This window comes from Paenibacillus sp. TSA_86.1 (assembly GCF_052691815.1).
On the sequence record NZ_JBQZGE010000001.1, the window covers coordinates 346030 to 403700 of the forward strand.

Genomic DNA, 57671 nt, shown 5'->3' on the forward strand with positions numbered 1-57671 from the left:
AGTCTGGGATATACGTCAGGTAAGTTAATCCGGCAGGATACAGATAAAGTTTATTTATTTATGAAAAGAATGCTTGATTTTCTCGGTTCTTTCATAGGTTTGATTCTATTATTACCTCTGTTTATCCTGCTTGCCGTTCTGATCAAAATGGAGTCCCCGAAGGGATCTGTTTTTTTTCGCCAGGTTCGTGTGGGACAGCATGGTAAAGAATTTTACATGTATAAATTCAGATCGATGGTTGAGAATGCAGAGGATCTGCTGGATAAACTGATCGATCAAAATGAAGTGAACGGTAATATGTTCAAAATGAAAAATGATCCACGCATAACCCGCATCGGCAAGTTTATTCGTAAAACGAGTCTGGATGAGCTGCCACAGCTATGGAATGTATTCAAAGGGGAAATGAGTCTCGTAGGGCCGCGTCCGGCTCTGCCGAGAGAGGTACAGAATTATACTTCCTATGACAGACAACGTCTGCAGGTGATGCCCGGTTGCACGGGACTCTGGCAAGTTAGCGGACGAAACAGCGTCGGTTTTGAGGAGATGGTTGAACTCGATTTAACATATGCCCGTGAGCGAAATCTGTTGGTCGATATCAAAATCATTTTCAAGACATTCAAGGTGCTGCTCGGTTCAAAGGATGCATTTTGAAACAAGATTCTGGTTCTGAGGTGGCATAGCAGATATGCAAAAGACCGGTTTATTGGCTGCAATGGATATGAAGTCTTTTAAGATCATTTTTTTCTCTCTGGTTATTATTGCTGCAGCCATCTATCTTCCACTGGTTTCGGTGGCTGCGCTATTGTCCGTAATCCTGCTGGGTGTGTATATCAAACGCCCCAGCTGGATTTTTATTATGTTTGTGATCAGCTTTTCCTTGTCCATTGACAAGATCTTCAAAGTACAACTCGCAGGACTAGATTCACTATCGTTTTACAAATTGGCGATTCTGGGTTTCGTTGTATCCCTTTTTCTACGTTATGGCATACGTAAAAGATTAATCTACCCGGCATTGGCGATCATGTTTCTATTTGTGGAAAGCTACTTTCTCTCTGATCTGCCGAGCAGAGTTAGTCCGCTTGATCCGTTCAAAGCATTTCTAGGGGTCGTGGTTCCCTTTTTATTACTGATACCACATTTCACACATGAGGTTAGTCGCCGAATCATCCATGTGCTTGCCTGGCTTCCGATCTTAAGTCTGGTTGGGGGTTATTTCCTGCAATTGGGTGGCATATTGTCCATTGTGAATTTGGAAATATCCGGTGTGACACGTCTGCAAGGCGCCAATATAGCTGCGCATCTGGCGATGCTTTGTTTTATTTCCATCTGTGTCTGTCTCATTCAGATTAGACAAGGTCAGCAGTCCGTGCTGTTCTACATGCTGACGCTGACACATCTAGTCATTCTGGTGCAGACGGGAACACGTGGACCGCTGATTGCACTGATTCCAATCATTCTGGTATATCTTTTTGATCAACTAAAAGCCTTCGTTAAGGGCAGAGTGACTGCGGTCATTCCCCTCATTTTGTTCGTTGTGGCTGTAGCCTACATGGTGGTTGCACAGTGGGACAATTATGAGATGAGATCGGAGAGCAAGGGGCTGTCTGGCAGGGACGTGGCCTGGAGTTATTTTATTGAGAAAGCAAACGAGTATCCCATCTTTGGACGCGGCTTGGGTTCTACACTGGTTGCAAACGACGGGAGCATATTCTCCGGATTTGTTGTTCCGCATAATGAGTACATTCGTTTTTATTATGATGGAGGACTGGTTGGTGCGATTCTGTTATTCCTCTCGCTACTGCTTGTGTTCCGGGTAATCTATCATCGTTTGAACGGGATCATCAAGCTATATTTTCTGGGTATGATTGCAGGGTTTCTGACATATTCATTTTTCGATAACACGTTATCTACAGTGCATCTGATTGCCCCGTTTTGTATCTATCTGAATGCGTTGTATACAACCGGAGAGGCCGGAGACATCAGGAAGGCATCATCAATTAAAGAGGCCGATTCACAGATCCAGCATACAGGGGAAGTATCCTTTTCAAAGGAGATTAGAACATGAAGGTCTGTTTGATCAGTTCGACGGGCGGCCATTTTGATGAATTGACCAAGATCATTCCTGCAGTAGAAGACCATGACTACTTTATCATTACGGAAAAAAACAAAAGCGGAAGCGTCCACACTTCCCGAAACAAAGTGTATTACCTGATGCAGCAGGAACGTAAAAACCTGTTGTTTCTGCTTGTTTTTGCTGCAAATATTATCAAATCATTCTATTTATATGTGCGAGAACGCCCAAAAGTCATCATTACCACAGGAGCCGGTGCAACATATCCGTTTTGCCTGTTTGGTAAACTCTTCGGTGCCAAGCTGATTTATATTGAAAGTTATGCCAAAATTTATTCCTCCAGCGCAACTGGACGACTGATGTACAAAATATCAGATGAGTTTTTCATTCAGTGGGAGACGTTACAGGACAGCTATCCCAATGCGAAGTATAGGGGGGCTTTATTTTGATCTTTGCGATTGTTGGAACACAGCGCTTTTCGTTTGATCGCATGTTTGCGCTACTGGATGAAGCGATTGAAGCTGGAATCATTCAGGAAGAAGTTGTAGCACAATCGGGTTACACTTCCTATGAGCCGCGTCACTTTAGAACGATTCCGTTCTTAAGCCAAGAGGAGATGAACACCTATATTGAAAGCAGCCGATGTGTAATTACGCATGCCGGTATAGGTTCCATTACCCATTGTCTTGAACGCGGAAAGCCGGTTGTGGTAATACCCCGCCGCAAGGACCACGGTGAGCATGTAGATGACCATCAGCTTGAGATTGCCAAAGTGTTTCAGGAGCGTGGTTATGTCGCTGCCGCGGAGAGCCAGTTTGAGCTGCGAGAGTTGATTCCTTGCATTGAGGAGATGGAATTTCAACCTTATGTAAGACAGCCATCCGATCTAGTCTCTTCCATTAAAAGTTATGTGAACAGTCTGTAATGCGGAGTGTAGTTTTGTGGATTAACCATGAGAAAAAGGAGTCTGTCATGAAACCAAAAGTATTGGTTGTTGGATCATCCTTGAGGGATATGGGTGGAATCGTGAGTGTGATCAAAAACATCGAAGATTCCTCCATCTCCGAGTTGTACCCCATGCAACGGGTCGAAACATACATCACGGGCAGCGTATTCTCACGTCTGCTTATTTTCATACAAGGATACTTGAAGTTTTGGATGAAGCTGTACACGTTTAAACCGGACATTGTTCATATTCATATGGCTAACAACGGTAGTTTCTATCGAAAATCACTGTTTCTCCTGACGGCACGCAAGCTGTTTCGTAAGTCGGTTATACTCCATATTCATGCGGCGAGCTTTGATGAGTTCTACAACAAATTCTCCCTGCAACGCAAGTATTGCCATTATATTTTAAATCAGGCTGACAAGTTGATCGTGTTGTCCCATACGTGGAGAGAATATTTCGCAACCATCGTTCCGGATCATGTGATAGAAGTGCTGTTTAACGGCGTATTTGTGAAAGCCCCACGACCCAAATCGCAGCAGCCTGCGGTGAATGCTCTGTTCCTGGGCAGACTTGGGGAGCGAAAAGGAGTCTATGATCTGCTTCAATCGATCCAGCAATTGAAGGCAAAAGGGGTTCATGCCATCTTCAATCTGGCAGGGGATGGTGAAGTAAATGAAGTCAAAGCGGTTGTACAGCAATACGGGATTGAGGATTGTGTTAACGTACTCGGCTGGATTAACGGAGAGCAAAAGGAAAAGCTGATGCAGGAGGCGGATTTCTTGGTACTGCCTTCCTATCATGAGGGATTACCTATGGCTATACTCGAAGCGATGAATTGTGGCTTGCCCATTATCTCGACCACAGTGGGAGGTATTCCCGAGGTCATTACATCGGGTCATAATGGGCTGTTAATCGAGCCGGGAGATGTGCACGGGCTGACAGCGGCACTGAATGACCTCATTGTAGATGAAGAGACCCGAATAAAAATGGGCTCATATAACCGAGAGATTATCTCCGAACGATTTGATATTAATCTGCTGATGGGCAGATTGTCAGGGATATATGATGCATTACAGGTCAAGGTATCCTAGTGAAATCCGAATGAACAGGAAAAGGTGATGGTATGAATCCTCTGGTATCTTGCGTCATTACAACGCATAATCGGGTCAACTTGTTACAATTTGCACTGAACAGTGTGCTTGCACAAACATATCCGGAACTGGAAATTTTCATTGTAGACGATGGCTCGGAAGACACTACGCCTGAAGTCTGTCAGGCCTGGGCTCGTGAAGATTCACGCATTCGTTACATTCGGGTGCCCTTTCCCCAGGGGGCCAATCATGCGCGGAATATAGGCATATCCCAAGCGAACGGTAAATATATTGCTTTCCTTGACGACGATGACGAGTGGAAGCCTGACAAAATCAAAATCCAGTGTGAAGTGCTGGAGGGGACAGAGGAATCGTTTACCTTTTGCAGCAAATATCTGGCGTATACCAATGATCAGCATCAGGTGGTCAAACGAAAATTATCTGCAGAAGATCGGGATGTCATCCGTTACGAGGATCTGCTTACGTTCAATTGGATTGGAGAAACGTCCAAAATTATGGTGCTGACTTCGCTAGCGCGGGACGTGAGGTTTGATGAGAATTTGACCTCGGCTCAGGACTATGACTTTTATCTGCGCATCCTCAAACGGGGATATGTTGCCGTTAATGTGAAAGAACCGCTAGTGGACATCAATATCCATAGTGGCCCGCGCATCTCCACCTCGACAAGTGCCAAATATAAAGGACAGCGCAAAATTATTTTGAAATACTACAATGATATGTCCAAAGAGCAGAAGCGCCGCCAACTGCATCACTATCGCATGCTGGAATGGTCCCGGAACAGGCTTCGCAATCATGTGTACCTGAAGAAAGCATTATCGTTGTATCCGTGGTGGAAAGACTGGGTGCTGCTCAAGCGCAACATCAAAATCATCATGCTGGGTTACTTGATGCGATTTCAGACAAGACGTGTGGCGGGGGCTTACGCTGAGGAGCCTGTACGAATGAAACTGAAGTAAGAGGTGTGTGGATGGAAAATCCGACAGTATATATGCTGCCAAAGATGATCGAGAACAACAAGTTTAATGAACTGTTGTCCGGCTCCATCGAGAATAAGGGGTGGAAGGTAAAGCAGTTTACGAAGCAGGATTTGTTGAAGCTCAAAAAGAATGATATCGTACATTTCCACTGGCCCAGCTTCTATTATAGAGGTTCATCCGTGTTGTCCACCGTAATCAAGTCCATGCTTTATTTGCTGATGATTGCTTATGCACGTCTTCGCGGAGTGAAATTATTTTGGACGGTTCATAACATCTGGCCTCATAACAGCGGAAAAACCAGATTGGATTATTGGATGAGAAAAATACTGGTCGCCAATTGTGTGAAGCTGATTGTTATGGGCAAACCGTTGATCCCCGAAATTTGTTCAACCTTTGGTGTAGATGAAGAGAGAATCGAGATTATCCCTCACGGTCATTACAAAGGAGTATACACGGGAAAAGGCGTGGACATCCGCTCACAGTTTGGCATTCCGGAGAATAGCTACGTGTATGGTTTCTTTGGGCAGGTTTCCCCGTACAAGGGTGTAGATGATCTGCTTGATGCCTTTGAGGGGTTGCAGTCGGAACAGGCACATCTGCTGATTGCTGGACGAAAAGTGAAAGAGTATGAACTGGACACCCGGGTTCTCCAGAGTGGCAAGGTGCATACTCATTTTCATTTCATAGAAGATGATGAATATTCTGATTATTTTGCTGCGGTCGATTCGATCATTCTTCCTTATAAACAGATTGCGACCTCGGGCAGTGCCATTCTGGCTTTGACCTTTGGCAAACCTGTAGCAGCCCCGCGGATCGGCTTGCTGGAGGAATATTTGCCTGATGATTGTGCTGTGCTTTATGACCCGGCGGAACCCGATGGGTTAATTAAGGCAATGCATCTGATTCGCATGAAACAATCGGAGTTTGAGGAAGGCAGCGGATTTGTCAAAGCGCTGGAACGGCTGGATTGGCCAGTCATCGCGCAGCGAACACTTACGTTGTATTCAGGTTGACCTATTTTAGAATATGGGGATGAAACGATGAAGGTGACTGTTGCAATATGTACGTATAATCGTGCACAGGACGCTATAGAGGCGATACGCAGTGCTGTACAGCAGAGTTATGCCAGTGATGATTACGAGATTTTATTGATTGATAACAATTCAAAAGACAACACTCGTGATCAGGTACTGCAAACGATTCTGCAAAATGACCAGCACCATATCCGATATGTGCTTGAAGTGAAGCAAGGGTTATCTGTAGCCCGCAACCGTGCCATTCAGGAAGCTCGTGGTCAGTATATTTTATTTTTGGATGATGACGCATTTGCTAGCAAGGACTGGATTCGGCACATTGTGCATGTGTTCGAAATGGATGAACAGATTGGATGTGTCGGCGGACGGATCGATCCGATCTGGGAAGTGCCCGAACCGATGTGGATTCCACCAGAGAACCGGTCATTATTCACGATACTGGATTTTGCCAATGAAGTGACCGAGATGAAAAGTCCCTCTATTCCCTTCGGGGCAAATGTAGCGTTTCGCCTATCCGTGTTTACTGAGCTGGCACCATTCCGCGAAGATTTGGGCAGAGTGGGAAACAATCTTCTCTCTAGTGAGGAGAGTGAACTGATTGCCAGAATTCGAACTCGGTATAAAGTGTATTATACGCCGTACGGGTCGGTGCAACATAAAGTGGCCAAGGAGCGAACCACGAAAAACTGGTTTCTGCGCAGGATCTACTGGCAGGGCGTAAGTGATGCGATCAGGGATCAACATCGGGGAGTTCTACGTACAACCAAACATGGCATCAAGCTGGTACAAGGGATTACAACGGCTCTGATCTATATTTATAATGCCGATCGTTTTACAAGACAACTGGCCAAAGTATGTTACCGCAACGGAATGATTGTTGGATCGCTTCGTCAAAACAGTAAGGGATGAGGATCGTTATGGCTCAAGTAGCACTAAGTAAAGTATTACGTGGGAACGGCTTGATGAGTGCTATCTTTCAGACAAGCGGGACGAATCTGCTAGTCATGGCACTGACGATGCTGTCTTCCATTCTTACATCACGTATGTTTGGAGTAGAAGGAAAAGGGGCATTTTCGGCCATCCTTTTCTGGCCGGCATTGTTAACCGGTTTGGTCGGGTTTGGTCTCCCTACGTCCATTATATACAACATCAAACAGAGCGCGAGTGAGAAGAGTGCGCAATATGTCCGTTTAAGCTTTTTGTTTCAAATCCCAGTGTGCGTCATTATTGGTGTGGTTGCCTGGTTCGGTCTTCCATTCTGGCTCTCAAGCTTCCCACCCGAAGTGATTCAAATTTCCAGGTGGTACACGATAGCAACCGTTCCCGTGCTGATTGTCATCAATCTCATATCGGCCCTCTCGCAAAGCCGGGAGAAATTCGCGATTTATAATGGCATCCGATTAATGATCCCCCTCTTTAATGTAGGCGGGCTTTTTGTGTTGTGGGGACTGGGCATGCTCAATATCCAGCTCGCGGCAGCAATCTATTTTATTACCAGCTTCTCGGTTGTGGTGTGGGCAATCTATGCCAACCGTAATGAATTGAGACTGAGGTGGTTCCGGGATCAGGTAGACCAGGTTACGGCGAAGAAGCTTTTTGGGTATGGCGGCAAGGTGTATGGGGTAGAACTGCTGGGCACGCTGTACACCCAGTTTGATAAAATCATTATTCTGGCCCTGCTCACACCGCGTGATTTTGGTCTGTATTCTGTTGTATTTGCACTATCACGAATCTACAATGCAGTGCAGACTGCGATCAGCAATGTAGTTTTTCCGAAAGTCACTGGGCAGCCTCAGGAACAAATCATCCGAACGGTAGGTCGGGCATTTCGTATCTCCCTGATCGTCATGATGATTATTGTGATCCCAACGATGTTTGTCGGAAACTATCTGATGGGCCTGCTGTTTGGTTCTGAATTTCTGGAGGCCAGTGTGGCCTTCTACATTTTAGCTTTCGAATGCATTATTGGCGGGGGGTCATGGATTCTCGCATCTGCTTTTAATGCTCTGGGACGTCCAGGACTTGTGATGGTCAGACAACTTATCGCACTTTCCGTCACGGTAGCATTATTTTTCGTGTTCACTCCCTTGTGGGGATTGAATGGTATTGCCATAGCGTTGCTGGTCGGTTCCATTGTACGTATGTTGGTTACGGTAGCCGCCATGAAAATCGTGTTCAAAGTCAGATTTGGGACAATGTTCTTTGACAAACGGGACCTGCGGTTTCTGTATGAACGGTTAAATAAAAAAAGAAAAAGAGTGACCCAAGGAGGAGATGGAGATGCTGGACACTAACAATATTCATCCCATGGAAGAGTTGAAGGGACATTTACGTCAGATTTTGCAGGTGATTCCACCTGAAAGTAATATCTACTATCTGGATTATCCGGTGTATAGTAACGGCGGAGACCTGCTTATTATGAAAGGGACGGAAGCCTTTTTCCGGGATAACGACATTCATGTGCTTGCCAGATACAGCGTCTTGGATTGTCCATTGTCACTAAAAGTACCAGATGGGGTCACAATTGTACTTCAGGGTGGAGGCAATTTTGGCGATCTGTATCCTGCTCATCAGAAATTGAGGGAGCGGATGATTGCCCAGCATCCGAATCACCGGATCGTCATTCTGCCCCAGACGATGTTTTACAAGAGTGATATCGAATTGAAAAAGACAGCGCAGGTATTCAATCGTCATAAAGATGTACATTTCTTTGTCAGAGATACCGTATCCTATGAAATTGCCAAAAAGGAGTTTCACCAAACACACGTGTATCTGTCACCGGATATGGCGCATCAACTATGGCCGTTAAGAGCTACAGGGAAACCACATACGGAGATGTTATACTTTTTCCGGAAGGACATTGAGAAAACCAAAAACCAGAACCAATACGAATCTGTCAGTGATCCCGAAGCAGTATTTAAGGATTGGGAGACCGTATACAACCGAGTCGACCGAAAAATCATTCGCATGACTCATTCTTGGCTTAAAACGGGTAAAGGTCGATCATTCGCTTGCTGGTTGTGGTACAAATATTCGGATCGGATGGTACATACCGCGATTAAAGAGTTCAGCAAATATAAAACTGTCACAACGTCCCGCCTGCATGGGCATATTCTGGCTTGTCTGCTCGACCAGCCTAATGTGCTGCTGGATAACTCCTATGGCAAAAACTCAAACTATTACGCTGCATGGACGAAGAATAATCCGGCAGGTCGATTGGAAGCGAACAAATCGGGAGGTACCGGGAAGTCTGGAATTCCTGAGAGATCTGGGTCGTCGAACCCAGCATCAGAGCCTGTTCAAGGTTCCGGGACTATTGTGCTGTCGGATGGAGCTGCGTTATGAGAAGCATTCTTCTATCCGGCGGCTCTGGCAAACGTCTCTGGCCATTGTCCAATGATGCCAGGTCCAAGCAGTTTCTTAAAGTTCTTCGCAGTCCTTCAGGTGATTTGGAGTCGATGGTACAACGTGTTTGGCGTCAAATGAACGAGAGTGGGCTTGCTTCACAGGCACTCATTGCCACGAGTCTGTCGCAGGTCGAGATTCTGACTTCGCAGCTTGGTGAAGAAGTGCAGCTGGTAGTGGAGCCGGAGCGACGGGATACCTTTCCAGCGATCGCCCTCGCAGCTTCCTATTTATATTCCGTGGAGAGTGTGAGCCTAAGCGAAACGGTAGCTGTGCTGCCGGTTGATCCGTTCGTGGAAAAAGAATTTTTTGAGGCGTTATGCACCTTGCCAGAGATGATGGAAAAGTCAGGTGCAGATATGGCTTTGATGGGAGTTGTACCGAACCATCCATCCGAGAAATATGGATATATTATCCCGGATGGGGATAAAGAAAGTTCAGGCATGACCGCGAAGGAATATATTCATGTAGCCAAGTTTCAAGAAAAACCCTGCGAATCCGATGCAGCTCTCATGATGGAGCAGAATGCGTTATGGAATTGCGGGGTTTTTGCCTTTAAGCTCGGCTATTTGATCAATTTGTTAATTGAGATGGAGCTGCCAATCCAGTATGACGAGATGCTGAAACAATACGGGAGATTACAAAAAATAAGTTTTGATTACAAGGTCGTTGAACAGGCGAAACAGGTTATAGCTGTGCCCTATAACGGATTCTGGAAGGATCTTGGTACATGGAATACCCTGACGGAAGAGATGGATACCACGGTAGTAGGCAAAGGGTGGATTACAGCAGATAGCCAAAACATACACCTCGTCAATGAACTAAACATTCCGGTGGCTATCCTGGGACTTTCGGATGTTGTGGTAGCTGTAAGCCCGGACGGTATTTTGGTCAGTGATAAGGAGTCCAGTCCAAGAATCAAAGAGATCTTGCAAAACGAGGATCAGCGTCCCATGTATGAGGAGCGCAGATGGGGATGTTATCGGGTGTTGGATCACACAAGAAATGAAGCCGGGGGCGAGGTGCTAACCAAAAGGATTTGCATTACTGCAGGTAGAAATCTTAGTTACCAGTATCATTTACTTCGCAATGAGGTGTGGACTGTCGCATCGGGGGAAGGCGAACTGATTCTGAATGGACTGAGCCGTAAGATTGCTGTGGGGGATACCGTAGTCATTGATAAAAGCATGCTCCACTCTGTACGTGCGATCACAGAACTTGAAATCATAGAAGTACAGATCGGTACCCAACTGATTGAAGAAGACATCGTGCGAGTATGCTCGGAATGGAAAGATATCGTTCAGACTTATGTAAGGCATGCGTAACCATCACTTTAGGACTTGGGGGAGATCTTGGAATGAATATTACGGTCATTGGCACGGGGTATGTGGGACTTGTATCGGGCGTATGCTTTTCAGAGCTGGGCAATCAGGTTATTTGTGTTGACAACAATGTGGAAAAAGTAAATTTGCTCACGGATGGCCATGTGCCGATCTATGAACCAGGGCTGAAGGAGATCATGAACAACAACATGAAGGCTGGCAGATTGTCATTTACAACGAATATTCAAGATGCGATCAGTTATTCGGATATCATTATCATCGCTGTGGGCACACCTTCACTGCCTAACGGCGAGGCTAATCTCAGTTATATTGAGCTTGTCGCGCGGGAAATTGGTTCTCATATGGATAATTACAAAATAATAATGACAAAAAGCACAGTTCCTGTCGGAACCAATGATCGGATTCAGGAGTGGATCAGCAGTCTGACAGACCAGCCGTTTGATATAGCTTCCGTACCCGAATTTCTGCGTGAAGGTACAGCCGTACAGGATACGCTCTATCCTGACCGAATCGTAATTGGTACTTCGAGCGTCCGGGCAGAGCAGGTACTGAGAGAATTGCATCAGCCACTTACGGATCAGATTATCGTCACGGATATCCGCTCCGCAGAGATGATTAAATATGCGTCCAATGCTTTTTTGGCAACCAAAATCTCCTTTATTAACGAAATTTCGAATATTTGCGAGAAGGTAGGTGCAGATGTCAGCCGTGTTGCAGAGGGGATGGGATATGACAGACGAATTGGTGCATCATTTCTCAAAGCTGGTATTGGTTACGGAGGATCATGTTTCCCTAAGGATACTCAGGCGTTGATTCAAATTGCAGGCAATGTAGACTATGACTTCAAGCTGTTGAAATCCGTTGTGGAAGTAAACAAAGATCAGCGTTTTAATGTGATTCGTAAACTGGAAGATGCGCTCGGTTCACTGAAAGGCAAAGAAATTGCCATTTGGGGGCTTGCATTTAAACCAGATACCGATGATGTACGTGATGCTCCAGCTATAGAGATTATTCAGCGTTTGCTGGAAGAAGGGGCCCGTGTTCGTACATATGATCCGATTGCCACGGTGAACTTCCGAAAAGAGGTAGACTCACCTTCTATTACTTGGGAAGAGCATGCTATGAATGCAGCCGAAGGCGCTGATGCACTCTGTGTACTGACCGAATGGAAGGAATTCATGGAAGTGAATCTGGTTGAACTCTCCACTCGAATGAAACAGCCTATTCTGATTGATGGCCGGAATATTTACGATGAGGCACAAATCAAGGATAGTTCCTTCCAATATTATGCCGTGGGACGTCCAGGTCTGACCAATATTGAAAGCAGAAAACCCGCAATCATCTGACGGAGGCGAATATGATGAGACTGGGGATTAAAATTACAGTTGGAGCAGTGGTCTTCATGGTCGTTCTGCTGCTGGGATATTCCGTTTATCTGTATCTGCATGTCAAATCGGCTGCGGAAGAGATGTATGAGCCCCGGGAGCCGATTAAAACGGTTTCGATTACAGATCAGCGTGGCGGGGGCGACTTCCCTGTAGAAATGGAAAATAAGGAAGCTTTCAATGCGCTGATTCTAGGCGTGGATGAACGCAGCAATGATCGTGGCCGCTCAGATACGATCATTGTTCTCAGTGTAAATCCGGCCAAACAGTCCATGCTGATGTTTAACATTCCCCGCGATACCCGAACCAGTATCGTGGGACATGGTACGGAGGATAAAATAAACCATGCTTACGCATTCGGGGGCGTGAACATGTCTGTGCAATCCGTGGAAAAACTGCTGGATATTCCTATACACTACTACATGAAAGTTAACATGGAAGGGTTTGCGCAGGTCATTGATATGCTAGGAGGCGTCGACGTGAATAATCCGTTTGCCTTTGACTACGAAGGAAGGCGCTTTGAGCAGGGAAGCATCCATCTCGATGGTGAGGCAGCACTTGGGTTTTCACGAATGCGCTACGATGATCCAAAAGGAGATTTGGGTCGGAATGATCGTCAGCGTGAAATTATTCAGCAGGTTTTGAAAAATACAGTACAGGTATCTAACATGTTTCAGTTTGAGTATTTGCTAAATGAAGTTAGTGCACATGTCAGAACAGATGTAACTTTTGATGAGATGAAGCAGATGTTCACCAATTATCGACCGGTGCTGGACCATATTGACTCCATTGAAATTAAAGGCTCAGGCAAAAAAATAGACGGAATCTATTATTATATGGTGGATCAGGCGGAGAGGGACAGAATTCACCAAATGATTATGGAGCACACAAGATGATCGGATAGGGCGGTGAACCAGATGCGTATCTCCACGCTTTTGAAATTATCAATGATTATGCTGTTCATGTATATGCTGATGATACCTGCAAGTACAAGTGTTGTTCAATCAGCTCAAAGCTATCACTGGAAGCATGTGCCTATTGGTGGCGGGGGGTACGTTACAGGGGTTGTCATTCATCCGACCGAACCTGATCTGGTTTATGCTCGTACCGACGTTGGAGGGGCTTATCGTCTGGATAGTTCTTCTGGAAACTGGATTCCGCTGCTGGATCATTTTGGGGATGAAGATAGCAATCTGTATGGGGTAGATGGTATTGCATTGGACCAGCAGAATCCCAATGTGGTCTATATTGCTGCCGGGAAGTATGGCAATGTCGGACCAAGTGATATTCTGAAATCCACGGACCGCGGAGCTACTTGGAGACGTACAGGACTGAACCTTCGGAATGAAGCTAATGGTAATATTCATCGAGCTATGGGGGAGAGTATAGCCGTCAATCCAACCAATTCAAACTATCTGCATGTGGGGACACGTTATGATGGTTTGTATACATCCAGTGACGGTGCGACCACCTGGAGCAAAGTAAGAGACGTCCCTAATGGGTTATCCGGAGAGGGTATACGTAGTGTAACCTACGGACTGAATCCTGTGACGAAGCAGGGGCAAGTTGTGTATGCAGGTGTACGTGGTATCGGTGTGTATAGCAAAGCCCCAAGAAGTAACGGACAGACGACCTGGCAACTAACGGGCCGGAGTCCTGAGTACCCCGCCCGCATGACTGCAGCAAAAAACGGCACGTTATATGTTACTACGGATAACCAAGGGATTTTTAAGTACAATGGTGTGCAGTGGACCAACATCACTCCAAGCTCCAGTTATTCCTCGTATTACGGCATTACAATCGATCCTAGAAACGATAATCACATTCTGGCTGCAGTTCGGACAGGTGGAGATAATCTGCCTCTTTATCGTTCGGTAAACGGAGGAAGGAACTGGACCATAATCCATAAAACACTGGTTTCCAAGCCGGGATGGTGGACACCTAATATGTTTTTCTCCGCAACATCCAGTCTCGAATTTGACCCCCACAATGCTGGTTCCGTGTATGCTTCGGATTGGTTCGGTGTTTACAAGACAAGTAACATCAATGGTACAAATGGAGTGGCAGGATCGGCAAGCACATGGGAAGCCATTACGGATGGACATGAAGAAGTGGTTGCACTCACAGCTTCAACTCCACCGCAAGGCACATCGTTTTTCAGTGGTTTAACCGACCAGATCGGATTCCGGCATGACAACGTAACGGAGATTCCGCTTAACAAACTCCCGCTCGCGGGTATGCGTGAAATTGTCAGTATCGATTACCATGAGGCTAATCCGAATCACATGGTCTTTCTGGGAAGCAGTGACTGGTACGGTACAACAACCCGTTTATTTGTCTCCTCCAATAATGGTGTTTCCGTAACACCGATGAATCTTCCAGCAGGATCTACGTTGGGACGGCTGGCTTACTCGGCTACCAATCCAAACGTCATTATCTATTATCCGCAAACGGGCAATCCAGTCAGGAGTACTAACAGGGGAACAACATGGCAAAACATGAACGGCGCCCCTTTTCAGGCTATTGGTGGAAGTATGGTTTTCACTTATAATCATCCACTTGCAGCTGATCGCATCAACGGATATAAATTTTACATGTATGCTGCAGGTTATTTGTATCGCTCAACCGATGCAGGAGCTAATTGGTACAAAGCCAATGCCATCCGACTTCCGGTTAGTGAGGAGATCATTAAAGTAGAGGCTGCTCCTGGATTGGCGAATCGTGTATGGGTGAGTCTGGGGACGGATGGATTGTATGCTTCTGCAAACTCGGGTTCGACCTTTACAAAGGTTCAGGGCGTACAGAGCTCCAGATTGTTTTCTTTTGGCAAAAATAAGCCTGGTCAGACGGTACCGAGCGTATATGTATATGGGACTGTGAATAATATCAACGGTTTTTTCCGTTCAGATGATATGGGTGTGACCTGGAGTAATATCGGTCCGTCGGGTGAAGGTATTGGCCTGGGCAATGAACCACAGATCATGGTTGCTGATCGTCAAACCTACGGTCGTGTCTATATTGGCACGAATGGCAGAGGGATCTATGTTGGATCATTAGAGTAATAAGTTAGTCATGAAAGTCATGAAAGTGGTGAACAAGATGGCAATGAAGGAAGGCTCCCGAAGTCAAAGGGATAAACATACACGTAGAACATACGGATGGTGGATTGCCCTGCTATTGGTTGTCATCTGGATTGTGCTCATCTGGTCGATGTCTGCTCAATCGTATCAGCAGCAGAATATTCAGCCGTGGCTTCACAAATTGACGCAGAAGGTGCACATCGGGTTCACACTGCCCGATGTGCATTTTACGTATAGTGGACATGAGTATTCGCTAAAGCAAAGACCATATGATTTTGTGGAATTCGTCTTCCGCAAGACTGCGCATCTATTTGTTTATGCAGTACTGGCAGTGCTAGTCTATAGCAGTCTACGCTACAAGAGAGTGCGTGTAAGGACATGTATTGTGGTGGCGCTGATGATCGTTGCGATGATTGCTTCCATTGATGAGTATATTCAACAGTTTAGCCCCAATCGTACAAGTTCGATTCGGGATGTTGGTGTTGACTTGATTGGTGCATGTTGTGGTATTGCAATCTACACAGGAATTCGAGCTTTATTGAGGAGCAAATAATTGATTTCCCAGGAAATGCCGTTGGTAGCTCGGCCACAGCTTCTACTTGCTTGCGAACCATCATACATATGGTGTAGGCAGGACAAGGGGGCTGGATTATGCTGCGAAGAAGAAACCGTAATGCACTGATCAAAAAGATAGGGCTCATTTTGTTTGTACTGATTTTGCTGTGGCTGATTGTCAGGAGTGTGCCCGCGTTGTTCCGTGCAGATGCGCCTGCGGAGGCTGCGGCTGTGGCAGAAGAGTTTTATAAATACGAGAAAACGGGTGATTTCGGAAGCTCCTGGGAGCTTTTCCATCCTTTAATGAAAGAACGTTTCCCGAAGAGTGCCTATGTGCAGAACAGAGCACACATATTTATGCAGCATTTTGGTGTGCAGACGTTTGAATTAAAGACGGAACCGCCGAAGCGGGAATTTGATGTGGAGATCATAAAAGGAGTGAAACCTTTTTCAGAAGCTTACAAGATAAATGTTACACAAACGTATTCCGGAACTTTCGGAAAGTTTGATCTCGTGCAGACTTGTTATCTGGTGCAGGATGGTAAGCAGTGGACGCTGCTATGGTATTATCCAGATGAGAGGAATAACAACACTGAAACTTCATCCTGATGAGTGATAGGGTTCATTGTCTGAGTGAGAGATGTAAAGTTACATATTGTGTCATATATTTGCAGGTTGATCTAACCGATTTGTATCATTAGTCCCTAATTGAGCGCTATAGATGCGAGACTTTTGTCGCATTTATAGCGTTTTTTTTGGTTTTAACTCTATTTCTATGTTTAAAAAGCTTGACAATAGTCCCGGTGTCAAGTAAATTACGAGTTAGGATACAAAATGTATCAAATTTCAGCTCCTAACGACAAATAACAGGGACCAGAGGCTCCCTGTGAGGGGAAGGTATTCCATTGAATGAAACGGGCCGCTTTTACTGTGTCAGTTGTGGGATGATTGTGTCGGTCACTAGAGACGCTGCCCAGAAGCAAGAGGGCAATGGAGGCAATCACGTATTTCGTACTGGATTTTACCGGAGTGAAATGCCGCTTGGATGCTGTGAAGCGTGTGTAGTTGAGTCAAAACGAGAAGGGCAATCCCAGATTGCAGGACAATATACTAAAGATTATGATACACTATGCTCATATGAGAAACGGGCATGAAATAAGCCCGTCCATGAAGGAGAGGATTGAATGCAGCAGGAGCCGGTTGTCCGACTTCAAGGCGTCAGTAAAATCATTTCCTCCCGATCATTGGTCAGCGACCTGACCCTGGATATTTCTCCGGGGCAGGTTTTTGGTTTTTTAGGACCGAATGGCGCGGGGAAGACAACAACGATTCGAATGATGGTAGGTTTGATGTCCATTAGTAAAGGAGATATTTTCATCTCTGGACACAGTGTGAAGAATGAGTTTGAAAAAGCGATATCCCAAGTAGGGGCAATTGTGGAAAACCCGGAGATGTACAAATTCCTGACTGGATATCAGAATCTGGTACATTTTGCCCGTATGTCACCTGGTGTTACCAAGGAGCGTATTGCAGAGACCATTGAGCGTGTAGGCCTGACTGCCCGCATTCACGACAAGGTTAAAACCTATTCATTGGGTATGCGTCAGCGTCTTGGTGTTGCACAAGCTATCTTACATAGACCCAAGCTGCTTGTTCTGGATGAGCCCACAAACGGTTTGGATCCTCAAGGAATAAGGGAATTGAGGGACTATCTTCGGCTTCTCACCCATGAAGAGGGGATCACAGTCTTTGTCTCAAGCCATCTATTGTCCGAGATGGAATTGATGTGTGATACCGTGGCTATTATTCAGAACGGTAAACTGATTGATGTTCGGAATCTGCGGGATGAACAAGCTTCAGATACCTTAATCGAAGTTGCTTTTGAAGTAGATGATGCAGAACGTGCTGTTCAACTTATGGAGGGAGAGGCGGTTATCCAGGGCAAGCTTATCGTGATGTCTCTCTCGAGGGAACAGATTCCTGATGTCAATGCCAAGCTGGTTCGAGAAGGTGTGCAGGTCTACGGTATTCGTAGTGTGACTCGTACGCTGGAAGATCAATTCTTGCAAATGACTGGAGGTGGCGGCATTGGGTAGTTTCGGCAATCTGCTACTGAATGAAAATATGAAGGTGTTCCGTCGTGTACGTACTTGGGTGATGCTAGCTATTCTTGCTCTGATTTCGTTGTTAATGCCCGTGTTATTACGGGAAGGTATGGGGGCGAGCGAGGCGTATTACTGGCAGCCAGCAGCTACAACAGTTCAGATTGCATTTTTCCTGAATACGATTTTCTGCGTGGTCATTGCAGCGGAATCGGTGGCGGGTGAATTTACATGGGGAACCATTAAACTGTTGTTGATCCGTCCATGGTCACGAAGCAAAATTCTGGCTTCCAAATATCTGACGGTAGTGGGTTTCAGTATATTAAGTACACTATTGGTCATTGGTATGGCCATGCTTAGCTCGTATATTTTGTTCTCTCATGATGCTCCTGTAGAGAGTAATATAATAGCGACCGAGGCGCTAACGAGATGGGGATATCTGTATATTGACCTGTTCATTACTCTGGCGATTGCCTTTATGGTATCTTCAGTATTTCGCTCGGGTGCGCTTGCTATTGGTTTGTCCCTGTTTATTATGTTCACGCAAAATATTTTTTCGCTGATCTTTAATCCGGATCGATATGAATGGGCTAAATATGTACTCTTCAACAATATGAATCTGAGCAAATATATGAATGCTTCATCGGATATAGGTTTGATGAACGGTCCAAGTGCAGGTATGACTCTCGGTTTCTCTTTGGCAGTTCTCGCCGCATATTATGTTATCTTTATGGTGATATCCTGGGTTGTGTTCAACAAAAGAGATGTGGCAGGTTAATTCCTGCCTCTTTTTTTGTTTGTATGTGGCATAGCTGTCTATTCAGGGTACATACTGGTATTGTAATGTTAGAATCATATTATGGACGCAGTCACCTTGTCAGGACAGCGCATGGAGGGATCACGTTTCTTGATTAACAACAAATTTTATCGCATATGCACGGCAGTTATTTTACTTCTGCTGATCGTGTATCTGGGAGATAAGGTGAACTTTATTTTCCGCCCTCTTACTTCGCTGATTCATATCATCATTATTCCGCTCCTGATCGCAGGGTTTTTCTATTACCTTTTGCGTCCGCTCGTGGACTTCATGGAACGGCATAAAATAAAAAGGGCACTGTCTGTTCTGATTATTTATGTCGTTGTTGGACTCTTCATCGCAGGATTCAGCGTTCTCGTGTGGCCTTCCCTGCGAGAACAGTTATGGAATTTTATCGAAAATGCACCTAAGCTTATTTCTTCCCTTGTGGAGCAGATTAAAGCGCTGGAAAACAATCGTTTTCTTGCCCGTTACCTGCCTGAGGATTCAGACTTGTTCACCAGGTTGTCCGAGTATTTAAGTCAGGGGATTACGCAGGTTACGGATTATGTCTCAGGTCTGTTTTCGGTTGTATCCAATCTGGTCATTATTCTGGCAACATTCCCGATTATGCTCTATTACATGCTCAAGGAAGGCAGTAAATTTGGAACCAACTTGACGCTGTTGTTGCCGAGACATTATCGAAAAGACGGAGAAGAAACGGTGCATGAAATTGATGAGGCCTTAAGCAATTATATTGTGGGCCGTGTTATCGTTAATGTGGCGCTGGGTATTCTCATGTTTATCGGTTTTCTTCTTATCGGGTTGCCTTATGCGCTGTTATTAACGGTGGTATCTATTATTCTGAACTTTATTCCTTATGTGGGAGCTTTGCTGGCGGCCATTCCTGTTGTGATCGTTGCTTTTATCGACTCGCCTTCCATGGCGCTCTGGTCTCTGATCATTATCGTCATTGCACAGCAAATTCAGGATAATCTCATCTCTCCTTATGTCTATGGCAAACAGCTCGATATTCATCCGTTGACCACGGTCATCTTGTTGCTCGTCGGAGCTGATCTTGGCAACATTCTTGGAATGATTATTATCATTCCGCTGTACATGATCCTCAAGATTATTTTTCGTAAAATCCAAAACCGTATTGTCGAAGATCGAGCAGATGCCTAATGAGTTCGGGCTCAGCATAAAGAAAAGGTCTGTTCACCGTCATTTATGACGGTGGACAGACCTTTATTTGATCAAACGTTTGTTTCTTTCTCGTCTTCATCGGTGTAGTCTGCCATGTTCAGTGGTTCTTTAGGAACGATGGCAACTTTATAGAAGCGATTTTTATCTTTTTCCAACAGGACAAATGTCAGGTTCTCAACTTCATACTCATCTTGTTCGTTCATCTCCGGACGGTGGCTGTAGAGCCATCCACCGATGGTATCCCATTCATCCGCATCCAGCGAGGCCATAAACATATCGTTGACTTTGGACAACGAAACTTTGCCATCCATAATGACATAGTGTTCATTCACAATCTGGATTTCTTCTTCTTCATCTGCATCGAACTCATCACGAATCTCGCCAACGATCTGTTCCAGTACGTCCTCGATCGTTACGATTCCGGAGGTGCCTCCATACTCATCAACCAGTACGGCAATATGCACGCCGTCCTTCTGCATTTTTTTCAGCAGATCCTTAACCGGAGTAGTCTCATGAACGGCAGACACGGGTTGAATCAGGGAAGACAGGTCCACAGGCTCGTCGTTGCCGTACAACTCCAGGAAAAATTGTTTCGTATTGATGATGCCGATAATATCGTCTTTGTTCTCATTAACGACGGGGAAGCGAGTGTATTGCTCTTCCCGAATGATCTCGAGATTTTCCTCGTTCGTTCTATTTAGATAAAGGCAGACCATGTCGGTCCGGGGAACCATGATTTCTTTGGCCAGCATCTCATCAAAAGCAAAGATTCGGCTCACATAACCAAATTCAGCCTGATTGATTTTCCCGCTTTCAAAGCTTTCATTGATAATAATCTGCAACTCTTCTTCGGAGTGTGCATCTTCATGTTCGGAAGCAGGTTTGATGCCAAACAATTTAACCAACTGGTTCGCAGAGCCGTTTAACAGCCAGATAAAAGGATACATTACTCGGTTAAACCAGATGATAAGGCCGGACGTCAGCAGTGCAACAGTCTCCGCTTTGCGAATCGCTATCGTTTTGGGTGCAAGTTCACCCACAACAACGTGTAGATACGTGATCGCTACAAAGGCAATGACAAATGACAAGAATGAAGCGAGTGAATCCGGGATACTCATGCTTTCGAACACCGGATGGAGAATTTTCTCTACCGTAGGTTCACCGAGCCAGCCCAGTCCGAGAGACGTAATCGTGATCCCTAGCTGACAAGCAGACAGGTATCCGTCCAGATTGGCGACGGCCTGTTTCACAGCGAGTGCACGTTTGTTCCCTTCTGCAATCATTTGATCGATCCGGCTCATACGAACTCGTACCAGAGCGAACTCCACTGCCACAAAAAATGCTGATAACCCTATCAAAAATGCAACCAAAACCAAATTTAACGCATACCTCTCACTGTCCATTCACTACTCTTCTCCTTTTAAGTCTTAAGTTTTAACGAGTATTATATCTAATTTTACGTAAGAAGACCACCTTCTCCTGAAGAAAAGAGGAAGAGTCTGGAAGGGAAATGAGACAAGACAATGCTTTTTTCATGATTTCAGCTCATATGCCTATCAATACATAAGCTATTTTTTAACAAGCAGAAGTGGAGAAATAGGTATTATAAGTGATGTGATGGGTCTGCCTATGTAAAGTTTTATCTACGTTTTCGTTACGAATGGGGTCGACAATGGGTATCTATGATTAGCTGGAAACAATATCGTCAAAGCTGTTTAGCATGAAAGAGGACAAAGTTAGTTAGCAAGGTAACGGAACATTAAGAAAGTAAGGTCCTAAGGAGGAAGCCGCATGTTTTGGCTGGTCATTATTTTAATTGTTTTTATTTTTCAGGCGGCTACGATTCTTGTGCTGGAGTTCCGTAACCCGGCCAAAGCAGTGGCTTGGCTTTTCATATTATTTTGCGTGCCTCTGATTGGATTTGTGGTGTATTATTTCGTAGCACAAGACTACAGTAAACGCAAAAAACTGCGAAAGGGCGGGTCGCGAATTTTCCGGGAAATGCGTGAAACCATCTGGAAACAAGCCCACATCGTAGATGAGATTTCTCAAATGCCAGGAGACCGATATAAGCACCAGCACCGTTTATTCAACTTGTTATCTCATCTGTCCGAGAGCCCGATAACGGGATGCAACCGAAGCAAGGTGCTCACGAATGGGGAAGAGGCTTTCGCGGCTATGCTAAGAGAGATGGAAAAGGCCGAGCATCATCTACATGTCGAGTTTTATATTTTCAGGGATGATGTGATCGGTACTCGCTTTCAGCAGGTGATGATCCGTAAAGCACAGGAGGGAGTAAAAGTCAGGTTCATCTGCGATGGGCTTGGCAGTCATAAACTGAGCTGGAGTTTTATCCGCAAGCTTCAGGATGCGGGTGTTGAGTTTCATTTTTTTCTGCCGCCGCTCATTGCTACGATTGATCGCAGGGTCAATTATCGCAACCACCGAAAAATTGTAGTTGTGGATGGCAAGGTTGGTTTTGTTGGTGGTATTAACGTGGGAGATGATTATCTTGGCCAATATGCGGAGGTTGGATTTTGGAGGGATACGCATGTGCAGATTGAAGGAGATGCTGTCTATTTCCTGCAAAGCACATTTCTTAATGACTGGAAGCTGGCCTCGGGAAATCGGATTATGGAGCCGCAGCTCGAAGAATTGTTTCCGCCTCATATTTGCAGCGGCGGAGAACGGATTCAGATTTTGGGGAGTGGGCCTGATCAGGATTGGGATGCGATCCAGGAGATGTGTTTTGGCGCGATTTCAGTAGCTTGTGAACGGATATATATTACAACGCCGTATTTTATTCCTGATCCAGCTCTTTACGAGGCTCTCAAGACCGCTGCGGTCAGCGGGGTGGATGTGCGAATTGTTATTCCGTATCAGTCCGATTCACGGCTAGTGCATCTGGCATCCCTTTCTTATGTTGAAGAGTTGCTGCGTGCGGGTGTGAAATTTTATCAATACCGTAAAGGTTTTGTTCATGCGAAAGTAATGATTGTAGATGATCTGCTGGCAACGGTAGGTACAGCCAATATGGACATGCGGAGTTTCTTTTATAATTTTGAATTAACGGCCGTATTATTTGAAAGCTCGGCTATTCATCGTTTGCTGCATGATTTTGAACGTGATTTGGAAGAGTGTAGCGAGATTGAACCACAAGCATTTCAACATCGCTCACGCCTGCAAAAAGGGGGAGAAATACTTTCTCGGATGCTTTCTCCGCTTCTTTAGGCGATTTAGGGCAGATTTCCGAAGATAAATTCACTTTTTTTGAATTTATCTTCTTTTTGCTAAGTATTTTGTTCCAATTTGATCTTTTATGATATAATAGTTATATAAATCATGTCGTGACGAAGGAGGGGGAGTCTGGGGAAACAGGCTCCCTTTTGCTCTCTTTTGGAAGTGTGATCCGGCAAGCAGTACATCTTGAATCTATTTTATATCGCCTTTAGATGCCCGTTTTGATGGTGGGTCAGAGTACATGCAGAATACAGTTTGCTCAATTTCTACATGGAGCTTCCCCGTGGAGTGATTTAATGGATATATAAAATGGATTCACATTCTGATTTTACGGGGGGGATACCATGTCCAATGTAACGGTGAAAGAACTAACGGCCAAGCAAGCCGACCGCGGCGTCAAAAGCTCGGTGTTTACGCTAAAGTTGTTGCAGCGTATTGTAATGATCCTGATCGGTGCTGTGCTCATGGCTGTATCGCTTGAAGTATTCCTCGTGCCAAACGGCGTCATCGACGGCGGTATTACGGGGATCTCGATTATGGTGTCAGAGCTTACACATCTGCCGCTGGGCATATTTCTGACTTTGCTCAACATGCCTTTTCTAATCCTTGGTTACAAGCAGATCGGTAAGACCTTTGCATTATCTACTTTGCTGGGGATCGTAGTCATGTCCATTGGTACATCTCTACTGCACAAAGTTCCAGCGCTAACACCGGGTGAACCGCTTCTGGGTGCTGTATTCGGTGGGTTAATTCTGGGTATGGGAGTAGGTCTGGTCATTCGTTCTGGTGGTTCACTGGACGGTACAGAGATTGTTGCCATTCTGTTTAGTGAGAAATCACCGCTGTCTGTAGGACAGATTGTTTTGATTATTAACGTATTTATTTTCGCGGGTGCTGGATTTGTATTCGGCTGGCCGAACGCTCTATACTCGATGATTGCCTATTATATTGCGATGAAGGTGATTGATATCGTAAATGAAGGGCTAGATCAGTCCAAGTCGGTCTGGATCATCAGTGAGAAGTATCGCGATATCGGTTCAGCGTTGACGGATCGTCTGGGACGCGGTGTAACGTATCTGGACGGAGAAGGCGGCTTTAGTGGGGATGAGAAAAAGATTATTTTTGTTGTTATTACCCGTTTGGAAGAAGCCAAGCTGAAGTCCATCGTAGAGGATTGGGACCCGCAAGCCTTTATAGCCATCGGCAACATTCATGATGTAAAGGGCGGACGTTTCAAGAAAAAAGGCATCCATTAGTGATTCCTTCTTCTAAGTTTGAAGTAAATTAAACTGGAAATATCATCATATATGCAGTATGGAAATAGCCGATACCCTGAGTTTCAGGATATCGGCTATTTTTTCTTGAGATGTTTCAGGATCAGCTCCATAGGTTGCGGAGGTACGGCTGCAATCAGATCGCCTACCGTATTCAGACGTTCCATAATATTCATGAGGTGATAATCCTGGATGGAGACATCACGGCGTACCTCATCCCAAGTAAGCGGTGTGGAGACCGTTCCCCCCGGCTTGGCACGAGGTGTATAGGGAGCTGCCAACGTTTTGCCGCCATAATGCTGGAGATAATCAAAGTAAATTCGATCGCCACGATCTTTTTTCAGGCGTTCCAGTGTGAATAATTCAGGATGCTTTTGCGTGACGTATTTGCCTACAAAGTAACCAATATCTCGTAGCTCATCGAATGTTATACCCGAGGTGATCGGCACAATGATCTGAACGCCTGTAGCGCCAGATGTTTTGGGAACGGATTGTAATCCCAGGGAGGACAAGGTTTCACCTACAATCAGCGCGGCCTGCATGATTCGTGGTTCATGTTCCATGGAAGGGTCAAGATCAATTATCCATTCACATGGAAGTGTGCTGTTAATCGCATGCAGCGAAGGGTGGAATTCAAGTGCGGCCAGATTTCCCAGCCAGAGCAACTCAGGAAGTCCGTTCATAACAATGTAGCGGATGCCTTCATAATCCTGCGTGTGCACAAAATCAGGCAGCGGTTCTGGCGCGTTTTTTTGATAAAAGAACGTATCACCAGCGCCATGAGGATAACGAATTGTTGTTAGCAAACGGTTACGGGTGTACGTCAGCAGATACGGAGCAAGTGCGGCCAGCTTTTGCAAATAGATGGCTTTGGTTACACCAGCTTCAGGCCATAACAGCTTGTCTGGATTCGTGACGGTAAGTTCTACACCTTCGATTATGATAGAGCCTTTGATTTTGTGTGGCATAGAGGCCTCCTTTTTAATCTTCCTGTTGGAGTTGGTTTGCAAGACAGTCTTCCGGGGTCACGTCTGCGAAAGTCTGAATGCTGGGATGCCGTAGCGTACGATGATGTGTCAGTTCCATATACTGCACTTTAAGTCCAATCTCAGGCTTGACCCAAGTTGTCTCGGCGCTGCGTTCAGGAATGTTGTGGAAGGGTCTCTCCTTGATAAGGAGTGGCTGCACCTGTGAAGTGAGTTCTCGCCAGCGGTTAATGTTCAACTTACCTGTTCCAACATGACCGATATAGATAAAACGAGGCCCGTCATACACGCCGATTGCAACGGCATTCACAATTCCATCGCGATATGTGACACCCCCGATCATGGCATACAGGTCATGCATGATTTTGACCTTTTGCCACCGGGAGTCTTTTCCTCCGATCCCGTAGGTGCTGGAGAGATCCTTGCAGACGATGCCTTCCATCTGGTGTTGTCTCATGACGGTAAGGAGGGCGGCTGCATCTGTGGAGTTGGTAACCTCCTGTACATGATGGCCGGTATGGAGCACCTTATGCAATAGCTGCTGGCGAGCCTCAAGTGTCTGATCGGTGATCCACTTTCCATCATAAAAGAGGATGTCAAAAACCATATAAGTTATCGGGTTCTGATGTGTGGCCTGAGCGATGTTATCCGGCTTGCTCATCCGATCCCGGCGAAGCACATGATAAAAGGAAGGTCGTCCTGTGTCTGGATTCAGCGCGATAATCTCGCCGTCCAAAATATAAGAGGCACCAGCACATAGGTTGCGAGGTTGGGCCAGTTCGGGATACTGGGCTGTTCGGTCATGTAACCTGCGATTAATCAATCGCAGCTCCTGTCCGTTCTCATAAGCGAGCATGCGCACACCATCCCACTTGATCTGTGCAATCCATTGCGAGCCTGCAGGCAGGGTGTCTCGGGATACGGGTTCAAACGGTAAGACGGGTTTGAACATTTCATGCTCCTTTCCATCAGCCAGTCCTCCATATCAGAGTTACGTAAAAAAGGCTGAGAAGGTTAATGTTTTTGCAACCTACGTTTCAAATGATGAATCAGGATCAGCAGCAGCGGGAGAAAAATGCCACAGGTTAAATCCCAGTCAATCCAGTATGGAATGATCACTTTCAGATAGAAGGTTTCATTCGGAGCGATCAGGATGGAGCAGACTAAAATGAGAAGTGAGGCTGGTAAGAATAGATTCCGATAGTTGGACAAACGAAACAGATGAGCCAGCCCAAGCACAAAGCTGTAGAAGAAGAGCACACTTTTGAAAAATACAGCGATAACCCAGACGGAAGCCATAATTGCTTCAATTCGTTGCAAAAATTTTCCGATGTTAATCAAGCGTGACAGATTAAACGAGGTAAACCAGTAATGCTGTGTCATGAATGGTCCCAAAATAAGCAGACACATACTTATGGTTAGCGTTAACATTAATCCGCCGATCATACCCATAAGCAAAAAATCTCTTTTCAGATGAGGACGCTGCTCTGTGTACGGCAATAACATCATGAAAATACATAATTCACAGTACGGGTATGTAAGTACAGCGATAAAGCCTTTGAAAGGATCAAGGAATCCCCTACCAAGAATGGGTTTTATATTGTCAAGATCCGCTTTGGGGAGTAGACATAGCGTGAGAATAATCAAGAACAGGATAACGATAGGCAACAAGATTTCAGCAGTTCTTCCGATGTTAGGGAGCCCTGACCGCAATCCCCAAGCCAGAGCACAGACGAATGTAAGGTGCAGCACCCATAATGGCGAATTTCTGAGAATGTTCGTCGTCATAAAGTCTCCCATTTCACGGATAAACGTCGATGCACCAATCAGAAAATAAAAAATATAGAATGCGCTGACCACAGCGCCCACCCAAGGCCCCAGCACCCGGAGTGCATGTTCAATTAAATTCAGACGCGGATCCAAGCGATATACAGCAAACATGATCAGAAGTACACCCATTCCGCCTCCTACGCCAATTAAGGAAGAGATCCAGGCATCTTGCTGAGCATAAGATGTGATCATGGTTGGGAAAAAGAGGATCTGCTCACCGATTGTGCAAAGGAACATCAGCGAAGCAAGCTGCCTGACGGTCAAACGTCCCTTTTCAATCATTCAATAAATCTCCTTCGTCTGACAATGTTTAAGTCTGGGTTAGGATGTACCAATATTTACGGTTTTATCAGAGGTATAAAAAAAGCCCGACCTTTTACCTCCTGAGGAAGCTTTGGAGGAACAAGGTCGGGCTTTTATGCAGTAACCAGTTTGGTCAAGAGAAGGAATTCAGAGTAAAGTCGGCAGAGTGAGTGGACGGTAACAGCTTGCGTCTAAAATAACACGAATTGCACTTTAGGCCTCTGCGATCAGCCGAATACGGATGTTTTGCGGGTCTGCCGCATACCATGCTTCGCCATCCGGAGTTACTTCAACGCCCGATTGACGTAAACGTTCAACGGCTTGTTCAACTTCTTCCGGCTGGGCATACACAATCGTAAAATAATCGATGCCTGTAGCATTGGCAGGGTTAATCGGTGCGTCGACACCAGCCCAGATGTTCAGTCCAAGATGATGGTGGTAACCGCCGGCAGAGACAAACAGTGCAGACATGTTGGCAAAGTTGCCCACGATATCAAATCCGAGAATACCGGAGTAGAAGCTACGGGCTTCCTCCAGACTGCGAACGTGAAAGTGAACATGTCCAATAACGGTGCCGCCAGGCAGACCGCTCCAAGTTTCATTCGCCGACAGATCAAACAAGCTCTGCACATCCACTGGATCGCTTGCCATAACGTAATTATTGTCAACATCCCGTTTCCAAGTTTCACGAGGGCGGTCAGCGTAGATTTCAATTCCGTTGAGGTCGGGGTCAGAGATATAAAAGGCTTCACTCACCAGGTGATCTCCTTGACCAATTTCGATTCCGGATGCGACAAGATTACGAACGGCAAGTCCTAGTGACTTACGGTCAGGCAAGAGGATTGCAAAATGGTACAAACCCGCATGGGATCGCTCAGGCAAAGTAATGCTGTCCTTGACTTCTTCAAGGCGAAGAAGGACGTTCTTTCCGTCGGCTGTCATTGTGGCGATATGATCTTGGCGTATCATCAGTTTGAGCCCAACAACGTCCGTATAGAACTGAATGGATCGATCCAGATTGCTGATTCTAAGACTAACTTCACCCAGATGGGTAGTGGCTGGAATGTGATAAGCAGTATTCATGGTTATTTCCTCCTTAAAATAGATGCCTGATGTTCAACAAATGATGATGGATGATATATCGTGCCAATATCAATATGATCTGCGTACTAGGTATCGGGAATCGATGAAGAAGATGTGAGCAACTTTAAGATGCTGAAAAATGGAAGGTGTTACTTTATAAATATAAATAAGTTACTTTTCATAAGTTAATATAAAATATTTACTTATTATAGTCAATCATTTTAACCAAAACATTTATGCGGTCGATAGTGCCAAAGTAGACGCAAGTAATCTGGGGATGCGTGAAGTGATGAGAAGAGTTGAAGTGATGGGAAGAGGATGTTGATATATATAATAAAATGATTCTGCCGCTACTAACGAACCGTATAGAAGTCTTTGGGCAATACGACCAATAAACGGTTCGTTAGACAGAAGCAGAAAACCAAACCATGCGAGAAAAACAGAGTCAACAGAAATGCAGGCTGCCTATTTCACCAGCACCCGTAGATTACGCTTTTGGTTTGGCTGGGGCTTTTTTACGTTTCGTTGTAGCGGGTGTATCGGTTTCTCCTCCGGCAGCTGCCTGCACGGTTGTTTTTCGTGGAGCGCGTTTCTTGGGTTTGGCTGTTGTTGTTCCAGGGTCCACAGGAATTGGCTTCACTGCTTCGATACTTGCTTGAAGGGCGGCCATAAGATCCATCACATTGGCTTCAGGTTTGGCTGGAGCGATTTTGATTTCTTCGCCCGCAACCTTGTGTTGAATGAGATCAAGCAGTTTTGCCCGATAATCATCTGTATATTTGCCGGGTTCAAACGGAGTGGATAGTTGGTCGATCAACAGTTTGGCCATCGTAAGTTCCTTTTCGTTCACGTTTTGCATCTCGGGAAGGTTGGGAACTTGAGATACGGGCCGAATCTCATCCGGGTAAAAAATAGTCTCCATCGACAAGCAATCCTCTAGCACCCGGATGGCAGCGAGACTGCTCTTGGATCGAATCGAGATTTTGGCAATACCGATTTTCCCTGTATCCCGCATAGCGTTCATGAGCAATTGGTAGGCATTCCCGCCAGCTTGGTCGGGAGAGAGGTAATAGGTTTTTTGAAAATAGATCGGGTCAATCTCAGTCAAATCGACAAAATCCAGAATGGTAATGGTTTTGTTGGCAGATTCGTTTAAGGCCTCAAGTTCTTCTTTTTCAAACAGGACAAATTTTCCCTTTTCATACTCGTACCCTTTAGTGATCTCTTCCCATTTGACTTCAATCTCACAGGAAGGGCACTGGCGTACATAAGCAAGCGGACTACCGCAGACGTTGTGAATATAACGCATGGAGATATCCTTGTCCTCGGTGGCCGAGAACATTTTGACGGGCACATGCACCAGACCAAAGCTGATTGCACCTTTCCAGACCGTATGCATAAAGGCAGCTCCTTTCGAATCCTTTTTCATAATAGTATGGGCAGCAGTTGACACGTATAGTCGCGAACCCGTGGATGCCGAGGCTGTGTCCGATAATCAGTATGGTTCCGCAAGAGTCGGGGATGATAACAGAAACACGATGGGGAGGTGCCAGATGAAGAACAGGCGGGATAAGGAAGAGGCGCACAGACATACGTTCACACCTTATCCTCTGGAGGATGCTGAGAGTGCAGAAGAGTTTTATACGCCAGCAACGGATGTGAACTGGGAGGCCGTGACTTCGGAGAAGCTGCCGCTGGATCGGGAATCCTTTATGCTCGATATTGATCGTATGGTGAATGAAGGGTTAGGTGGCGGTCAGGTTACGGAGGATAACGGTTATATTGGTGACAGTACGACAGATACGATCGTTGAGGAAAAGCATAACGAAGATCCGGAAGGAGACTACGAATAATATGATGGATGCAAAGCGGGCAAAAGCGATCTATGATGCCAAAGATACCATTGCTGTTACACTTGAAGGGGAGCCTGTCTGGATAGAAAATGTAGATGAGGCTAACGGTATGGCAACTGTACAGGTGGGCAGCAGACCAGGGAACACGCAAACGGTGCGTGTGGATCGCTTGGAGGAGTAGCGGGGACGGGCGCGAACGAAGAAAGAAGATTATGATGTAAAAAATTTGTCGTGGACCAGACAAGTAAAGTATCAGGGAACGATAAGTGGCGAGATGTTGGAAAAGATTAGAGATGCCATTTTGGGAATCAATGAAAAGGATCGGTACCGGAAGGTACCGGTTTTTTTGTGTAATGATTCTTTTCGCGATCACTCAAGGGATATGGTTATGAAGCCTAGCCTTTCCAGCATGTTCCTTCAATGTTGCGGGCGAGGAAAGGGACCGATATAATAAGGTTCAAAGTGAACTCAGGCGAGAAACCGTCAAAGGTGGGGCGTATATTGAATCAGACGCATGAGCAGTGGGTGTATCAGTCCCATAGCATTGAAGATACAGAACGGCTTGCATCCGCACTTGCGGCGCAGGCACAGGCCGGAATGGTGATTGCACTGGATGGCGATTTGGGCGCGGGCAAAACGGCTTTTTCACAGAAGTTCGCCTGGCATCTGGGCGTGAGGGATGTTGTGAGCAGCCCGACTTTTACACTGATCAAGGAATACGAGGCGCGATTGCCCCTGTATCACATGGATGTGTACCGCATTTCGCTGGAAGAAGCGGACGAGTTGGGACTTGAAGAGTATTTTTACGGTACGGGAGTCAGTCTGGTTGAGTGGGCTAGCATCATTCCCGAGTTGCTGCCGGAGGAGCATCTTCATGTGCAGATGGAGTCGACAGGCCTTGAAGATCGAACGATAACGCTGGATGGGTATGGTGAGGTATATGCCACAATATGCCGACAGTTCAGACAGAATGGAGTTACAGGATGATACAAGGTTTGAGAGATGATGATAAGATCGCAGGGTTGAGGAATGAGGGTCAGATCGAAGATTTGGGAAGTAAGCCGCGTCAGCGGTTTTTGGTGTTGGATACATCCACTGCGGTGATGGCCGCCGCAGTGATGGAGGAACGTTCGCTGCTGGAAGAGCGCAACGAGCGTGCCGAGCGCAATCACTCGGTGCACGTTGTGCCTGTGATGGAGCAGCTGCTTGCTGCCAGCAGCACAGAGCCAGGCCAGCTCGACGGGATTGCCGTCGGCATTGGCCCAGGCTCGTACACGGGCATCCGCATTGCGGTGACCGCGGCGAAGACGCTGGCCTGGGCATGGGACATCCCCGTTGCCGGGGTGTCCAGCCTTCAGGCCCTCGCCTGGGGCGGCTGGCACAGCGGCCTCGCCGCCAAGGCGCAAGCTGCGGCAGATGATGCCGCAGCCGGGGCTGGCGGAACGCCATCCGCGGACCAGGGCGGCACGAGTGCCGCCCCTGTCCACTGGATCGTTCCGCTCGTGGACGCGCGGCGCGGTCAAGCCTATACCGCGCTGTTCGCCTCCGCCGGCAGCGATACGCCACGCCGGCTGGCGCCCGATGCCATCCGCCAAATGGACGGATGGCTGGAAGAGCTCGCCGCCCGCTTGGCGGAGGCGGCGCCGGAAGAGCGGCCCGCTGCCGTCTGGATCGTCGGCGAGACGGGCCAGCATGCGGCGGCGGCAGAACTTCGCTGCCCCGCAGGAACGGCGCTCCAGCTCGTTCCGTATGAGCTGGAAGGCCGCTGGATTGGGCGCCTCGGCGCTGAAGCGCTGCTTGCAGGTCAGCGCGACGACGTACATGCGCTGGTGCCGAACTACACCCAGCTGTCCGAAGCGGAAGCGAACCTGCTGCGCAAAGGCTGAAGGGAGAGGGAGAGCGGATGAATAACGTAGGGAACGAAGGACAGGAAACCGTGTTTCAGTTCAGACTCATGACGGTGGCAGATATTCCTGACGTGATGGAGATTGAACATGAGGCATTTACCCTCCCTTGGACGGAAGAGGCATTTCATAATGAATTGAAGCATAATCATTTTGCTAAATATATGGTCATGGAGCTGGACGGTACGGCTGTTGGGTATGCGGGGATGTGGACGATTATGGATGAAGCGCATATTACCAATATCGCCGTGAGAAAAGCATACCAGGGTCGCAAGCTGGGTGAGAGATTGCTGGACGAGTTAATGAAAACGGCAGCTTATCTCGGCATGGAGCGTATGACGCTGGAGGTCAGGGTGTCGAATAGTATAGCTCAGAATTTGTATCAGAAAAAAGGGTTTGAATCGGCAGGTCTGCGCAAAGGATACTACTCCGATAACGGAGAGGATGCAATGATTATGTGGGCGGTACTTCCGCCTGCAAGCCGGAGCGGCGAAGAGGAAGGAAGCGTAATGGATTCATGAACGATCTTATAGATAATCAGGGCAGAATTCCATCCTATATTCTGGCGGTAGAGACAAGCTGTGACGAAACATCGGTAGCCGTTGTAAAAGACGGATGTGAAGTGCTGTCCAATCTGATCTCAAGTCAGATCGAGACACATAAAGCGTTTGGCGGCGTTGTGCCGGAGGTGGCTTCGCGTAAGCACGTTGAAGTTATCACGCTGATGCTTGAACAGGCTATTGAGCAGTCAGGCATTCGTCCGCGTGATTTGAGCGCAATTGCCGTCACGCAGGGGCCTGGACTTGTCGGCGCGCTACTGGTGGGTATCGTCGCAGCCAAGACGCTGGCGATGGCACTGGGCAAACCGCTGATCGGCACCCATCATATTGCCGGTCATATTTATGCGAATCGTCTTGTGCGTGAACTGCAATATCCGGCGATGGCTCTTGTGGTATCGGGCGGACATACAGAGCTTGTACATCTGGAGTCTGAGGGCAAGTTCAAGCTGATTGGCCGCACACGGGACGATGCTGTCGGTGAAGCATATGATAAAGTAGCTCGTGCGCTCGGATGTCCTTATCCAGGAGGGCCGCATGTAGACCGGATGGCATTCGAAGCGGAGGATGTTGTTCCATTGCCACGGGTATGGCTTGAAGCAGGATCGTATGACTTCAGTCTAAGTGGATTGAAATCGGCTGTGCTCAACGTACTGAATCAGGCCAAGATGCGCGGCGAAACATTGGAGCCGTCTGCAGTAGCACGCGGTTTTCAAGAAGCTGTCGTTGAAGTGCTGGTGGAAAAAGCGGTACGTGCTGTTCGTGAATATGGTTCACGTCAGTTGCTCCTGTGCGGCGGGGTTGCGGCCAATCGCGGCTTGCGGACGGCTCTGCAGGAACGGTGCGAGAAGGAAGGTCTGGAGCTGATTATTCCGCCAATGGAGTACTGCACGGATAATGCAGCCATGATCGGTGCGGCAGCACATCTCAAATGGATCCGCGGCGAGGGTACTGATTTTGACGCGAAAGCTGATCCTGGACTTTCTCTGGAAGCGTGGTCGGTTCAGACCGAAGTCTAGACTGTCTGGGATTGAACCAGAGCGAAGTTGTGCTGGGAAGAAATTGTTCATTTTTGAAGTGAATGGTTGACAGTGGATGGTGAAGAATGTATATTAGTTACAAATTACACAGGAGTTATCTCCTGAACTGAAAAACGCGATGAACAGGAACAGTAAGGTCTTTCCCGGTCATAAGAGAGCTGCGGGATGGTGCAACGCAGCCGAAGGACACCTGAAACTCACCTGGAAGCGGAACGATGGAACACGGCTGTTTAAGATCCAAGCCGAAGGCTGAAGCTGGCCAAAAGTATATCGTTACGGGTTGCCTCCGTGAAAGGGTCGTTGTTATCGATTCATGTCAGATTAGAACGGGGTATCACATGGATGTTACCTGGGTCTAACTGAAAGATCGATGAACAATACTGAGGGGACTTTCAAGCTGTTGTTTAGACAGGATGAGAGTCAACAAGAGTGGTACCGCGAAGGTGAACAGCCTGTCGTCTCTTGCATTATGCAGGAGAAGGCAGGCTTTTTTGATTTCAATTTTGGAGTAATATTTACATATCAAACAAATGTAATGAACGGGAGCAGTAGAACGACAATGGCGCTCAGAGAGCTGTGGGTTGGTGCGACGCAGTGGCTGGAAACGTTTGAATCTCGCCCGGGAACAGAGCTTTGGAAACATGGGATACGGTTAACCGTTGCCTTCGAGGCGGCAGCTCATGTGTACATAGCAACGGCTAACCTCCGTTACAGGGAGTTTCTCTTGAATGCAATGACTGGCTTTACGCAGACTGCTGCGTAGTTCAATGCATTTCACGAGAACACGAGGTGGATGGTGTCAGCGTAGGCTGGCCTATCAAGCGAGAGTGGTACCGCGGAGGGGAGAATAACCCGCCGTCTCTTTGATGAGATGGCGGGTTATTTGTATTGCTGCCGGCAGCAGGGTGGGCAAAAGTTACAACCATATGGGATGCACATGGCATTAGTCCGAATCAGAAGCATTTCAGAGTGTAAGTCGACGTACACTTTGAACCAACCATTGAACATAATTTTTCTACAAAACAAACATAGTAGAGCGGAATTGAACTGAGATCGAAAGCCTGTTTTCGCCTGTTTCCACCAATGGCAAGTTTATGATGAACCCGGTAAACGATATCCCAAATTAATGGAGGTTGATGAAAATGACAACAAACCCGAACAAACGAATGATTGAAATTTTTGATACGACCCTGCGAGATGGAGAGCAAGCACCTGGAGCCAGCCTGCATCCCGAGCAAAAAATAGAACTGGCTCACCAGCTGGCAGCGCTTGGCATTGACGTCATTGAGCCTGGATTCCCGATCTCCAGTCCAGGGGAGTTTGCGGCGGTTCAGGCGATTTCAAGACAATTGCAGCAGGTAGAGATCTGCGGGTTTGCACGTGCAGTCAAAATAGACATCGATTCTGCGGTGAAGGCTACCGCAGATGCTGCCCGGCGCCGAATCCACCTGTTTATATCCTCGTCGGATATTCATATTGAGCATCAGTTGCGCCGTCCTCGCAGTGAAGTGGTCGCTACGGCCCGGGAGATGGTTTCCTACGCACGTCAGTTTACGGATACCGTGGAGTTCACCGCGATGGATGCTGCGCGTACCAAGATGGATGATCTGATTGAAATGGTTGAAGTGGCCATTGAGGCAGGGGCGAGCATCATTAATTTGCCCGATACTGTTGGCTACGCGCTGCCGCATGAGTATGGAGAGATGTTCAGACGGGTGCGTGAGGGAGCAAGGGGCGGCGATAAAGTGCGCTATAGTGCGCACTGCCATAACGATCTGGGGCTAGCTGTGGCGAACAGTTTGGCTGCCATTGCCAATGGTGCTTCACAGATTGAAGTGACGATCAATGGAATTGGAGAACGTACCGGCAATTGTGCGTTGGAGGAGCTGATTATGGCTCTGGAGACACGCGGAGACGTGATCGGAGCAACGACCAACATCAAGCTGAACCAGCTGTATGAGACTTCTCGCCAGATTAGCCGGGCCATGCATTTCCCGATTGCCTATAACAAACCCGTTGTTGGGCGCAATGCTTTCCAACATGAGTCGGGTATCCATCAGGACGGTTTGCTGAAGAACCGCAACACGTATGAGATTATGGACCCGGAAGCACTGGGCATTCCGCGCAGTATGATTATTTTGGGCAAACACTCCGGCCGTCATGCTCTGAAGGACCGGGTACGTAAATACGGATTTGAACCGGATGAACAGCAAATGGAGCAATTGTACGAAGTGTTCAAAGTCACTGCGGATCAGCAAAAAGTAGTCAGTGATGACCAATTGCTGCAAATGGTTAGCCAAACGATGAACATCCCGGCACAGGACTACGAGTTGGTTGAACTGCAGGTGACGGCAGGTAGCATGACAGACCGTATGGCGGCTGTCCGTATTCGCACAAGTGCAGGAGAGCATTCGTATTCTGCTGTAGGAAAAGGACCTGTAGATGCAACAATTCAGGCCATTGGGCAGTGTATTTCAGACGATATTACATTTGTAGACATGGAGATGCATGCCTTGAGTGGGGGAGAAGGAGCCAGCGCGGAAGCCGTCATAACCGTAGAGCGTGCCGGACGAGAATTCCGGGGGACGGCAACGCATCATGATATCGTTATGGCTGCGGGCTTGGCGTATGTTGCGGCATGTAATGCAGCCGGGCTCAAGGCTGAAACTGCGGAAAGTGAAGAGGTATCTGTACATTAAGGCGCCTTATCCGAATTTGTCAAGGTGTGACTATGGTTATCCACATATCCAGTATAATTTGTGGGTAACTAAGGTGAAGTCCTGCAACAAGTGTTTTCGAAACAAAGGGTTTATAGGGGATAGAATGCATCCGAGTTACCAACAGCGTTGTGGATAATGTGGATAAAGCGGTGGATAAATATGGTTTTTACATCAAAAGCTTATTCTACCAACGTTTAATTACGTGAGAAGAGGTGTGAAATATAACTCGTTCTTGTGGATAAAAAGTTGGGTTGCTTCGGAAATTTATTTTGCGTAATTCGAGTGTGTTTGACAAATGTGAAAATACGATTTTCTGATCTCTACCGAGCGGAGAGAGTTGGATGTATATCTTATGAGCGAGTCCTGCGTCTAGTGGATCGCAGATTTCCTCTAAACTACAAGAGGCTCCACGTTACCTTCGTAACGCGGAGCCTCTTGTACATTTATTGCTATTTACCGCACACATGACTACATCTATTCCATGGCGAGAGTCTCCCACTCTTCATAAGCGTTTGCAAGCTGTGTTTTGTGCTCCTCCGATGACTGTTGCAATTCCTGCAGCTTCATATAATCCTGATAAACTTCCGGCAAAGCCATCTGTTCTTCCAGCAAGGTAATCTTGGACTCCAGTTCGGCAATCTGCTGCTCCAATGCTTCCTGTCTGCGCTGTCTGTTTCGTTCTTCCCGCTTGGCTTGTTTGTCTGCCTCGAAGGAAGCCGCACCGGATTTCTCGGATGCTGCCGGAGCGGTTGATTTGGAAGCTGCCTGACGAGCCTCGGCAGCCTCGCGTGCAATGTCTTCCAATTCCTGCTTTTTCTCCACGTAATCATCATAGTTGCCCAGATAGTGCTCTGTGCCGCCAGGGTGAAGCTCTACGATTCGTTCTGCCATTTTGTTCAGGAAATACCGGTCATGGGAGATGAAGAGCAGCGTTCCTTCATAATCCATCAGTGCAGCCTCCAGTACTTCTTTGGCGAAGAGGTCGAGATGGTTCGTAGGCTCATCGAGAATGAGCACATTAGCTTCTTTCAGCATGAGCTTGGACAGAGACACACGAGCTTTTTCCCCGCCACTGAGCGCGGATATTTTTTTGAGTACATCGTCACCGCTGAACAAAAAGTTGCCCAGTACGGTTCGAATGCGCGCTTCTTCCATGCCCGGATAGGCACTCCACAGTTCTTCAAGCACCGTATTGGACGGATTCAGTCCCGTCTGCTCCTGGTCATAATAACCAATCTGTACTTTGGTGCCCCACTGAATATCGCCCTGAACAGGACGAAGACTTCCGGTCAGACATTTCAGCATCGTTGATTTTCCGATTCCGTTGGGCCCAATCAGCGCAACCGTCTCACCTCGTCGCAGATCAAAGGAAACATTGCGGAACAGCGGTGAACCTTCATCATACGCAACGGATAGTTGATCTACACGTAACACTTCCTTGCCGGACATGACAGCCGTCTCAAATGAGAAGTGAGCTTTCTTGAGATCACCGAGCGGTTTGTCCAGGCGATCCATTTTCTCCAGCGCTTTGCGGCGACTCTGGGCACGCTTTGTTGTTGAAGCGCGTACGATGTTTTTTTGCACAAAGTCTTCCATCTTGGAGATTTCATCCTGTTGTTTCTCGTACTGCTTCATCTGAATCTCATACTCGGCTGCCTTCAGCTCCATATAACGACTATAATTGCCCGTATATTTCTTGGAGCGATGACGTTCTATTTCAACAATGTTAGTGACGAGTCTGTCCAGGAAGTACCGGTCATGGGATACGACTAACAGTGCACCTGAGTATCCTCTCAGATAATCCTCAAGCCATGTAAGTGTAGCGATGTCCAGATAGTTCGTTGGCTCGTCCAGCATGAGCAGGTCAGGAGCTTGAAGCAGAATACGGGCTAATGCGAGTCTGGTCTTCTGGCCGCCACTGAGTGTACCGATCGGGGTATCTGGTGCAAATTCACCAAAACCCATACCGTGCAGCACGCTGCGAATGCGCGTTTCCATCTCGTAACCACCATGATCTTTGAACCAATCCGAGCGTCTTGCATAGCGCTCCAGCAGGTCAGCATATTGCTTCTCATCTTCCATTAATGCAGGATCGGCAATATCATGCTCCATCTGTCTCAGTTCGGCTTCGGTCTGGGTGAGATGTGCAAAGACATTCATCATTTCTTCCCAGATGCTGCGATTGGACTGCAAGCCGCTGTTCTGCGCGAGGTAACCCAGGGTGGTTTCTTTGGATTTGAAGATCTGTCCGCCGTCATAGGACATCTCGCCAGCTATAATTTTGAGTAAAGTCGATTTACCTGCACCGTTAACGCCAACCAGGCCGATGCGCTCGCGTTCTAATATTTGTAAGTTTACGCCGTCCAGGATGGGATCGACACCAAAACGTTTAATAATTCCGGATACTTGCAGCAACATAAAATTAAGTTCCTCCATAGGTCGAGTTCTGAAATAACACTTACATCCCAGTTTACATGAAAAACAGAGCAAATGCACCGATGGAGAACGGCTCAGGCTTGTAGTCTTTTTGGTCAATCAATGATAAACTGAAAGAAGACATGTTATTACATGCGTTTTTTGCAGAAAATGAATCATTTGAACCTGATCATCTAGATGACATCTTGTCCTAACATAGAAGTACAATGGCATGAATTTCTTTTACCTTCCAGATCAACAGGAGGTTCGTCAGCATTATGCAGGATCATGCGGAACAGAAGAAACAACTTCGATCCCGATTGAGGCAGCGGCGCGATCGGTTGGACGAGCATATGCGCCAGCAAGCGATTACGCGGGTCAATGACGGACTGAAGCGTGAGCTGGATCGCCTGCGGCTGAGCAAAAACAGACACATGCGTGAACCGCTGGTTATTTTCAGTTATCTATCCTATGGGAGTGAGGCGTCCACTGCTTTTCTTTTTGAAGAGGGATGGAAACAGGGGGATGTGTTGCTTGCGCCTAAGGTGCTCGCTGATCCGCCACGTATGGAACTGCGGCGAGTGGAGGGCTATCAGGATATTGAACCAGGCATTTGGGGCATACCTGAACCTAAGGCGTCATGTGAAGTGTTGCAGTCCGATAGCTGGCCGGATCTGGATCTGGTGCTGGTACCCGGACTTGGTTACGACCTCCAGGGAGGGCGCATTGGATATGGCGGCGGTTATTATGACCGGTTCGCAGCGTGTCTTGGGATGCATTGTGCTGAACAAGGCAAAAGACCTCTCATGGCCGCGTTGGTATTACCGGGTCAGCTGGAGCCGAAGATTCCGATGGACCCGCTTGATCTGCGGCTGGATCTGTTGATAACACCCGAAGGTATATTACATATCGAATAAAGGGTTGTGATGTGATTGAACTCAGAAGTAAACCATGGTCAATCTTCCAGTGGGAAGCTGACGCATTTTAACGAGCAGGGACGGGCCCGGATGGTGGATATTTCGGGTAAGGATGTAACAGTGCGCACGGCTGTCGCTGTTACGAAAGTAACCATGAACCCGGAGACACTGGAAGCGATTCGCCAAGGCCGTATCGGTAAAGGTGATGTGCTTGCGGTTGCTCAGATTGCCGGCATTCAGGGGGCAAAGAAAACGTCTGACTGGATTCCGATGTGTCATCCGCTTGCACTAAACGGTGTGGATATTCGTTTTCATGATAACGGAGTGAACGAACTCCACATCGAAGCCACCGTCAAGACCGAAGGCAAGACAGGTGTCGAGATGGAAGCACTCACGGCAGCTTCTGCTGCGGCACTTACAGTCTATGACATGTGTAAAGCCATGCAAAAAGATATGATCATCGGCCCAACGATGTTGCAGTCCAAAAGCGGTGGTAAAAACGGTGATTTCAACCGTTGACGGATATTTATTTTCATAGAGGAGAAGGGTGATCTTTATGGTGTGGAGAACAGCAATCCTGACAGCCAGTGACAAAGGGGCCCGTGGAGAACGTGAGGATACAAGTGCGCAGGTGATACGGGAACTTGTAGAGGAAGAACTGGGTGGTCAGATCGTGGAATATCGGATCGTTCCTGATGAACCGGATGAGATTATTGCGGCTTTAATCGAGATGACCGATTATTTTCACGCGGATCTTGTATTAACAACAGGCGGCACGGAGCTGGCCATTCGGGATATTACTCCTGAAGCGACCAGACGGGTCATTGAACGTGAAGTTCCTGGTATGGCTGAGGCGATGAGGTACAGCGTGATGGGCAAAAATCGCTCGGCGATGTTGTTCCGTGGGGTGTGCGGGATTCGCGGTCGTACGCTGATTGTGAATCTGCCGGGTACACCGAAGGGCGTGCACGAACATCTGGCTGCCATTATGGATCAGCTTCCGGAAGCGCTCTTGATGGTCACGGGTCAATTCAAGCAATAAGGAAAATTAAGCACAGTTATAACATTTTACGGGTTATGTAAGTGGTTACATCTGTGGTATGATGGGCATAAATCCAAATGCAGTTCAGACATCTGATGAACATGACTTCGGTGAGAGTATTTTGAACGCTTGAAACAAGGAGGAAGATCAATGTTAAGTTCGATTGGACCAACAGGATTTATTTTGCTGGCCGTGATTGCATTGCTGTTGTTTGGGCCTAACAAGTTGCCGGAATTGGGACGGGCTGTCGGACGTACGTTCCGTGAGTTCAAGGAAGGCGCGCGTGATATTATTTCGGACGATGATGCTTCCAGCCGCAAAGAGCAGGAAAAAGCGAAACCGGTAGCAGCAGATACAACGGCTGCTGAGAAATCTGTGGATAAACGCTTGCCGGAATAAGGTTCATGGCTATGAGAGAGACCCCTTCCTGCCGGAAGGGTTTTGTATTTTAAAGCTGAATTCCAGGGGAGGCAGGCATGACGCGGCAGAATGAAGAAATGACGCTTACCGAACATCTGAGTGAGCTGCGCAAGCGGCTGATCTATGTATTGAGTATTTTTATTCTGGGACTGATCGCAGGGTTTCTCGTGGCAGATCCGGTCTACCAATATTTGACGAAGGCAGAGACGGCTAAGGGATTTGTATTGCATGCGTTCTCGTTCTGGGACGGTATTGGTATCTATATGAAGATTGCCGGACTCTTTTCCATTATCATTACGTTGCCCTTCACGGTGTATCAGATCTGGAAGTTTGTTAGTCCCGGTCTGCGGCCGCAAGAGCGTAAAGCATCTTTGAAATATGTACCTTACGTATTTCTGCTGTTTCTGGTGGGTGTCGCCTTTTCGTATTATGTTGTTTTTCCAATGGCGCTTGCGTTCACAACCACGATTACGGAGAAAATGGGGCTTGTCGAGACATACGGTATGCAGCAGTACTTCAGTTTCCTGTTTGGCATTGTGCTGCCGGTATCACTGTTGTTTGAGTTGCCACTGCTCATTATGTTCCTGACAGGGCTGCGCATTCTGAATCCGATTCGTCTGCGTAAAATGCGCAAAATTTCTTATTTTGTGCTGATTTTTATTGCCGTGGTTATTACACCACCAGACTTAATATCCGATCTGCTTGTCATGATTCCGCTGTTGGTCTTGTATGAGATCAGTGTGTTTCTATCCGCAATTGTGTATCGCAAGCAGCTCGCAGCGGATCAGGAGATTGAAGCCCGTTACGTTCGGGCCGATGACAACTAGCACGCAGGGTAGAGACGTCGGTAGAAACTTGTTCGCCTTTTCAAGTGAATAAAATGATTTAAGGGTGGAGAGTAATCCACTCGCTGGAAGACCCGGGGAAGACGATTCAAGACGATTCGTGCTGCTCCGGGTCTTTTGGTCCCATTCGAAAGTAGGCTGATCGGACATGCAGGCATATTATGCCGGTCAATGGATACAATGGAGAGTGGGATACGGGTGGAAGTTTGCATCCAAGCCAAAGAATCTCGTAAAATAGAAAGCGTGAATGTAACATTCATCCAGCTGTGCCAGGCGTGATTTGGCTTATTGAATATAAGTGCTCAAGCTGTTTGGATGTAAATTCAACGTAAATTCTCGCAAGAATTCAGCAAAAGGACTTGAAATCATGCTTCAAGTTGAGTATCATAAAGTTGGTTGTTAGCACTAAACACTGTCGAGTGCTAATACATATGGCTGCAACCTACAAATGCAAGGCTATATAATTTCAAAAGGAGGCTATTTTTCATGATCAGACCTTTAGGTGAACGCGTATTGGTAGAACCACTGGAGCAAGAGCAAACGACTTCTTTCGGGATCGTACTTCCTGACTCCGCCAAAGAAAAACCGCAAGAGGGTAGAGTCATTGCAGTTGGTGCGGGCGCAGTGAAAGACGGCGTACATGTAGCTCTGGAAGTGAAAGAAGGAGACCGCGTTATTTTCTCCAAATATGCCGGTACAGAAATCAAATTCGAAGGTAAAGAATATTTGATTATGAAAGAGAGCGATATTCACGCGATTCTCGACTAATTTCAAATTTAATCGGTTAACCGAACCATATAGCAGTATCATTTTACACAATATACTAGGGAGGTTTTCTTAAATGGCTAAAGACATTAAATTCAGTGAAGACGCTCGTCGCTCCATGCTTCGTGGTGTGGATGCATTGGCTAACGCAGTGAAAGTAACGCTCGGACCAAAAGGCCGCAACGTGGTTCTGGAGAAAAAATTCGGAAGCCCGCTCATCACGAATGACGGTGTAACCATTGCAAAAGAAATCGAACTGGAAGATGCATTCGAGAACATGGGTGCACAACTGGTTAAAGAAGTTGCAACGAAAACAAACGATGTTGCCGGTGACGGTACAACAACTGCAACAGTACTTGCTCAAGCCCTGATCACAGAAGGTTTGAAAAACGTAACTGCGGGCGCTAGCCCGATCGGTATCCGTAAAGGGATCGACAAAGCGGTTAAAGCTGCGGTAGCTGAACTGCAAGCCATCTCCAAACCAATCGAAACCAAACAATCCATCGCACAAGTTGCAGCAATCTCTGCAGCTGACGAAGAAGTAGGCGAACTGATCGCTGAAGCAATGGAAAAAGTAGGTAAAGACGGTGTTATCACTGTTGAAGAATCCAAAGGATTCGCTACGGAGCTTGAAGTGGTAGAAGGTATGCAATTCGACCGTGGATATATCTCTCCATACATGATCACAGATACGGACAAAATGGAAGCTGTTTTGGACAATCCGTACATCTTGATCACAGACAAAAAAATCTCCAGCACGCAAGACATCTTGCCATTGCTTGAGAAAATCGTACAACAAGGTAAACCACTCGTATTGATCGCTGAAGATATCGAAGGCGAAGCACTGGCGATGTTGGTTGTGAACAAACTGCGTGGTACATTCAATGCTGTAGCGGTTAAAGCTCCAGGATTCGGTGACCGTCGTAAAGCGATGCTGCAAGATATCGCTGCCCTCACTGGTGGCCAATTGATCACGGAAGAACTGGGTCTGGACCTGAAATCCGCTGTTGTGGAACAACTGGGTACAGCTCGCCAAATCCGTGTAACTAAAGAAAACACAATCATCGTTGACGGTGCTGGTAACAAAGCCGATATCGATGCACGTGTTAGCCAAATCCGTACTCAACTGGAAGAAACTACTTCCGAGTTCGACAAAGAGAAACTGCAAGAGCGTCTGGCTAAATTGTCCGGCGGTGTAGCCGTAATCAAAGTCGGTGCGGCAACTGAAACAGAATTGAAAGAACGCAAACTGCGTATCGAAGATGCCCTGAACGCAACTCGCGCTGCGGTTGAAGAAGGTATCGTATCCGGTGGTGGTACTGCGCTTCTGAACGTATATCATGCTGTTGCTGGTGTAGCATTGTCCGGTGACGAGCAAACAGGTGTGAACATCGTCCTGAAAGCTCTGGAAGCACCAATCCGTACAATCGCAGCTAATGCTGGCGAAGAAGGTTCCGTCATCGTGGAACGTCTGAAAAAAGAACAAACGGGCGTAGGTTTCAATGCTGCGACTGGCGAATGGGTTAACATGATCGAAGCAGGTATCGTTGACCCTGCAAAAGTAACGCGTTATGCATTGCAAAACGCTGCTTCCGTAGCCGCAATGTTCCTGACAACTGAAGCGGTTATCGCTGACAAGCCAGAACCTGCAGGCGCTGCTGGAATGCCAGACATGGGCGGCATGGGTGGTATGGGCGGCATGATGTAATAAAGGTGTAAACCTTTGTTATGCCGATAGAGGAAAGGCTCCCAAAAGGGAGCCTTTTTCTTTTTAGAGAAACTTCGAATCCTTCTTGATCATATATATAAGGATACATATAGTAAGACAGAGTTTGTAATTTTAGATGAGTGGAGGGACAAAGGTGAGAAAAAGTACAAAATGGGTACTATGGATTCTGGGTTTGACGCTAGCCGCAATCTTTGTGAATTTCTATATGAATCTATTTAGTTTTGCTTATGCGTTGATTGCCGTGCTGCTCATGTTTTTTACCGGATGGGGATTTTTGGCTAAATTAAAAAATGATGTTCACCAGCATGAAGATTATCATAAAAGAGTGCATGACATGGCGGAGGAGGATATAGATCGTTATACAAGATAAAATTGCAGGATGTTTCAACCGTTCTATCACCACTTCCAATATTGGTTAAATTATAAGTAGGAGGGGATAGAATGAAGATAAAACGAATGAAATTACCGCTGATGTTAGGTGTTGTATTGATGTTCTCTATGTTGGCTGCCTGTGGTGCGGACGATATCAAACATGAGAAGAGCGCGCATTGGGATGTGTCCTTGCAACGTTCAACAGGTTCATATGGGATTGTTTACATAGGAGATGAGAGTAAGGTAAAAGATTTTGTCTACAATATCAAAGGAACAAACATTGAGCGGCAGGGACGGGCGCTCGCAGAACAACAGACACCGGTTACCGAGTCTGGTACATTGAATCCGGTAGATAGCAAAGATCCGGTTACTTTTAACATTAGCTGGAATGACAAAAGTGAGAGTGTAACGTTTGAGTAGTTTTGAATTTTTGTAAAGGTAGGGCTACGGTTCTCTATTATTAAGTGGATTTGCGCTAACGATCATGAGAGACGCTATTTGTTGCTTTTTACGTGCTTTTAAAATCTAACGATCATGAGAGATCCTATTTGGATCAATTTGGCTCATTTTCCGATTGAAATGCTGTTTTTTGGGGAAATAGCGTTACTGGAGATCGTTAGAATTTAGAAAAGGTGTTGCCCCGAATAAGGTTTCTCATGATCGTTAGCGCTTGAGGCAGTCTAAGCATCCGGTTACGAAGGTAGAAGGAAACCAGAGTAGTATGGAGTGAGAGGTGACAGCGACAGAGCAGGTAAAAGATACCCTCCAGTTGCTGAGTACCAGGCAGCAAGGAGTTAGCACAAACCGCAGTCCACAACCGCAAAACGCAGACCACAGACCACAGACCTTAGGTCGCAACGAGCTAAAATCAGTGAACAGAGCAAAAAATCCCTGTCAGCATTATGCCAACAGGGATTTTTTGTGTTTGTTACGAGGATGGAATTTAAGAAATTAAAGTAAACCGATCCGAAGTAAAGTTAATTGAGGTGCAGTAAAGTTAATCGATGCACTATAAAGGCTGCACCTTATAAAATCTTGTAACCCCTCAATCTAACAGTGAAAGTCATCCGTAGGGCCAGAGTGGTACTACCTAGCCTTCACGGCATTTCCTCACACGATCTTGCTCTATACGGGTTTCACTGTAAACGTAAAGTGATACGGACGGTTAGCTTGCAGTGTATACTCTGGATGCGTACGTGCACTCCAGCTGTCGTCACCGCCGACACCCATCTGCATGTAGTTGATTCGAGCGATGGTATGTGAGCTTACCGGTAATTTGTAGACATGGTCGTTGGCTTCCAGTTCCTCAGGTGACCATGGCAGTGCATTGATCTCAAACGGCGCATTGGCTTCAAAATGCAGACCGCTGCTGCCATGCGATGCATTCCCGTCAGCCCCATCATTGCCCTTTCCAGCATTTGCGCCTACAGCCGATGTAATCTCCGCAAAACGGACATCCGTCTTGTTACCACATTCCTGCGGTTTCAGGTAAGGCACGAACTGGTCACGAACGGCTCCGGTGTAATAGCCAAGGCGTGCGCTGGTCAGACGGTCGATATAGTTGTCATGCGGCCCTCTGCCGTACCAGGAGATCGTATCCAGACTGTCTTTTAATTCGAACAACATGCCGAACTCGGGCAACTCAGGCAGGCCAGCACCTGGAACGAGGGTTTGACTGATTTCAAGCTCGCCATTCGGTTTGATGTGATACGTGATGGACAGCGTAGTTCCGGGGCTAACATCCCACGTATAATCTGTCGTCACATGACAGCCTTGCTCATTCGTATAATCTTCGAAACGAATCAGCTTGTTCGTCGTGTGAGCATCCCGCCAGAAGGCAGCACGTTCATTCAGTTCGTTACCCAGATCGTTATCTGTCATTGCACGCCAGAAATTTGCACGAGCAGGAGACAGCAATTGCTCCTGTGAGTTGATCTGATACGAGGTAAGCGCACCAGTTACTGAACTAAAGCTTACGGTAACTTCACCCGCCTTCACTTTCAATCCGCCATCTTGCAGTTCTTCTACTTGAAGCGCGTAACTTGCTCCTGCAGGCAGTTGCTGAATGGCACGCAGACGCGGAGATACGACGAATTGCTCCCAACCAATCTCATGTCCCACATCTGCCCACTTAGCTTCCGTCTTCGTTACCAGAGAGACTGTGAGGACAGCTTCTGCGTACAGGTCGGACGATGGTGTATAAGGGATATGAACCTCAATGGATTCACCAGGCTGTGCAGCAATGTCCATATGTCCTTTTTCCACAGGGATACCGTTATGGGACAACGTCCAAGCGAGTGCATACTCGTTCAGATCCGTGAACAGGAAATGATTTGTGATGCGAATCAGTCCAGTTTGCAGATTGAGCGCCTGCATGCGAACGTTCTGATAACATTTCTTTACTTCTTCGAGCTTAGGTGTAACGGTTTTATCTGCCAAAATCAGTCCGTTGCCGCAGAAGTTGCCGTCATGTGGCGACTCGCCGAAATCTCCGCCGTAGGAGAGATATTCTATACCGTCTGCCGTCTTGGTGCGGATGGATTGATCCACCCAGTCCCAGATAAATGCCCCTTGTAAAATTTCATATTTATCGAACATCTCCCAATACAGGTGCAGACCGCCGCAGGAGTTCCCCATCGCGTGGCTGTATTCACAGATGATATAAGGTTTTTTATCACCTTTCATGCGTGCGTACTGCTCGATATCATTCGGGCTGATATACATCGTGGATTCAATATCACTCGCCGAATCGGAAGGGCGGTAGTGATAGGTACCTTCGTAATGAACGAGTCTTGTTGGATCAGCTTGTTTCAGATAGTCGTACATCGCGATAAAGTTATCGCCGCCAAACGATTCATTACCGAGCGACCAGATGATGATGGACGCATGGTTTTTATCCCGCTGGAACATGGAGTTACAGCGATCAATAACATTGTCGCGCCATTCCGGCTTGCTCGCCGGGATGTTGTCGTCGTTCATTTCTTTTTGCCCATAGTACCAGGTACCATGTGTCTCCAGATTTGTCTCGTCGATGACATACAGTCCGTATTCATCACACAGCTCGTACCAGGTGGTCTGGTTCGGATAGTGCGATGTACGCACAGCATTAACGTTATAGGCTTTCATCAGCTCGATGTCACGAATCATATCCTCACGTCCGATGGCCCGTCCTGAATCGGGAGAGAATTCGTGGCGATTGACGCCTTTGAACACGATACGTTTACCGTTAATCTTCATCAGGCCGTCTTTGATCTCAAACCTGCGGAAGCCGACACGGGTGCGCACAGCCTCCACCGTTTCGCCCGATGTATTCTGGATGGATAGCACCAGTGTATACAGGTTAGGCGTTTCGGCACTCCATAAGAGCGGGCAGGCAACCTGGGCAGAGAGAGATAACGTCACTTCTTCTTCATTTTGAAAAGAAACCTCTGCCGCCAGCGGCTGATCCAGAACTAGCTTCTGCCCCGCATCATAGAGCTGTGCTTGCACCGTTAAGCCGTCCACACGCTGTCCGGCGTTATGATTGTACAGTTTCACATCCAGTTGCAGTTCTGCATTCTGAAAGGCCTCATCCAGTTCCGTACGAACGAAGAAATCAGCGATTTGAACTGGTGAAGGCGAGTGCAGATATACTCCGCGGAAAATACCGCTAAGCCGCCAGAAATCCTGATTCTCCAGCCAGCTTGCATCACACCAGCGGTAAACCTCGACGGCCAGCCTATTCTCGCCTTCCGTCAGGTATGCCGTGATATCAAATTCTGCAGGGGTAAAGGTATCTTCGCTGTAGCCGACAAGTTCTCCGTTCACCCATACATAAAAGGCTGATTCAACGCCTTCGAAGTGCAGCAAGACCGGACGATCTTTCCAGTCCGCAGGAACTGTAAATGTGCGAATATATGAACCAACCGGATTATAGGTTGCTGGTGCGAAAGGCGGTTTTAACTCCGGCTCACGCTCCACCCAAGGATAGGTCATGTTGGTATAATGAGGGTAATCATAGCCTTGCAATTGCCAGTTGGACGGGACAGGAATCTCATCCCAATTGCTTGCGTCATAGCTCGTTTCATAAAAAGAAGTAATGCGCTTCTCAGGCGTTTCGGCAAAGCTGAACTTCCATGAACCATTCAGGGACTGGTACCAGGGAGAAGTCGTGAATTCGTTGGACAAAGCTTCTTCTATCGTTGGGAACGCTACCATGTTCGCATGGGCAGGTAGACGATTGACTTGAAATGTCTCCGGGTTGTTATTCCATTCCGGATATCCGTTAGCCGGAGGGGTGTGCACGAGTTTCTTTCTCATAACAGCAGCTCCTTTGTTCATGTTATAATATATTCACAGTATAGAATTGATTAGGTACTTAGAGAATAAAGGATATTGCCCATATATATCACAATATGAAACTAAAGGGGGAGAGCATGGTGTCCCGGATGAATACACGAATCTTTTTTGCCAAAATAGATGAAGCCGCGCGTCTGCCGATCTATATGACCACGGTGGGTTACTGGGAACACCAATTCGAAACCGAGCGCCCGGAAGGTTTCCCCGATTACCAGATTCATCAGATTATTCAGGGGCAGGGCAGGCTGATCATAGCGGATGAGGAAGAATATATGGTAGGTCCGGGGGATGTTTTTATCACCTATCCAGATATTCCGCATCGATACATGCCAATCACAGACCCTTGGGAACTGGCTTGGGTATCCTTTCAAGGGAGGGAGGCTAGTCAGTTGCTGGCCTACGCTGGAATCACAGGCTCAGGGGTGTACAAGCTCAGAAATCCTGAACTGCTGCCCGCCTTGGAGCAATTGCTTGTGAGGGGAGAAGGTACGGGAGATACGCTGGATGCTGACGATGAACGGAGCAGCTCCAAACATCTGTATGCCCTGCTTCTTGATTTGAAGCCACTGCTCATTGTCTCGGACAACGATAATGATGAGATAGAACGCCTGAAACCCGTGCTGCGATATATCGCCGAGTACCTGGACCAGCCGTTGTCGCTGAAGGAACTGGCAGATGTTGCTGTCGTATCCCCTCAGTATCTATGCCGGTTGTTTCAGAAGGCACTGCAAGTCAGACCTGTGTTTTACGTCAATCAGGAGCGAATCAATCGCAGCAAACAGCTGATGTTCAGTGAGAGGGCACTACGAATCTATGAAGTAGCTGACAGGGTAGGGTATGAAAATGCGAGTTATTTCTGTACGATGTTCAAACGACATACGGGCATGAGTCCCGAACGATTTCGGAAACTGCATGGTTTAAACTGAGCAAGAGCATATATGTAGGTTTATGTATTTATCGTCTGTTTTTCGCTCGTTTTTTTGATCTGTTCTTCATCTGAATTTCAGTTTCTCTTAAGGTTGGGAGCTTAATATGATTCTTGTAAACCCCTTCTCGTGTTAAATAGATGTGTGACTGGCCCTGCTCGGATTGTCCTCCGAGCAGGGCACTTTTTTTACCTGAGCGATGATGCTCATGATATGATGAGAGAGAAGAATGAACATAATGATACATAACGGAACCGATCGATAGGGATCAGATGAAGCTCTATTTTGATAGGAAAGGGAAAGGCAGGGAAGTGAATGGATGCTCGTCTGCACCCGTTGTATCGTCCGGTACAAATGAATGGAATGGATCCCCGTACCTACTATATTGAGCATAATCCTTCGCCCGTGCTTACACCTTATGTAGCTTGTTATTGGGAGTCGGGAACCCGAGAATATAGAGATAACGGCGAAGACGGCACGGCGGCAATCGGATTCAAAGTCAATGACTTGATGCTGAAGTCTACGGCTTCTGCCCGTGTGTTGCCAGACGGCTGTACCGACATGCTGATCGATTATGATCCGGTACAAGATCGATATGCATATAGCTATTGCGGCAATTATATGGAGCCTTTTGCTTTTCCGTTGTCGTTGACTGCGCCTCCGGTGGGAGCCTATACGTTTGGTGTTCGTTTTTTTCCAGGAGGAGCCCCTTTTCTACACGGTCAGTCACTCGATGTGTTCACCGACAGACGTATACCGCTGGAGGACTGCTGGCCAATCCGATGGGACGAGCTACGGTTGAAGATGGAGGACACGGCGAATTTTGCAGAGCGTGTGCAGGTGATGGAACATTATCTTCTCCAAACGACCCTGCGCCACAGCCGGACTCATCATCATGCTGATCAGGATCTGCTTCGCAATGTACTCTACCGGATCTTCAAGGAAAAGGGTCGGTTGAGTGTACAAGACCTTGCCCTGAGTGAAGCCGTCAGTGAGCGTCAGCTACATCGCAAAGTGACCGAGCAAGTGGGCATCAGTCCGAAGCGTTTCAGTGAAATTGTTCGTTTCCATCAGGTATTACAAGGCATTCATAGGGGGGAATTTACCGACGGGGCAGCGCTGGCTCAGGCCTATGGTTTTTATGATCAGGCGCATCTGATACGTCAATTCCGTAAATTCTATGGAGACACACCACTGATGGCTGTTCAGGAGCATCAACTGATGTTGTCCGAAAAGTACAATCATGCGGCAGAGCATTCCGTTATACTTGAATCATAGACTTATGACAAAGGAGTAATGAATAATGAATGGAACATTGCAAATTCGAGAACATCTATTAACTGAGCTTGAGACAGGCGTGCGGACAGGTGCTTCGTTAATTCGACTGATTCGTGATGAAGATTGGGCGTATCGTCCACAAGACAATATGCGTTCACTCGTGGAGCTGGTGCATCATTTTATCCAGATTACCGCTTCCGATCTTGTCATTATGCAGGAGAAAGGTGAAGCCGAGGTAGGTCTGGTGGAGAACAGTCTATCCGGCAACCAGAATATTGAGCAACTGGAAAAGACACTTTGGAGCAATTTCGAGGCGTACAAAGCGTATATCACAAGTCTTAGTGAAGAGGACTTTCTGAACCGTTCAACCAAAGCTTTCTATGCGGAGCATGGCCACTTGCAGGTGCAATGGCAGATCGAAACGCTGACGCATGTGTTCCACCATCGCTCACAGCTCTATAACTATCTCAAACAGCAGGGCCATGAATTGAACTTCTTTATGTTGTATGCTTAGTTTGTTCTCGGATAAGCAGCCCCCCGGATCATCCGGTGGGGCTTTTTTGCTTTTCGCTATACGACAGTCTATCAAACTTGCATGTCAGCTATAAATGTACGTTCTACCACGGTCAATTCACCGTGGCTTTACTAGATTTCAAACATAGAATACCGTATCAAAGCAAAAAGGAGGTGATCTTGATGGCCATCCTTTTACCATTACAGTTCTACAACCTTCCAGCAGGTGTGGGTAAATCCTACTATGAAAACCTGTCTGGCGGTGCCAATGCAAGCGTTACGGTGAACAACAATGGACCGTTTCCGGTATCTCTCGTCATCACTCGTGTCAATGCTCCAGTTGTCACTTATATCGTTCCAGTGAACAGCAGTTTGAGCATTACGGCAAGCAGTGTTCTGGTCTTCGCTTTACTGGCGAACCAGGGAGGTGCTGCTTCCGGTACGATTGAAGTTGCTTTGTCGTAATTCGGTGTGGTAGAAATGTATATGCCTCTGTCGGCATCATCGGCAGGGGTCTTTTATTTTTGCATAAATTCCGTTTAGAGAGAAAAGTACATAAAAATGTTAAGGCCTGAGAGTTTACCCTGAACCGTACACGATTAATTGAATAGTATAGATCGCTCAAGTGGGATGGAGTCTAAGATTTCGGGAGGTTGATGTATGATGGACAACAGAAGAACAATCGTATTGGAAACGGATCGACTTGTATTTACGACATGGGACGAAGGAGATCGTGCACTTGCTTTTGCGCTCTGGGGTGATCATGAGGTGACCAAGTGGACTAGTGGCAGCGAAGTACTGAGTGAAGAGGAAGTAGAGGCGAGATTAACTCAGGAAATCGAGCGTGAGAAACAGGAGGGCGTACAGTACTGGGCGATTTTTCAAAAGAATTCAGACGTATTTATCGGTTGCTGCGGTCTCTGCCCTTATCATCCGGAGGAGAAGATCTATGAGCTTGGTTTCCTGCTGACGCGGGATCACTGGGGACAAGGATATGCGCAGGAAGCAGCGCTGGCCGTTGTGAGTTATGCTTTTGACAAGTTAGAGGTAGAGACTCTGGTTGCAGAGCATCATCCTGATAATGAAGCGGCATATCATATTCTAATCAAGTTGGGGTTTGAGCAGATGCATGAGCGGCCGGATGAAGCAACAGGTAATATGCAGCCCTTCTATAGGTTGAAGCAAAATAATACGGTTCGATGAGCAATGATTTAATGTATCTTTTCATACTTTTTTTATTTCCCTTTCAGCTTCTATTCATGTAAAGGGGATAAGATAAAGCTTGTAAACCCCTTCTCGTGTTAAATAGATGTGTGACTGACCCTGCCGGGCGACGGCGGGGTATTTTTTTATTTTTTACAAAGATCTTTTTTATTGCCTTCAAAAGCATAAATGAAGATAAACAAAAACAAATAAAATAATACAAAAGTTATTTTGGCTAAAAATGATTGACTAACAAATATAAACAAAGGTATAATGAATGTGAAATAAAGAACTTACTTTGATCGTGACAGCCTGATTTTTTGACTTGAACATAGGAGAGGATAAACATGAACGTGACCCATCATACCGAAAGAACACAACCTGTCGGGTTTGATATTCCTTTTGTACGTGAGATGGCAGAGATTACGCAGCATATGTGGAAAAATGGTTGGGATGAGCGCAATGGCGGCAATGTCAGCTACCTGCTACAAGAGGAAGAGGTTGCACCGTACATTGACATTCATCGGGTGATTCGCACCATTACACCAGCCTTTTCCGTGCAAGAGCTGGCGGGACAATATTTTATCGTTACGGCATCAGGCAAATATTTCAAAAACGTGCTGGCAGACCCGGAAGGCAATCTGGGTTTACTGCGTGTATCTGCGGATGGACAGGAGCTGGAGGTATTGTGGGGGCTGAACGGTGGAGCGAACCCGACAAGTGAACTACCGACCCATTTTATGAGCCATATCGAACGTTTGAAAAGAGACCCGAATCACCGGGTTGTCATGCACAACCATGCGACACATGTACTGGCGATGACTTTCATCCATGAACTGGATGAGGTCAAGTTTACGAAGACACTCTGGCAGATGTGCACCGAATGTGTTGTGGTCTTTCCAGATGGCGTTGGAATCATTCCCTGGATGATGCCTGGCTCGAATGAGATCGGCCGTGCAACTGCAGAGAAAATGCAGGAATATCACGCAGTCATATGGCCGCAACATGGCATTTTTGGAACAGGTACAACCATTGATGAAGCGTTTGGTTTGATTGAAACCATCGAGAAGGCTGCACAGGTATTCATGCTGGTTGCAGGCCATGACATTCGCCAGCGAATCACCGATGAGCAACTGCAAGCACTAGCAGATCAATTCGGAGTAACTCCTCGTCCCGGCATCATTCAAATTTAATTGCAAACAAGCTCTATATGTTAATTGTGTTATATGCAGACTAACCGTATGAAATCATAATCGTGGCCTTTGGTTCCCTGAACCGAAGGTCTTTTTCTTTTTTCAGGCAAACAATCGTCGTTTTGGTTCAAAAACGTTCAATTTGCTCAGCAAGAAAGGCTTTGTTATCGAATATTGAATCGTAGAATGCATTATCACGCGCTGGCGATTTTCGGGTGAAATGACATATTGTCAATGGCTCTGCGATTTTGCATAATAACAATGCTTCACAGATAAAAAGAACCCATGTTTTACGGATGCGAAGCAAAGAAGCTTACAGATGAGAGATGGAAGGAAGTCATGATCATGCTTGGCAAAATGAAGAGAGTCTTAATCGGCAAGCCAATGAAGTCGGCAGAATTGGATGCAGAAAAACTGGGGAAATGGAAGGCACTCGCCATCCTGTCTTCGGATGCGTTATCATCTGTTGCCTACGGTACGGAACAGATTTTGCTTGTGCTGGTTGCGGCCGGATTCGCCGCGCTGTGGTACTCGGTTCCAATCTCGATCGCCGTGCTGGGATTGCTCGTCATTTTAATTTTTTCGTATCGCCAGACCATATTTGCTTATCCTACAGGGGGCGGCGCGTATATCGTAGCCAAGGATAACCTGGGCACCACACCGAGCCTGATTGCCGGAGGTTCATTGCTCGTCGATTATATCCTGACCGTGGCGGTAAGTTCATCCGCAGGTACGGATGCGATCACTTCTGCTTTTCCTGCATTGCATGACTATAGCATCATTATTGCACTTATTATGATTGTGTTCCTGACCGTTATGAACTTGCGGGGGGTTACGGAGTCAGCATCCGTGCTGGCGATCCCTATTTATTTGTTTATCTTTTCGATTGCCATTCTCATTATTTCGGGTGGCATCAAATTCCTGACAGGCGGCATTCATGCTGCGGCTCCGGAATTCGGAACCAGTCTGTCCCATGTGAGCATCTTCCTACTGCTTAAAGCGTTCAGCTCCGGGTGCTCAGCTCTGACCGGGGTAGAGGCGGTAAGTAACGCGATTCCGAACTTCAAGCAGCCTGCGGAGAAAAATGCTGCCGGGACGTTGTTGTTGATGGGATGTATCCTTGGCGCCATGTTTATCGGAATCACGCTGCTAGCCTTTGGATACGGGATCAAACCTGATCCGAAAGCAACGGTCATTTCGCAGATTGCCGAAGCTACGTTTGGCAGAGGATGGATGTATTTTATCATCCAGGGTGTGACGGCACTGATTTTGTTCCTCGCGGCGAATACGGCATACTCGGCCTTCCCGCTCTTATCCTTCATGATGGCGAAGGATAAATATATGCCACATATGTTTATGGTGCGGGGAGACCGCCTGGGCTTCTCCAACGGGATTATTTTTCTCAGCGTGATGTCTGCACTTCTGGTCGTTGGCTTCAAGGGGGATACAGGGAACCTGATTCCGCTCTATGCGGTCGGGGTGTTCATTCCTTTTACACTGTCGCAGCTCGGCATGATGATACGCTGGATCAAAATCAAACCGTCAGGGTGGAAGACAAAACTGCTGGTCAATACAATCGGTATGCTGACGACGCTGTCCATTACACTGATTTTTATTTTCACCAAGTTCACGCAGACATGGGTTATCTTCATCTTCTTGCCCCTGGTTGTTTATGTGTTCATGCGCATTCGCAGCCATTACTGCAACATCGCAGACGAACTGCGTATCGATATTCAGGTGGATAAACCGGCCAAGAAAGGCAATACCATTGTCATTCCGGTAGCAGGTATTACCCGGGTGGTGATGAATACGATCAGTTATGCCCAGACGATGTCGGATCATGTGGTGGCACTGTATATCGGCTTTGACGATGAGGCTATTCGCAAGATGGAGCAGAAGTGGGAAGAATGGAACCCTGGTGTGCGTCTGGTCGTGATCAAATCCAGGTACCGCAGTATTATGGGGCCGCTGAAGAAATTCATTGATACCGTCGAATGGAAAACAGCCGAAACCGATCATATCACCATTCTGATTCCGCAATTTATTACGAAGCACTGGTGGCAAAATGTACTGCATAACCAGACCAGCTTCATGATTCGGGCTTATCTGATTAATTATAAAGATGTAATCGTGACGACAGTTCCTTTTCATCTGAATCGTTAATGTTTATGTTTAATATAGAATTTACACATGTTGCCGCAGGGAGATCCAACAAAACGGCTTGCAGAGATTGTTCTGCAAGCCGTTTTGTTGTCAAAAGAATAATGAGAAATGATTGACATGCTATCGACTCATATCATATAATCAACACGTTCATTAAATTGATAATGATTATCATTAACGATTAGGGGAGACAATACAGATGAAAAAGAAATACATTCTGCCGTTCATCGTGCTGATGATCTTTACGATCATTGCCAGTGCATGTGGTAACGGTGCTTCAAACGGTACATCAGACAACAGAAAACAAGAGGCAGCTGCAACAGAAGAGACAAGCAGTAAAACTGCCAATACGGCCGATACAATTACGTATCAATCCGAAACAGGGCCAGTTGAGATTCCGGCTAAACCGCAGCGCATTGTTGCTCTTACAAACGGTCCCAACGTACTTTCTATGGATGTAACGCCAGTGGGCGTAGATAAATGGACAGCAGAAAATCCGCTGTTCAAGGATAAATTGAAAGATGTTGCGATTGTAAGCGAGGAAGATCCGGAGAGTGTTTCAGCTTTGAATCCAGACCTGATCATTGCAGGTTCACATATGAAAAATCTTGAGCAGTTGTCCAAGATTGCCCCAACTATTGTATACACTTGGGGGAAACTCGACTATCTGCAACAGCAGCTGGAGATTGGCAAAGTGCTGAACAAAGAGTCTGAAGCACAAACATGGATTGATGATTTCACCAAAAG

53 protein-coding genes and 2 other annotated features (2 of these 55 only partly in view) are annotated in these 57671 nt (G+C 46.8%); of the genes, 45 read left to right on the forward strand and 8 right to left on the reverse strand.

The genetic code is table 11. From position 1 onward, the window contains the following. From ACUTVW_RS01440 to ACUTVW_RS01530, 19 genes are all read left to right on the forward strand, one after another. Nucleotides 1-651 carry the 3' portion of a sugar transferase gene (locus ACUTVW_RS01440; protein WP_445644142.1) on the forward strand. Its footprint begins 48 nt before the window's first position, so only the last 651 of its 699 coding nucleotides appear in the window; its start codon lies off the left edge, out of view; its stop codon occupies nt 649-651. Nucleotides 652-685: 34 nt separating this feature from the next. After that, entirely contained in the window at nt 686-2065 is a 1380-nt protein-coding gene (locus ACUTVW_RS01445; RefSeq protein WP_445644143.1) for an O-antigen ligase family protein, read from the forward strand. Continuing rightward, nucleotides 2062-2520, forward strand: coding sequence for a PssD/Cps14F family polysaccharide biosynthesis glycosyltransferase (gene pssD, locus ACUTVW_RS01450; RefSeq protein WP_445644144.1), 459 nt, complete (start codon nt 2062-2064; stop codon nt 2518-2520). Before ACUTVW_RS01445 ends, pssD begins: the two co-directional genes overlap by 4 nt. Beyond that, the gene (pssE, locus tag ACUTVW_RS01455) at nt 2517-2996 is read left to right on the forward strand and encodes a PssE/Cps14G family polysaccharide biosynthesis glycosyltransferase (RefSeq protein ID WP_445644145.1); all 480 of its coding nucleotides are present in this window, start codon (nt 2517-2519) and stop codon (nt 2994-2996) included. Before pssD ends, pssE begins: the two co-directional genes overlap by 4 nt. 47 nt (nt 2997-3043) lie before the next feature. Continuing rightward, entirely contained in the window at nt 3044-4111 is a 1068-nt protein-coding gene (locus ACUTVW_RS01460) for a glycosyltransferase family 4 protein (RefSeq protein WP_445644146.1), read from the forward strand. A gap of 32 nt (nt 4112-4143) precedes the next feature. Further along, nucleotides 4144-5088, forward strand: coding sequence for a glycosyltransferase family 2 protein (locus ACUTVW_RS01465; RefSeq protein ID WP_445644147.1), 945 nt, complete (start codon nt 4144-4146; stop codon nt 5086-5088). 11 nt (nt 5089-5099) lie between these two features. After that, nucleotides 5100-6122, forward strand: a complete 1023-nt coding sequence (locus ACUTVW_RS01470; protein ID WP_445644148.1) for a glycosyltransferase — start codon at nt 5100-5102, stop codon at nt 6120-6122. A gap of 27 nt (nt 6123-6149) precedes the next feature. Further along, a complete protein-coding gene (locus tag ACUTVW_RS01475; protein WP_445644149.1) occupies nt 6150-7052 on the forward strand; it encodes a glycosyltransferase in 903 nt (300 codons plus the stop codon). Between the two features lie 8 nt (nt 7053-7060). Beyond that, nucleotides 7061-8437 carry a lipopolysaccharide biosynthesis protein gene (locus tag ACUTVW_RS01480; RefSeq protein ID WP_445644150.1) on the forward strand — a complete coding sequence of 459 codons (1377 nt, stop codon included), beginning with the start codon at nt 7061-7063 and terminating at the stop codon, nt 8435-8437. Then, nucleotides 8424-9488, forward strand: a complete 1065-nt coding sequence (locus ACUTVW_RS01485) for a polysaccharide pyruvyl transferase family protein (protein WP_445644151.1) — start codon at nt 8424-8426, stop codon at nt 9486-9488. Before ACUTVW_RS01480 ends, ACUTVW_RS01485 begins: the two co-directional genes overlap by 14 nt. After that, a complete protein-coding gene (locus ACUTVW_RS01490; protein WP_445644152.1) occupies nt 9485-10873 on the forward strand; it encodes a sugar phosphate nucleotidyltransferase in 1389 nt (462 codons plus the stop codon). Before ACUTVW_RS01485 ends, ACUTVW_RS01490 begins: the two co-directional genes overlap by 4 nt. A gap of 32 nt (nt 10874-10905) precedes the next feature. Further along, nucleotides 10906-12237 (forward strand): UDP-glucose dehydrogenase family protein, encoded by a 1332-nt coding sequence (locus ACUTVW_RS01495; protein WP_445644153.1) that lies wholly within the window; start codon nt 10906-10908, stop codon nt 12235-12237. An 11-nt stretch (nt 12238-12248) separates the two neighbouring features. Further along, nucleotides 12249-13172, forward strand: coding sequence for an LCP family glycopolymer transferase (locus ACUTVW_RS01500; RefSeq protein WP_445644154.1), 924 nt, complete (start codon nt 12249-12251; stop codon nt 13170-13172). A 21-nt stretch (nt 13173-13193) separates the two neighbouring features. Then, nucleotides 13194-15338 (forward strand): hypothetical protein, encoded by a 2145-nt coding sequence (locus ACUTVW_RS01505; RefSeq protein ID WP_445644155.1) that lies wholly within the window; start codon nt 13194-13196, stop codon nt 15336-15338. A 10-nt stretch (nt 15339-15348) separates the two neighbouring features. Further along, nucleotides 15349-15909 (forward strand): VanZ family protein, encoded by a 561-nt coding sequence (locus ACUTVW_RS01510; protein WP_445644156.1) that lies wholly within the window; start codon nt 15349-15351, stop codon nt 15907-15909. Between the two features lie 98 nt (nt 15910-16007). Then, nucleotides 16008-16520: a hypothetical protein gene (locus tag ACUTVW_RS01515; RefSeq protein ID WP_445644157.1), complete on the forward strand. Its 513-nt coding sequence runs from the start codon at nt 16008-16010 to the stop codon at nt 16518-16520. 575 nt (nt 16521-17095) lie between these two features. After that, nucleotides 17096-18007 carry an ABC transporter ATP-binding protein gene (locus ACUTVW_RS01520; RefSeq protein ID WP_445644158.1) on the forward strand — a complete coding sequence of 304 codons (912 nt, stop codon included), beginning with the start codon at nt 17096-17098 and terminating at the stop codon, nt 18005-18007. Continuing rightward, nucleotides 18000-18791, forward strand: coding sequence for an ABC transporter permease (locus tag ACUTVW_RS01525; RefSeq protein ID WP_445644159.1), 792 nt, complete (start codon nt 18000-18002; stop codon nt 18789-18791). Before ACUTVW_RS01520 ends, ACUTVW_RS01525 begins: the two co-directional genes overlap by 8 nt. Before the next feature lie 129 nt (nt 18792-18920). Continuing rightward, nucleotides 18921-19994: an AI-2E family transporter gene (locus tag ACUTVW_RS01530; RefSeq protein ID WP_445644160.1), complete on the forward strand. Its 1074-nt coding sequence runs from the start codon at nt 18921-18923 to the stop codon at nt 19992-19994. Between the two features lie 71 nt (nt 19995-20065). On the opposite strand, the gene ACUTVW_RS01535 is transcribed toward ACUTVW_RS01530, so the two are convergent. Further along, nucleotides 20066-21418 (reverse strand): hemolysin family protein, encoded by a 1353-nt coding sequence (locus ACUTVW_RS01535; protein ID WP_445644161.1) that lies wholly within the window; start codon nt 21416-21418, stop codon nt 20066-20068. 388 nt (nt 21419-21806) lie between these two features. On the opposite strand from ACUTVW_RS01535, the gene cls reads away from it, so the two are divergent. Next, nucleotides 21807-23246 carry a cardiolipin synthase gene (gene cls / locus ACUTVW_RS01540; protein ID WP_445644162.1) on the forward strand — a complete coding sequence of 480 codons (1440 nt, stop codon included), beginning with the start codon at nt 21807-21809 and terminating at the stop codon, nt 23244-23246. Nucleotides 23247-23599: 353 nt separating this feature from the next. Continuing rightward, nucleotides 23600-24511, forward strand: coding sequence for a YitT family protein (locus tag ACUTVW_RS01545; RefSeq protein ID WP_434752496.1), 912 nt, complete (start codon nt 23600-23602; stop codon nt 24509-24511). A gap of 95 nt (nt 24512-24606) precedes the next feature. On the opposite strand, the gene ligD is transcribed toward ACUTVW_RS01545, so the two are convergent. The 5 genes from ligD to ku all read right to left on the reverse strand — a co-directional run bounded on the left by ligD (nt 24607) and on the right by ku (nt 30130). Then, a complete protein-coding gene (gene ligD / locus ACUTVW_RS01550) occupies nt 24607-25497 on the reverse strand; it encodes a non-homologous end-joining DNA ligase (RefSeq protein ID WP_445644163.1) in 891 nt (296 codons plus the stop codon). Nucleotides 25498-25510: 13 nt separating this feature from the next. Further along, a complete protein-coding gene (locus tag ACUTVW_RS01555) occupies nt 25511-26467 on the reverse strand; it encodes an ATP-dependent DNA ligase (protein ID WP_445644164.1) in 957 nt (318 codons plus the stop codon). 62 nt (nt 26468-26529) lie between these two features. Then, on the reverse strand, nt 26530-27627 hold the full coding sequence (locus ACUTVW_RS01560; RefSeq protein WP_445644165.1) for a GerAB/ArcD/ProY family transporter: 1098 nt from the start codon (nt 27625-27627) through the stop codon (nt 26530-26532). Between the two features lie 234 nt (nt 27628-27861). Then, the gene (locus ACUTVW_RS01565; protein ID WP_445644166.1) at nt 27862-28731 is read right to left on the reverse strand and encodes a VOC family protein; all 870 of its coding nucleotides are present in this window, start codon (nt 28729-28731) and stop codon (nt 27862-27864) included. A 487-nt stretch (nt 28732-29218) separates the two neighbouring features. Then, entirely contained in the window at nt 29219-30130 is a 912-nt protein-coding gene (gene ku, locus ACUTVW_RS01570) for a non-homologous end joining protein Ku (RefSeq protein ID WP_445644167.1), read from the reverse strand. A 154-nt stretch (nt 30131-30284) separates the two neighbouring features. On the opposite strand from ku, the gene ACUTVW_RS01575 reads away from it, so the two are divergent. From ACUTVW_RS01575 to ACUTVW_RS01605, 7 genes are all read left to right on the forward strand, one after another. Then, nucleotides 30285-30584: a hypothetical protein gene (locus tag ACUTVW_RS01575; protein WP_445644168.1), complete on the forward strand. Its 300-nt coding sequence runs from the start codon at nt 30285-30287 to the stop codon at nt 30582-30584. Between the two features lie 4 nt (nt 30585-30588). Next, nucleotides 30589-30765, forward strand: a complete 177-nt coding sequence (locus ACUTVW_RS01580) for an H-type small acid-soluble spore protein (RefSeq protein WP_434753071.1) — start codon at nt 30589-30591, stop codon at nt 30763-30765. A gap of 320 nt (nt 30766-31085) precedes the next feature. Beyond that, nucleotides 31086-31571, forward strand: coding sequence for a tRNA (adenosine(37)-N6)-threonylcarbamoyltransferase complex ATPase subunit type 1 TsaE (tsaE, locus tag ACUTVW_RS01585; RefSeq protein WP_445644169.1), 486 nt, complete (start codon nt 31086-31088; stop codon nt 31569-31571). An 8-nt stretch (nt 31572-31579) separates the two neighbouring features. Then, nucleotides 31580-32470, forward strand: a complete 891-nt coding sequence (gene tsaB / locus ACUTVW_RS01590) for a tRNA (adenosine(37)-N6)-threonylcarbamoyltransferase complex dimerization subunit type 1 TsaB (protein WP_445644170.1) — start codon at nt 31580-31582, stop codon at nt 32468-32470. A gap of 17 nt (nt 32471-32487) precedes the next feature. Next, nucleotides 32488-33009: a ribosomal protein S18-alanine N-acetyltransferase gene (gene rimI, locus ACUTVW_RS01595; RefSeq protein ID WP_445644171.1), complete on the forward strand. Its 522-nt coding sequence runs from the start codon at nt 32488-32490 to the stop codon at nt 33007-33009. Then, nucleotides 33006-34064, forward strand: coding sequence for a tRNA (adenosine(37)-N6)-threonylcarbamoyltransferase complex transferase subunit TsaD (gene tsaD, locus ACUTVW_RS01600; RefSeq protein ID WP_445644172.1), 1059 nt, complete (start codon nt 33006-33008; stop codon nt 34062-34064). Before rimI ends, tsaD begins: the two co-directional genes overlap by 4 nt. 130 nt (nt 34065-34194) lie before the next feature. Then, nucleotides 34195-34551: a binding site (T-box leader), on the forward strand. Between the two features lie 60 nt (nt 34552-34611). Further along, nucleotides 34612-34951 (forward strand) — a binding site (T-box leader). A 276-nt stretch (nt 34952-35227) separates the two neighbouring features. Beyond that, nucleotides 35228-36784: a 2-isopropylmalate synthase gene (locus ACUTVW_RS01605; RefSeq protein ID WP_445644173.1), complete on the forward strand. Its 1557-nt coding sequence runs from the start codon at nt 35228-35230 to the stop codon at nt 36782-36784. 495 nt (nt 36785-37279) lie between these two features. On the opposite strand, the gene ACUTVW_RS01610 is transcribed toward ACUTVW_RS01605, so the two are convergent. Continuing rightward, nucleotides 37280-39223 (reverse strand): ABC-F family ATP-binding cassette domain-containing protein, encoded by a 1944-nt coding sequence (locus ACUTVW_RS01610; protein WP_445644174.1) that lies wholly within the window; start codon nt 39221-39223, stop codon nt 37280-37282. 275 nt (nt 39224-39498) lie between these two features. Between ACUTVW_RS01610 and ACUTVW_RS01615 the strand changes: the two genes are divergently transcribed. From ACUTVW_RS01615 to ACUTVW_RS01655, 9 genes are all read left to right on the forward strand, one after another. Next, nucleotides 39499-40137: a 5-formyltetrahydrofolate cyclo-ligase gene (locus ACUTVW_RS01615; RefSeq protein ID WP_445644175.1), complete on the forward strand. Its 639-nt coding sequence runs from the start codon at nt 39499-39501 to the stop codon at nt 40135-40137. Nucleotides 40138-40152: 15 nt separating this feature from the next. Further along, entirely contained in the window at nt 40153-40656 is a 504-nt protein-coding gene (gene moaC, locus ACUTVW_RS01620) for a cyclic pyranopterin monophosphate synthase MoaC (protein WP_445644176.1), read from the forward strand. A 37-nt stretch (nt 40657-40693) separates the two neighbouring features. Continuing rightward, on the forward strand, nt 40694-41179 hold the full coding sequence (locus ACUTVW_RS01625; protein ID WP_215078340.1) for a MogA/MoaB family molybdenum cofactor biosynthesis protein: 486 nt from the start codon (nt 40694-40696) through the stop codon (nt 41177-41179). A 150-nt stretch (nt 41180-41329) separates the two neighbouring features. After that, the gene (gene tatA / locus ACUTVW_RS01630; protein ID WP_445644177.1) at nt 41330-41578 is read left to right on the forward strand and encodes a twin-arginine translocase TatA/TatE family subunit; all 249 of its coding nucleotides are present in this window, start codon (nt 41330-41332) and stop codon (nt 41576-41578) included. A gap of 77 nt (nt 41579-41655) precedes the next feature. Continuing rightward, nucleotides 41656-42426, forward strand: a complete 771-nt coding sequence (gene tatC, locus ACUTVW_RS01635) for a twin-arginine translocase subunit TatC (RefSeq protein ID WP_445644178.1) — start codon at nt 41656-41658, stop codon at nt 42424-42426. 504 nt (nt 42427-42930) lie between these two features. Next, on the forward strand, nt 42931-43212 hold the full coding sequence (gene groES, locus ACUTVW_RS01640; protein WP_445644179.1) for a co-chaperone GroES: 282 nt from the start codon (nt 42931-42933) through the stop codon (nt 43210-43212). A 73-nt stretch (nt 43213-43285) separates the two neighbouring features. Further along, complete coding sequence (gene groL, locus ACUTVW_RS01645; protein WP_445644180.1) at nt 43286-44917, forward strand: chaperonin GroEL; 1632 nt, start codon at nt 43286-43288, stop codon at nt 44915-44917. Nucleotides 44918-45071: 154 nt separating this feature from the next. Then, the gene (locus tag ACUTVW_RS01650) at nt 45072-45308 is read left to right on the forward strand and encodes a hypothetical protein (protein WP_445644181.1); all 237 of its coding nucleotides are present in this window, start codon (nt 45072-45074) and stop codon (nt 45306-45308) included. A gap of 71 nt (nt 45309-45379) precedes the next feature. Further along, nucleotides 45380-45730 (forward strand): hypothetical protein, encoded by a 351-nt coding sequence (locus ACUTVW_RS01655; RefSeq protein WP_445644182.1) that lies wholly within the window; start codon nt 45380-45382, stop codon nt 45728-45730. A 705-nt stretch (nt 45731-46435) separates the two neighbouring features. Here the strand turns inward: ACUTVW_RS01655 and ACUTVW_RS01660 are convergent. Beyond that, the gene (locus ACUTVW_RS01660) at nt 46436-49609 is read right to left on the reverse strand and encodes a glycoside hydrolase family 2 TIM barrel-domain containing protein (protein ID WP_445644183.1); all 3174 of its coding nucleotides are present in this window, start codon (nt 49607-49609) and stop codon (nt 46436-46438) included. A 116-nt stretch (nt 49610-49725) separates the two neighbouring features. On the opposite strand from ACUTVW_RS01660, the gene ACUTVW_RS01665 reads away from it, so the two are divergent. From ACUTVW_RS01665 to ACUTVW_RS01700, 8 genes are all read left to right on the forward strand, one after another. Further along, a complete protein-coding gene (locus tag ACUTVW_RS01665) occupies nt 49726-50574 on the forward strand; it encodes an AraC family transcriptional regulator (RefSeq protein ID WP_445644184.1) in 849 nt (282 codons plus the stop codon). 315 nt (nt 50575-50889) lie between these two features. Beyond that, complete coding sequence (locus ACUTVW_RS01670) at nt 50890-51852, forward strand: DUF6597 domain-containing transcriptional factor (protein ID WP_445644185.1); 963 nt, start codon at nt 50890-50892, stop codon at nt 51850-51852. 25 nt (nt 51853-51877) lie between these two features. Continuing rightward, nucleotides 51878-52366, forward strand: a complete 489-nt coding sequence (locus tag ACUTVW_RS01675; protein WP_445644186.1) for a DinB family protein — start codon at nt 51878-51880, stop codon at nt 52364-52366. 182 nt (nt 52367-52548) lie between these two features. Continuing rightward, a complete protein-coding gene (locus ACUTVW_RS01680; RefSeq protein ID WP_445644187.1) occupies nt 52549-52830 on the forward strand; it encodes a hypothetical protein in 282 nt (93 codons plus the stop codon). 195 nt (nt 52831-53025) lie between these two features. Continuing rightward, nucleotides 53026-53568, forward strand: coding sequence for a GNAT family N-acetyltransferase (locus ACUTVW_RS01685; protein ID WP_445644188.1), 543 nt, complete (start codon nt 53026-53028; stop codon nt 53566-53568). 347 nt (nt 53569-53915) lie between these two features. Beyond that, nucleotides 53916-54761: a rhamnulose-1-phosphate aldolase gene (gene rhaD, locus ACUTVW_RS01690; protein WP_445644189.1), complete on the forward strand. Its 846-nt coding sequence runs from the start codon at nt 53916-53918 to the stop codon at nt 54759-54761. Between the two features lie 345 nt (nt 54762-55106). Continuing rightward, on the forward strand, nt 55107-56924 hold the full coding sequence (locus ACUTVW_RS01695) for an APC family permease (protein ID WP_445644190.1): 1818 nt from the start codon (nt 55107-55109) through the stop codon (nt 56922-56924). A gap of 199 nt (nt 56925-57123) precedes the next feature. After that, a protein-coding gene (locus ACUTVW_RS01700; protein ID WP_445644191.1) for an ABC transporter substrate-binding protein crosses the window boundary here: on the forward strand, nt 57124-57671 show its 5' portion. The gene runs 424 nt beyond the window's last position; 548 of the gene's 972 nt are visible here — the first part of the coding sequence; it begins with the start codon at nt 57124-57126; the stop codon falls past the right edge of the window.

Excerpts from the sequence above, each read along its gene's own strand:
- ACUTVW_RS01445 (WP_445644143.1), top strand. The coding sequence starts at position 686 with ATGCAAAAGACCGGTTTATTGGCTGCAATGGATATGAAGTCTTTTAAG.
- pssD (WP_445644144.1), top strand. The coding sequence starts at position 2,062 with ATGAAGGTCTGTTTGATCAGTTCGACGGGCGGCCATTTTGATGAATTG.
- ACUTVW_RS01460 (WP_445644146.1), top strand. The coding sequence starts at position 3,044 with ATGAAACCAAAAGTATTGGTTGTTGGATCATCCTTGAGGGATATGGGT.
- ACUTVW_RS01465 (WP_445644147.1), top strand. The coding sequence starts at position 4,144 with ATGAATCCTCTGGTATCTTGCGTCATTACAACGCATAATCGGGTCAAC.
- ACUTVW_RS01470 (WP_445644148.1), top strand. The coding sequence starts at position 5,100 with ATGGAAAATCCGACAGTATATATGCTGCCAAAGATGATCGAGAACAAC.
- ACUTVW_RS01475 (WP_445644149.1), top strand. The coding sequence starts at position 6,150 with ATGAAGGTGACTGTTGCAATATGTACGTATAATCGTGCACAGGACGCT.
- ACUTVW_RS01480 (WP_445644150.1), top strand. The coding sequence starts at position 7,061 with ATGGCTCAAGTAGCACTAAGTAAAGTATTACGTGGGAACGGCTTGATG.
- ACUTVW_RS01485 (WP_445644151.1), top strand. The coding sequence starts at position 8,424 with ATGCTGGACACTAACAATATTCATCCCATGGAAGAGTTGAAGGGACAT.
- ACUTVW_RS01490 (WP_445644152.1), top strand. The coding sequence starts at position 9,485 with ATGAGAAGCATTCTTCTATCCGGCGGCTCTGGCAAACGTCTCTGGCCA.
- ACUTVW_RS01495 (WP_445644153.1), top strand. The coding sequence starts at position 10,906 with ATGAATATTACGGTCATTGGCACGGGGTATGTGGGACTTGTATCGGGC.
- ACUTVW_RS01500 (WP_445644154.1), top strand. The coding sequence starts at position 12,249 with ATGATGAGACTGGGGATTAAAATTACAGTTGGAGCAGTGGTCTTCATG.
- ACUTVW_RS01505 (WP_445644155.1), top strand. The coding sequence starts at position 13,194 with ATGCGTATCTCCACGCTTTTGAAATTATCAATGATTATGCTGTTCATG.
- ACUTVW_RS01510 (WP_445644156.1), top strand. The coding sequence starts at position 15,349 with ATGAAAGTCATGAAAGTGGTGAACAAGATGGCAATGAAGGAAGGCTCC.
- ACUTVW_RS01515 (WP_445644157.1), top strand. The coding sequence starts at position 16,008 with ATGCTGCGAAGAAGAAACCGTAATGCACTGATCAAAAAGATAGGGCTC.
- ACUTVW_RS01520 (WP_445644158.1), top strand. The coding sequence starts at position 17,096 with ATGCAGCAGGAGCCGGTTGTCCGACTTCAAGGCGTCAGTAAAATCATT.
- ACUTVW_RS01535 (WP_445644161.1), bottom strand. The coding sequence starts at position 21,418 with ATGGACAGTGAGAGGTATGCGTTAAATTTGGTTTTGGTTGCATTTTTG.
- cls (WP_445644162.1), top strand. The coding sequence starts at position 21,807 with ATGTTTTGGCTGGTCATTATTTTAATTGTTTTTATTTTTCAGGCGGCT.
- ACUTVW_RS01545 (WP_434752496.1), top strand. The coding sequence starts at position 23,600 with ATGTCCAATGTAACGGTGAAAGAACTAACGGCCAAGCAAGCCGACCGC.
- ligD (WP_445644163.1), bottom strand. The coding sequence starts at position 25,497 with ATGCCACACAAAATCAAAGGCTCTATCATAATCGAAGGTGTAGAACTT.
- ACUTVW_RS01555 (WP_445644164.1), bottom strand. The coding sequence starts at position 26,467 with ATGTTCAAACCCGTCTTACCGTTTGAACCCGTATCCCGAGACACCCTG.
- ACUTVW_RS01560 (WP_445644165.1), bottom strand. The coding sequence starts at position 27,627 with ATGATTGAAAAGGGACGTTTGACCGTCAGGCAGCTTGCTTCGCTGATG.
- ACUTVW_RS01565 (WP_445644166.1), bottom strand. The coding sequence starts at position 28,731 with ATGAATACTGCTTATCACATTCCAGCCACTACCCATCTGGGTGAAGTT.
- ku (WP_445644167.1), bottom strand. The coding sequence starts at position 30,130 with ATGCATACGGTCTGGAAAGGTGCAATCAGCTTTGGTCTGGTGCATGTG.
- ACUTVW_RS01575 (WP_445644168.1), top strand. The coding sequence starts at position 30,285 with ATGAAGAACAGGCGGGATAAGGAAGAGGCGCACAGACATACGTTCACA.
- ACUTVW_RS01580 (WP_434753071.1), top strand. The coding sequence starts at position 30,589 with ATGGATGCAAAGCGGGCAAAAGCGATCTATGATGCCAAAGATACCATT.
- rimI (WP_445644171.1), top strand. The coding sequence starts at position 32,488 with ATGAATAACGTAGGGAACGAAGGACAGGAAACCGTGTTTCAGTTCAGA.
- tsaD (WP_445644172.1), top strand. The coding sequence starts at position 33,006 with ATGAACGATCTTATAGATAATCAGGGCAGAATTCCATCCTATATTCTG.
- ACUTVW_RS01605 (WP_445644173.1), top strand. The coding sequence starts at position 35,228 with ATGACAACAAACCCGAACAAACGAATGATTGAAATTTTTGATACGACC.
- ACUTVW_RS01610 (WP_445644174.1), bottom strand. The coding sequence starts at position 39,223 with ATGTTGCTGCAAGTATCCGGAATTATTAAACGTTTTGGTGTCGATCCC.
- ACUTVW_RS01615 (WP_445644175.1), top strand. The coding sequence starts at position 39,499 with ATGCAGGATCATGCGGAACAGAAGAAACAACTTCGATCCCGATTGAGG.
- ACUTVW_RS01625 (WP_215078340.1), top strand. The coding sequence starts at position 40,694 with ATGGTGTGGAGAACAGCAATCCTGACAGCCAGTGACAAAGGGGCCCGT.
- tatA (WP_445644177.1), top strand. The coding sequence starts at position 41,330 with ATGTTAAGTTCGATTGGACCAACAGGATTTATTTTGCTGGCCGTGATT.
- tatC (WP_445644178.1), top strand. The coding sequence starts at position 41,656 with ATGACGCGGCAGAATGAAGAAATGACGCTTACCGAACATCTGAGTGAG.
- groES (WP_445644179.1), top strand. The coding sequence starts at position 42,931 with ATGATCAGACCTTTAGGTGAACGCGTATTGGTAGAACCACTGGAGCAA.
- groL (WP_445644180.1), top strand. The coding sequence starts at position 43,286 with ATGGCTAAAGACATTAAATTCAGTGAAGACGCTCGTCGCTCCATGCTT.
- ACUTVW_RS01655 (WP_445644182.1), top strand. The coding sequence starts at position 45,380 with ATGAAGATAAAACGAATGAAATTACCGCTGATGTTAGGTGTTGTATTG.
- ACUTVW_RS01660 (WP_445644183.1), bottom strand. The coding sequence starts at position 49,609 with ATGAGAAAGAAACTCGTGCACACCCCTCCGGCTAACGGATATCCGGAA.
- ACUTVW_RS01665 (WP_445644184.1), top strand. The coding sequence starts at position 49,726 with ATGGTGTCCCGGATGAATACACGAATCTTTTTTGCCAAAATAGATGAA.
- ACUTVW_RS01670 (WP_445644185.1), top strand. The coding sequence starts at position 50,890 with ATGGATGCTCGTCTGCACCCGTTGTATCGTCCGGTACAAATGAATGGA.
- ACUTVW_RS01675 (WP_445644186.1), top strand. The coding sequence starts at position 51,878 with ATGAATGGAACATTGCAAATTCGAGAACATCTATTAACTGAGCTTGAG.
- ACUTVW_RS01680 (WP_445644187.1), top strand. The coding sequence starts at position 52,549 with ATGGCCATCCTTTTACCATTACAGTTCTACAACCTTCCAGCAGGTGTG.
- ACUTVW_RS01685 (WP_445644188.1), top strand. The coding sequence starts at position 53,026 with ATGATGGACAACAGAAGAACAATCGTATTGGAAACGGATCGACTTGTA.
- rhaD (WP_445644189.1), top strand. The coding sequence starts at position 53,916 with ATGAACGTGACCCATCATACCGAAAGAACACAACCTGTCGGGTTTGAT.
- ACUTVW_RS01695 (WP_445644190.1), top strand. The coding sequence starts at position 55,107 with ATGCTTGGCAAAATGAAGAGAGTCTTAATCGGCAAGCCAATGAAGTCG.